This window comes from Vibrio sp. RE86 (assembly GCF_013114545.1).
Lineage (GTDB): Bacteria > Pseudomonadota > Gammaproteobacteria > Enterobacterales > Vibrionaceae > Vibrio.
Window position 1 is genome coordinate 1 of sequence record NZ_VTXI01000023.1, and the last position, 57,671, is coordinate 57,671.

General features: G+C 44.5%; 49 protein-coding genes and 4 tRNA genes (1 of these 53 running past the window's edge). 32 read left to right on the top strand and 21 right to left on the bottom strand.

Translation table 11 applies throughout. The features are described from left to right. Positions 1-144 precede the first annotated feature (144 nt). Positions 145-591, bottom strand: coding sequence for an META domain-containing protein (locus F0231_RS17750; RefSeq protein WP_171761035.1), 447 nt, complete (start codon positions 589-591; stop codon positions 145-147). Between the two features lie 194 nt (positions 592-785). Here F0231_RS17750 and F0231_RS17755 point away from each other — a divergent pair, with 194 nt between their 5' ends. After that, positions 786-1,034 (top strand): DUF1289 domain-containing protein, encoded by a 249-nt coding sequence (locus tag F0231_RS17755; protein WP_171761036.1) that lies wholly within the window; start codon positions 786-788, stop codon positions 1,032-1,034. Between the two features lie 78 nt (positions 1,035-1,112). Beyond that, positions 1,113-1,295, top strand: a complete 183-nt coding sequence (locus F0231_RS21265) for a DUF1289 domain-containing protein (RefSeq protein ID WP_367613486.1) — start codon at positions 1,113-1,115, stop codon at positions 1,293-1,295. On the opposite strand, the gene F0231_RS17765 is transcribed toward F0231_RS21265, so the two are convergent. Then, positions 1,296-1,517, bottom strand: coding sequence for a hypothetical protein (locus F0231_RS17765; RefSeq protein ID WP_171761038.1), 222 nt, complete (start codon positions 1,515-1,517; stop codon positions 1,296-1,298). Between the two features lie 458 nt (positions 1,518-1,975). Between F0231_RS17765 and F0231_RS17770 the strand changes: the two genes are divergently transcribed. Both F0231_RS17770 and F0231_RS17775 read left to right on the top strand, forming a co-directional pair. Continuing rightward, positions 1,976-3,280, top strand: coding sequence for an OmpP1/FadL family transporter (locus F0231_RS17770; RefSeq protein ID WP_171761039.1), 1,305 nt, complete (start codon positions 1,976-1,978; stop codon positions 3,278-3,280). 44 nt (positions 3,281-3,324) lie between these two features. Further along, the gene (locus tag F0231_RS17775) at positions 3,325-5,841 is read left to right on the top strand and encodes a hypothetical protein (RefSeq protein ID WP_171761040.1); all 2,517 of its coding nucleotides are present in this window, start codon (positions 3,325-3,327) and stop codon (positions 5,839-5,841) included. Between the two features lie 71 nt (positions 5,842-5,912). On the opposite strand, the gene F0231_RS17780 is transcribed toward F0231_RS17775, so the two are convergent. The 7 genes from F0231_RS17780 to F0231_RS17810 all read right to left on the bottom strand — a co-directional run bounded on the left by F0231_RS17780 (position 5,913) and on the right by F0231_RS17810 (position 12,215). Further along, a complete protein-coding gene (locus F0231_RS17780) occupies positions 5,913-6,473 on the bottom strand; it encodes a phaC PHA synthase (protein WP_171761041.1) in 561 nt (186 codons plus the stop codon). A gap of 210 nt (positions 6,474-6,683) precedes the next feature. After that, positions 6,684-7,094 (bottom strand): GspS/AspS pilotin family protein, encoded by a 411-nt coding sequence (locus F0231_RS17785; RefSeq protein ID WP_171761042.1) that lies wholly within the window; start codon positions 7,092-7,094, stop codon positions 6,684-6,686. Next, positions 7,094-7,390 (bottom strand): YciI family protein, encoded by a 297-nt coding sequence (locus F0231_RS17790; RefSeq protein WP_171761043.1) that lies wholly within the window; start codon positions 7,388-7,390, stop codon positions 7,094-7,096. The genes F0231_RS17785 and F0231_RS17790 overlap by 1 nt, the downstream gene beginning before the upstream one ends. Positions 7,391-7,494: 104 nt before the next feature. Beyond that, on the bottom strand, positions 7,495-7,887 hold the full coding sequence (gene yciA / locus F0231_RS17795) for an acyl-CoA thioester hydrolase YciA (RefSeq protein WP_171761044.1): 393 nt from the start codon (positions 7,885-7,887) through the stop codon (positions 7,495-7,497). 131 nt (positions 7,888-8,018) lie between these two features. Further along, positions 8,019-8,243 (bottom strand): hypothetical protein, encoded by a 225-nt coding sequence (locus tag F0231_RS17800; RefSeq protein ID WP_171761045.1) that lies wholly within the window; start codon positions 8,241-8,243, stop codon positions 8,019-8,021. Positions 8,244-8,506: 263 nt separating this feature from the next. Beyond that, the gene (locus F0231_RS17805; protein ID WP_171761046.1) at positions 8,507-11,029 is read right to left on the bottom strand and encodes a hybrid sensor histidine kinase/response regulator; all 2,523 of its coding nucleotides are present in this window, start codon (positions 11,027-11,029) and stop codon (positions 8,507-8,509) included. Further along, a complete protein-coding gene (locus F0231_RS17810) occupies positions 11,022-12,215 on the bottom strand; it encodes an acyl-homoserine-lactone synthase (RefSeq protein WP_171761047.1) in 1,194 nt (397 codons plus the stop codon). The genes F0231_RS17805 and F0231_RS17810 overlap by 8 nt, the downstream gene beginning before the upstream one ends. Positions 12,216-12,706: 491 nt before the next feature. Here F0231_RS17810 and ihfA point away from each other — a divergent pair, with 491 nt between their 5' ends. Then, positions 12,707-13,003, top strand: a complete 297-nt coding sequence (gene ihfA, locus F0231_RS17815; protein WP_171761048.1) for an integration host factor subunit alpha — start codon at positions 12,707-12,709, stop codon at positions 13,001-13,003. 163 nt (positions 13,004-13,166) lie between these two features. Here the strand turns inward: ihfA and F0231_RS17820 are convergent, their stop codons facing one another. Both F0231_RS17820 and yeiP read right to left on the bottom strand, forming a co-directional pair. Next, the gene (locus F0231_RS17820; RefSeq protein WP_171761049.1) at positions 13,167-13,487 is read right to left on the bottom strand and encodes an HI1450 family dsDNA-mimic protein; all 321 of its coding nucleotides are present in this window, start codon (positions 13,485-13,487) and stop codon (positions 13,167-13,169) included. Further along, complete coding sequence (gene yeiP, locus F0231_RS17825) at positions 13,487-14,053, bottom strand: elongation factor P-like protein YeiP (protein ID WP_171761050.1); 567 nt, start codon at positions 14,051-14,053, stop codon at positions 13,487-13,489. The genes F0231_RS17820 and yeiP overlap by 1 nt, the downstream gene beginning before the upstream one ends. Positions 14,054-14,186: 133 nt before the next feature. Between yeiP and F0231_RS17830 the strand changes: the two genes are divergently transcribed. Both F0231_RS17830 and F0231_RS17835 read left to right on the top strand, forming a co-directional pair. Continuing rightward, positions 14,187-14,954 carry a nucleotidyltransferase domain-containing protein gene (locus F0231_RS17830; RefSeq protein ID WP_171761051.1) on the top strand — a complete coding sequence of 256 codons (768 nt, stop codon included), beginning with the start codon at positions 14,187-14,189 and terminating at the stop codon, positions 14,952-14,954. Positions 14,955-15,058: 104 nt separating this feature from the next. Beyond that, positions 15,059-17,122, top strand: a complete 2,064-nt coding sequence (locus F0231_RS17835) for an EAL domain-containing protein (RefSeq protein ID WP_171761052.1) — start codon at positions 15,059-15,061, stop codon at positions 17,120-17,122. 2 nt (positions 17,123-17,124) lie between these two features. Here F0231_RS17835 and F0231_RS17840 read toward each other — a convergent pair whose 3' ends face one another. Next, complete coding sequence (locus tag F0231_RS17840; protein ID WP_171761053.1) at positions 17,125-19,488, bottom strand: DNA polymerase II; 2,364 nt, start codon at positions 19,486-19,488, stop codon at positions 17,125-17,127. 325 nt (positions 19,489-19,813) lie between these two features. Between F0231_RS17840 and uvrY the strand changes: the two genes are divergently transcribed. The 9 genes from uvrY to F0231_RS17885 all read left to right on the top strand — a co-directional run bounded on the left by uvrY (position 19,814) and on the right by F0231_RS17885 (position 25,892). Beyond that, a complete protein-coding gene (uvrY, locus tag F0231_RS17845; protein ID WP_171761054.1) occupies positions 19,814-20,458 on the top strand; it encodes a UvrY/SirA/GacA family response regulator transcription factor in 645 nt (214 codons plus the stop codon). 47 nt (positions 20,459-20,505) lie between these two features. Then, positions 20,506-22,335: an excinuclease ABC subunit UvrC gene (gene uvrC / locus F0231_RS17850; protein ID WP_171761055.1), complete on the top strand. Its 1,830-nt coding sequence runs from the start codon at positions 20,506-20,508 to the stop codon at positions 22,333-22,335. A gap of 78 nt (positions 22,336-22,413) precedes the next feature. After that, positions 22,414-22,971 carry a CDP-diacylglycerol--glycerol-3-phosphate 3-phosphatidyltransferase gene (gene pgsA / locus F0231_RS17855; protein WP_171761056.1) on the top strand — a complete coding sequence of 186 codons (558 nt, stop codon included), beginning with the start codon at positions 22,414-22,416 and terminating at the stop codon, positions 22,969-22,971. A 261-nt stretch (positions 22,972-23,232) separates the two neighbouring features. Then, positions 23,233-23,306 (top strand) — tRNA-Cys (locus F0231_RS17860). Positions 23,307-23,309: 3 nt separating this feature from the next. Further along, positions 23,310-23,385: transfer RNA gene (locus F0231_RS17865), tRNA-Gly, on the top strand. Between the two features lie 87 nt (positions 23,386-23,472). Then, positions 23,473-23,559 (top strand) — tRNA-Leu (locus F0231_RS17870). A 17-nt stretch (positions 23,560-23,576) separates the two neighbouring features. Then, positions 23,577-23,652: transfer RNA gene (locus F0231_RS17875), tRNA-Gly, on the top strand. Positions 23,653-23,915: 263 nt separating this feature from the next. Next, on the top strand, positions 23,916-24,386 hold the full coding sequence (locus F0231_RS17880; protein ID WP_171761087.1) for a hypothetical protein: 471 nt from the start codon (positions 23,916-23,918) through the stop codon (positions 24,384-24,386). Next, positions 24,387-25,892: a sensor domain-containing diguanylate cyclase gene (locus F0231_RS17885; protein ID WP_171761057.1), complete on the top strand. Its 1,506-nt coding sequence runs from the start codon at positions 24,387-24,389 to the stop codon at positions 25,890-25,892. A 55-nt stretch (positions 25,893-25,947) separates the two neighbouring features. Here F0231_RS17885 and F0231_RS17890 read toward each other — a convergent pair whose 3' ends face one another. Beyond that, complete coding sequence (locus F0231_RS17890; RefSeq protein WP_171761058.1) at positions 25,948-27,039, bottom strand: PQQ-dependent sugar dehydrogenase; 1,092 nt, start codon at positions 27,037-27,039, stop codon at positions 25,948-25,950. Between the two features lie 279 nt (positions 27,040-27,318). Here F0231_RS17890 and F0231_RS17895 point away from each other — a divergent pair, with 279 nt between their 5' ends. The 4 genes from F0231_RS17895 (at position 27,319) to F0231_RS17910 (ending at position 32,660) form a co-directional block, all read left to right on the top strand. Beyond that, positions 27,319-28,107 (top strand): TetR/AcrR family transcriptional regulator, encoded by a 789-nt coding sequence (locus tag F0231_RS17895; protein ID WP_171761059.1) that lies wholly within the window; start codon positions 27,319-27,321, stop codon positions 28,105-28,107. Between the two features lie 181 nt (positions 28,108-28,288). After that, on the top strand, positions 28,289-30,664 hold the full coding sequence (locus F0231_RS17900; protein WP_171761060.1) for an RND family transporter: 2,376 nt from the start codon (positions 28,289-28,291) through the stop codon (positions 30,662-30,664). A 13-nt stretch (positions 30,665-30,677) separates the two neighbouring features. Beyond that, positions 30,678-31,472, top strand: coding sequence for an outer membrane lipoprotein-sorting protein (locus tag F0231_RS17905; protein ID WP_171761088.1), 795 nt, complete (start codon positions 30,678-30,680; stop codon positions 31,470-31,472). A 6-nt stretch (positions 31,473-31,478) separates the two neighbouring features. Beyond that, on the top strand, positions 31,479-32,660 hold the full coding sequence (locus tag F0231_RS17910; RefSeq protein ID WP_171761061.1) for a hypothetical protein: 1,182 nt from the start codon (positions 31,479-31,481) through the stop codon (positions 32,658-32,660). Between the two features lie 65 nt (positions 32,661-32,725). On the opposite strand, the gene F0231_RS17915 is transcribed toward F0231_RS17910, so the two are convergent. After that, a complete protein-coding gene (locus tag F0231_RS17915) occupies positions 32,726-33,208 on the bottom strand; it encodes a GNAT family N-acetyltransferase (RefSeq protein ID WP_171761062.1) in 483 nt (160 codons plus the stop codon). Positions 33,209-33,462: 254 nt separating this feature from the next. Here F0231_RS17915 and pheS point away from each other — a divergent pair, with 254 nt between their 5' ends. The 3 genes from pheS to F0231_RS17930 all read left to right on the top strand — a co-directional run bounded on the left by pheS (position 33,463) and on the right by F0231_RS17930 (position 38,552). Beyond that, complete coding sequence (pheS, locus tag F0231_RS17920) at positions 33,463-34,446, top strand: phenylalanine--tRNA ligase subunit alpha (RefSeq protein ID WP_117234713.1); 984 nt, start codon at positions 33,463-33,465, stop codon at positions 34,444-34,446. Between the two features lie 18 nt (positions 34,447-34,464). Continuing rightward, positions 34,465-36,852, top strand: a complete 2,388-nt coding sequence (gene pheT / locus F0231_RS17925) for a phenylalanine--tRNA ligase subunit beta (RefSeq protein WP_171761063.1) — start codon at positions 34,465-34,467, stop codon at positions 36,850-36,852. Positions 36,853-37,373: 521 nt separating this feature from the next. Beyond that, positions 37,374-38,552, top strand: a complete 1,179-nt coding sequence (locus tag F0231_RS17930; RefSeq protein ID WP_171761064.1) for a hypothetical protein — start codon at positions 37,374-37,376, stop codon at positions 38,550-38,552. Between the two features lie 676 nt (positions 38,553-39,228). Here F0231_RS17930 and F0231_RS17935 read toward each other — a convergent pair. Next, positions 39,229-40,440 carry an MFS transporter gene (locus F0231_RS17935; protein WP_171761065.1) on the bottom strand — a complete coding sequence of 404 codons (1,212 nt, stop codon included), beginning with the start codon at positions 40,438-40,440 and terminating at the stop codon, positions 39,229-39,231. Positions 40,441-40,531: 91 nt separating this feature from the next. Here F0231_RS17935 and F0231_RS17940 point away from each other — a divergent pair, with 91 nt between their 5' ends. Then, positions 40,532-42,220 carry an ABC transporter substrate-binding protein gene (locus tag F0231_RS17940; RefSeq protein WP_171761066.1) on the top strand — a complete coding sequence of 563 codons (1,689 nt, stop codon included), beginning with the start codon at positions 40,532-40,534 and terminating at the stop codon, positions 42,218-42,220. Positions 42,221-42,546: 326 nt separating this feature from the next. On the opposite strand, the gene F0231_RS17945 is transcribed toward F0231_RS17940, so the two are convergent. Continuing rightward, positions 42,547-44,055 carry a DUF3360 domain-containing protein gene (locus F0231_RS17945; protein ID WP_171761067.1) on the bottom strand — a complete coding sequence of 503 codons (1,509 nt, stop codon included), beginning with the start codon at positions 44,053-44,055 and terminating at the stop codon, positions 42,547-42,549. Between the two features lie 306 nt (positions 44,056-44,361). On the opposite strand from F0231_RS17945, the gene F0231_RS17950 reads away from it, so the two are divergent. Both F0231_RS17950 and F0231_RS17955 read left to right on the top strand, forming a co-directional pair. Next, positions 44,362-45,234 carry a patatin-like phospholipase family protein gene (locus tag F0231_RS17950; RefSeq protein WP_171761068.1) on the top strand — a complete coding sequence of 291 codons (873 nt, stop codon included), beginning with the start codon at positions 44,362-44,364 and terminating at the stop codon, positions 45,232-45,234. Between the two features lie 34 nt (positions 45,235-45,268). Further along, the gene (locus tag F0231_RS17955; protein WP_171761069.1) at positions 45,269-45,640 is read left to right on the top strand and encodes a hypothetical protein; all 372 of its coding nucleotides are present in this window, start codon (positions 45,269-45,271) and stop codon (positions 45,638-45,640) included. A gap of 3 nt (positions 45,641-45,643) precedes the next feature. Here the strand turns inward: F0231_RS17955 and F0231_RS17960 are convergent, their stop codons facing one another. The 3 genes from F0231_RS17960 to F0231_RS17970 form a co-directional block, all read right to left on the bottom strand. Further along, a complete protein-coding gene (locus F0231_RS17960; RefSeq protein WP_171761070.1) occupies positions 45,644-46,138 on the bottom strand; it encodes a YcxB family protein in 495 nt (164 codons plus the stop codon). 156 nt (positions 46,139-46,294) lie between these two features. Beyond that, entirely contained in the window at positions 46,295-46,537 is a 243-nt protein-coding gene (locus F0231_RS17965; protein ID WP_171761071.1) for a hypothetical protein, read from the bottom strand. Positions 46,538-46,705: 168 nt separating this feature from the next. Then, positions 46,706-48,145: a sucrose-specific PTS transporter subunit IIBC gene (locus F0231_RS17970; protein WP_171761072.1), complete on the bottom strand. Its 1,440-nt coding sequence runs from the start codon at positions 48,143-48,145 to the stop codon at positions 46,706-46,708. Positions 48,146-48,388: 243 nt separating this feature from the next. Here F0231_RS17970 and F0231_RS17975 point away from each other — a divergent pair, with 243 nt between their 5' ends. Continuing rightward, entirely contained in the window at positions 48,389-49,378 is a 990-nt protein-coding gene (locus F0231_RS17975) for a LacI family DNA-binding transcriptional regulator (RefSeq protein WP_171761073.1), read from the top strand. A 153-nt stretch (positions 49,379-49,531) separates the two neighbouring features. Beyond that, positions 49,532-51,169, top strand: a complete 1,638-nt coding sequence (locus tag F0231_RS17980) for a glycoside hydrolase family 32 protein (RefSeq protein ID WP_171761074.1) — start codon at positions 49,532-49,534, stop codon at positions 51,167-51,169. 82 nt (positions 51,170-51,251) lie between these two features. Here the strand turns inward: F0231_RS17980 and gltS are convergent, their stop codons facing one another. Together gltS and F0231_RS17990 are read right to left on the bottom strand one after the other, a co-directional pair. After that, positions 51,252-52,478: a sodium/glutamate symporter gene (gene gltS, locus F0231_RS17985; protein WP_171761075.1), complete on the bottom strand. Its 1,227-nt coding sequence runs from the start codon at positions 52,476-52,478 to the stop codon at positions 51,252-51,254. A 180-nt stretch (positions 52,479-52,658) separates the two neighbouring features. Next, a complete protein-coding gene (locus F0231_RS17990) occupies positions 52,659-53,576 on the bottom strand; it encodes an aminoimidazole riboside kinase (protein ID WP_171761076.1) in 918 nt (305 codons plus the stop codon). A 236-nt stretch (positions 53,577-53,812) separates the two neighbouring features. Between F0231_RS17990 and F0231_RS17995 the strand changes: the two genes are divergently transcribed. From F0231_RS17995 to F0231_RS18010, 4 genes are all read left to right on the top strand, one after another. Beyond that, complete coding sequence (locus F0231_RS17995; RefSeq protein ID WP_171761077.1) at positions 53,813-54,811, top strand: LacI family DNA-binding transcriptional regulator; 999 nt, start codon at positions 53,813-53,815, stop codon at positions 54,809-54,811. 3 nt (positions 54,812-54,814) lie between these two features. Then, positions 54,815-54,970: a hypothetical protein gene (locus tag F0231_RS18000; protein WP_171761078.1), complete on the top strand. Its 156-nt coding sequence runs from the start codon at positions 54,815-54,817 to the stop codon at positions 54,968-54,970. A 341-nt stretch (positions 54,971-55,311) separates the two neighbouring features. Further along, entirely contained in the window at positions 55,312-57,006 is a 1,695-nt protein-coding gene (locus tag F0231_RS18005; protein WP_171761079.1) for a hypothetical protein, read from the top strand. A 36-nt stretch (positions 57,007-57,042) separates the two neighbouring features. Further along, a protein-coding gene (locus tag F0231_RS18010; RefSeq protein ID WP_171761080.1) for a hypothetical protein crosses the window boundary here: on the top strand, positions 57,043-57,671 show its 5' portion. The gene runs 529 nt beyond the window's last position; the window shows 629 of its 1,158 coding nt (coding positions 1-629); the start codon lies at positions 57,043-57,045; the stop codon falls past the right edge of the window.

The window sequence follows — 57,671 nt, forward strand, 5'->3', positions numbered from 1 at the left end:
AGGCGGGATAGAAGTTATCCACGAGCGGTAAAAAGAAGGCCCAGTCGCTACGCGACTAGGCCTTCAAAAAGGTATTAAATGCTTCTTAACTTACAAGCATTAGCCTAATAGGCTGCTTATTGATAAAGGGTTAACTAAGTTAGATTAGTTTTTCCAGTCATTCAGCTTGAATGTCAGCGTATGAACGTCATTTTTTAGTTCCATTGAATCTTTCGTCAATGTCATATCGCTCCAATCTGATAGGGTCTGTGAGAATGCCTGTTCTACGTCCATAAGGTCACCAACACACATCTTCATTGTCATGCCCATTTTTTCAATGCGGAACTGGTTATCTTTTAGTTCTGCTTGGCCAAAAAAGTTGTTACAGCCAGCGTTACCGTTTGCTGTCATTTTTTCGCCAACTTCTAGTCGTGGTGCAGATTGGCGACCTTCTAATACAAGGTCTTTACCATCAATACTTACAAGTTCCCAATTATGGTGTTGTAGGTCTTGAGCTGTAATTTGTTTCACATCGTCACCATTGCTTGCGCATGCTGTTACCACAAGAGGGAGAGTAATTGCTGCAAGTAACATTTTTGGACTAAGCTTCATAGTAAATCAACTCCGGTAAGTAATAGATAAGTCATCGTGATGACTTTGATGGATGCAGTATAGTAAAGCAACCACTATTTTTGTCAGCGGTAAGTCATAGTTTGGTATGAATCACAGTTTGAAAGCTATTGATAAACATCCAGTTATAGATAACTTACAGTGGTTTAAAGACAGCCTTTTAAGTGAGAGATGACTTGGAGCAGCTTGAATTTTTCACCGTACAAAGCCCTTGTGTAGGCGTATGCACAGTAGATGATAAAGGCTACTGCAAGGGGTGCATGCGCAAGCGAGAAGAACGGTTTAACTGGCTGAATATGACACCTACGGAGCAGCTTCACGTGATCAAGCTTTGTCGTCAGAGATATCTTCGCAAGATGAGATCCAACCGAAACCAACAGGCCGATGTCTTACAACCTAATGATCCTCAACAGGATCTTTTTTGATCACGACTTCTTTACATCTTATGAGCCTTGTTCTATACCTCTAATATTGCGTACTGTATATTGAGGTGTAATATGGATATGCGAACATCCACCAATCCTTGTATTGGCGTGTGCCAGGCGAGTGAAAACGGTCAATGTTTAGGTTGCGGTAGAACGAGAACAGAACGTTACCAATGGTATCAACTAAGCGAAGTTGAGCAGAGAGAGATTCTATCAAAGGCTGATGTTAAACCGCTCTCTGTAATATCAGATCCTAGGTGATTACTTCGATCCCCAATGATCGCTTACCCAGCCGCCAGCGGATTCGTCAAAATGACTACCTGAAAAGCGTTGATTGAGTTCATTACCTCTATCATCGTGTGACTTGTCATCGATTAGATGTTGAATGTAGCTAGCCATAGGATCCCCACTCTTCAGCCGCTCTTGGCGTGTGGCGACTTCTTTAATTACTTGTAGGCGATATGAATTGCTGGCGCGTTTCATTGGGAGATCCTTATGGTTATGACACTAATATGAAAAGTTAGAAGTGGATAAGGTAACCGTCAATATAGATTGGTGAAAATTTACTCAAAAAATAGTGCTGAGCTATTCCTTGCGACTCTTATTTATATTCCAACTGTTTCTAATTGACTGATTCAAAACAGCTATCGACTAGAGCAACGCCAATAAGAGTGAAATAAAAAATTCATACGATCACAATCTTCATCTTTGATGGTCAACCGCATATTACCATCTTCTCTTCGAGACAATTTTCTTGAGGTGACACCCCTCTGTATGTTGATGAATTGTATAGAGTAATTGCTCTATTTTGGTCGTTTGTTAATTATTTTATGGTACACCATTTACTCTTATTGGAACTTCTGTACAATGCGCGCAATACGCCGTATGGAATAGGCAATAGTCACCATGGAAAGGTAAAACATACAGTTACGGGTTATTCCATGTACAAGAACTTTACCTTCGCTCAGTCAGCTCTTTTAGTTGGCGCTGCTCTTCTCTCTACTCAAGCCAAGTCTGCTGGTTTCCAAATTGTCGAACACTCTGCTTCAGGCCTTGGCCGTGCATTTGCAGGTGAGGCGGCGATTGCCGATAACGCTTCGACACTCGCGCGCAATCCAGCTTCCCTAAGCATGTTAGAAAGCGCTAACTTTACTTCTGGCATTTCATTCATCGATCCAGATGTGCAGGTTCAGTTTCTCGAAATAGCAGGTAACGGTGGATTACAAAACTCAGCCTATGAAGATGAAGCTGCACCAACCGCATTAGTGCCAAACGCCTTTTACAGCCGTCCAATCAACGACAAGTGGACTTGGGGTATGGGGGCTTACGCAGACTTTGGTTTGGCGTCAGATTACAGTGACACGGTTAATGAAGAGTTTGGAGAAATTGCTGGTGATACAGCTGTCTCAGTAATTAACCTTAACAACTCTCTTGCGTACGAAGTAAATGATTCATTAACTCTAGGCGTTTCTGCGAGCATCTTACTTGCTCATGCTGAATTAAATCGCTATTCGAACCTCGCTTCAGTGGCACCTAATTATGATGGAAACCTTGTTTCATCTATGAAGGGCGATGGTATTGGCTTTGGTTACAAAGTCGGTGCGCTCTATGAGTTAAATGAAAACCATCGCTTCGGCATTGCTTACACGGGTGCAAGCGACATTGATATGGAAGGTAAGTTCTCTGGTCTTCAGCTTAACTCTCCGGAAGGCGATGGCACATTCCACTACTTTACCGATATTGATGGTGAATTAACACTCAACCTACCTTCGATTCTTGAGTTGTCAGGCTATCACCAACTCAACGAAAAATTCGCAGTGCATTACAGCTGGGTGATGATCGGTTGGAGCTCATTCCAAGAGATCTTTGCACAATCAGTAGGCCAAGAGTGTAGCAATGGTACAGATGGCGATCGCGAGTGTCTGCGTAAAGAAGAAGGATGGAAAGACTCTAATCGTTTCTCTGTCGGTGCTACGGGTAAAGTGAACGAAGATTGGACTGTTCGTTTAGGTTGGGCCTTAGATCAAACACCGACAGATCAACATGTTACAGCCTCAATCCCTGACTCAGAACGTACTTGGATGACCGCAGGTACCACTTACCAGATGGATGCTCATACGTTTGATTTTGGTATCGCGTACATCAAAGGTGAAGACGGTGAAATCCATCAAGAAGATGGCATGTACTTCAGCGTAGAAAAATCAACTGCGATGATTTACTCGGCACAATACTCTTACAATTTCTAATAACTGCATGGCTCTGTCAATGCGGGGCTATTAGAGACAAAATAATGAAACTAAATACTCTTTCTAAATCAGTGCTGATGGCGATATCAGCACTCATGCTTGCTGCGTGTGGTTCAGATGACTCAGATGAAGGTAATACCCATAACCTAGGACCTGCGACTCTAGAGATTGGTACCTATAATGGTTCGACAATTGCTGATACCAAGAATATTCCTATTCCGAATGACTTGTACATCTACGAAGCAAAAGATACGAGCCAAAAAATTGACCCAGAATTTTGGGAATTAGAAACTTACGCAGACACTCACCACTTCCAAAACTGTACTGCAGACACCAATGACACTAAGTGTTCATTAACTGAAATCGATGGTTGGTCAACAACGGCACCGTTTACAATCCCAGTTTCAGGTGACGTAACTAGTATTGATCTAGCAACATTGGTTGAGGGCGTGAAACTATTCAAAGAATCAAACCAAGATGGTGATAAGGCAGCGATTGGAGCACTCGAAGAAGTCACTTACCGCGAAACGTTTGAAGATGTCGTAGTAGGCGAGCAAGCGTACACAGTTCGCGTTACAAGCTTCGGAGCTATCCAGGTGCTTCCATTGAGTCCGCTTGATCCTGAAACAACGTATGTCGTCGCAATTACGTCAGATCTGAAAACAACGGACGGTGAGACTATTTTAACCAATGGTGGTTACGCCGACCTTAAATCTGCCCCGACGGCTGTAGAAAACTCAGAAGCATACATATACGACAAAGCATTTGCGGACCATACAGCCAATGTCGAAACAGCGCTAAATCTCGACGGTGTGCTTTATGCGGCGAGCTTTACGACGCAGAGTGTGGGACTAGATATTGATTCTACTGGTACAAAAGTGACACTAACAGTAGATTCTAGCAACACGCGCAGCTTTAAACTTGGTGATATTACTAACCCTGGCCTCGTCGTTGATCCAACAAATTGTGGTGATTCAGCTGGACAGGTAGATTGTGTGAACAAGGCTTCAAGTACTCTCCGCAAAAAGATCGAAGTAGATTTACCTTACTACTTTGAGCTATCAACTGTTGATGGAAGTAACTGTAGTGCGGATGTAGCAAACTTTACCCAAGCGCAAGAGTGGTTTGAGTTAAATGGTGCTAACTCACATTACGAGTCTTATCTTTATACAAAAGACAATTGTGACAATCTCTTCTCTAGTTGGGATGGAAATACTTCTGAAGTGATTACTTCAGACATCAATGTGGTGTTCCCTCATGATTATGATGGTGTGACTGAATTACCTGTAGTGATCTTTATTCATGGTATTACAGCGGTAAAAGAGCTTGGTAATGGCGGTATGTTGATCTTGGATAACTTCCTTCAAGAATACATTGCTGATACCGGGTTACAAGGACACCTTGTGATTGCAATGGACCATCATATGCATGGCAGTCGCGCATATGACTTCAATGGAGATGGAATCGCTGAAGTGAATGCAAGTGCATCAGTTCGTGGTCTGTACCCAGGAAACGATAATGCAGATGTTAAGAACTTCTTAAAAGCAGACGCTCTACTTACGTCACGAGATAACTTCAGACAAGCTGTGGCGGATGTGATCAATCTACGTACTGGTTTATCTAGTGCAACGTTGAGTGAAGTGAAGATTGATACTGACAATGTAAAACTTGTCGGCCATTCAATGGGCGCCATCATCGCAGCAACGGCTACGGGGATCCTAAACAGTGATTCAGAATCAACGAATGATATATCTCGCACTGTTCTAGCGAACCCAGGCGCTGGTATTGCAGGTTTAGTGTTTAACTCTACATGGCTTGGTAAAGACGAAGTTCCGCCTTCAATTAAACTAACGGATGATTTCCAAGATCGAGTAAAAGAGAAAGTCGAAGAGCGCACGGGCGAATCACCTCGTGATCTACTGGCTTGGGCACAAGCGAACAAAGCAACATATGATTCAATAGTGGCTGAAATCGAGCCTGCGTTTATGTCTGAGTTCCAATACTTGATCCAGTCGGTTGTTGATACCGTTGATCCATTGAACTACGTTGATGTGTTAAAGCAATCTAATGTTTTATCGATCACAGTAGACGGCACGATTGAAGACGGCATTAAACCATCTGAAAATAACGAAGTGGTGACGACGGGTGATCAGACGGTTCCAGTTAAGATTGAACTTGATACACACACCATGTTTGAACGTTGTAATGGTTTAGATACAGAAGAGTTTGGTGCTCAAGCGCGTTGTGCTTTAGGTACAACAGATCAAGCTTATTACGAGTTGAACTTAACAGAGTTCCCGTTAGCAGGTGCTTACCCACTAGAGACTCTGATCGGCATGGAAAACGTAAAAGGCAATGGTAATGCTCCTTTGGTTTACTCTCGTCTTTCTGTTGGTACACACAACATTGGTGTCGGGACTATGACTGAGACAACCGCAGCTGAAGGCAACGCAGATTCTGCGTTAGTTGGTAAAGCTGCTGCACTAGTGGCTGACCAAGCGGCGAAGTTTGTTGCTGGTGAAGATGCTTACAACGTTGTAAACAACGACATTATCAAGTAGTCATTATCAAGCTTCACAAACAAAAAGACCTCGCTAATGTGCGAGGTCTTTTTATATCAGAAACCAGCTAATTACTTAGCAAAGTTCACAATAGGGAAACAAGGTAGGAAGCCGTTGTCTGCACAGTTGATAAGACCAACTTGAACACCTTCAATCTTAGCCGTCTTATTAAAGATACCAACTTGAACCGTTGACTCGCTGGATAGGTTCACAGCGCCAACATCGACCATAGTGTCGCCTTCCGAATAGTTCACAAAGCTCACGTTCGCGCCGTTTACGTCATTGGTAACGTTCACTGCACCAAGGTTCACACCCGTTGTTTTACCTTCATTCCAGTTGAACAGACCGAGTGATGCGCCCGTCATCTCTTGGTTGATCTTCGAAGCGCCGAAGAAAAGACCAAAGTTAACACCCGTCGTTACGTCAGACTCTGACATACCAACAATAGCGAAATCCACACCTTTAAGCGTGTCAACTTTACCGTGAAGAGCTGCAAGGCGAACACCGCCTACGTTTGCATCATCAGGTGCGTTGAAGTTGTTGATAGAAGAAAACATTACTGGTGTTGAGGCAACCGCGACAGAAGATGCGAATGCGGTTGTAATAGCCACTGCGGTAAGAATTTTTTTCATGATAATAGCTCCAAGGATTATTCCATTTACCCGTTTGAGAATCAAAATCAAACCCAAAGGATACTTTATTAGTATAGTCAGTATCTTAGATGTGAATGATGGTGATTCAGTTACTATATGCTGACTTGTAAGATTGAGCAAGCAATAGAATATGGGTCGCAATTAATAAAAAAAGCTCGCATAGTGCGAGCTTTCTCAATGGGGGCGAGTTTATTGGCTAGTGTTAACACATCGATCGTGCGTTATGTATTCGTCTGCCATTAACTGTCCTCGGCTATTACGTATCTTAATCCGATAACTAAGACCCATTTCAAGGTTGTTTTTTGTGTCAGGGGTCGTGCAGTAAGTATTGATGCTTTGTCTGAGCATTACCGCTGTTGGTTTAGCGCCTCTAGCGTCGTCGTTATAGACCATCATAATTTCAATGGTAGAGCCTTTTGAATTGGCTCTCATGATGGAAAGTGGTCCAGCCTCAAGCGGAAGTTCAGCCGACAACAGACCAGCACGGTTGCTCGCTACCAATTCCAACTGACGCTCTTTTTCAGCCGTTGCTGAAGAACAGCCGACGATAACGGCAGTGAGTGCGACCAAGCCAAGGGCTTTTAGCTTGCATTTATTCATTAGAACACTTTCTTAAACGGTTTTACGATAACGTTCGCGTAAACACCCGCTTCGATATAAGGATCGGCGTCTGCCCAAGATTGTGCTTGCTCTAAAGAATCAAACTCAGCAATCACCGTTGAACCAGTAAATCCAGCTTCACCTGGGTTATCAGAATCAATGGCAGGCATTGGGCCAGCTGTTAAGAGGCGACCTTCATCTTGAAGTTGCTGCAGGCGTGCTAAGTGAGCAGGGCGTACACTTAGGCGTTTTTCAAGTGAGTTTTCGACGTCTTGTGAGAAAATGACATACCACATGTTCAGATATCCTTATTTAGAATCGATAGATGTTTGGCTACTCTACCTTAATATCGCTAATTGAAAAGCCAAAATAGAGTCAGAATTCGAACTTCATCATTGAGTTATTGCACTGGTCGAGGTTTACCTTCTGAATCAATCGCTACGTAATTGAAAGTGGCATCACACACCATGAAGCGATCTTCCAATCCATGTTCTTTGACCGGCTTAACCCAAACTTCTAGGTCAATGCTCATTGATGTACGTCCAATCTTGGTACATTCACCGTAGCAGCAGACGACGTCACCAACGCGAACCGGTTTTTTAAACGTTATGCTTGAGACAGATACGGTCACGATGCGCCCTGAAGATATCTCTTTGGCGAGAATACCGCCGGCCAAGTCAAGCTGTGACATGATCCATCCACCGAAGATATCTCCGTTGGCGTTAGTATCTGCTGGCATTGCTAGGGTTCTGAGAAGGAGTTGTCCTTTAGGTGTATTCATTTCTTGGCTCATTATTGACATCTGACACAAACAAAACAGCGACCAAGATGGTCGCTGAAAAAATACATTGTAACAAAACTGAGCCTCCATTCGCTAGGCTTGGAAGTTTTGTGTGTCTGCTTGTGCTGTGGTTTGGGCAATATTTACTGAATGAGCTTCTTCCAGTCTTCCAGATAGCCCTCGCTTCGTAAATTATCAACGGCAAATCTCAACTCGTCGTCGCTCATTGCAAAACAGCTCGACTTGCCAGTCATACCATTGAGGTATTCGTGGTACTCCAATTCAGTAAAGTGACCAATACGGTCAACGAGTAAACTTTTGATGCCATGGTGAATCAATCGATAATAAGTATGACGCTGAACTTCCATAACGTGCTCCTTACAAGAGGCTATCTGATGGTTACTTTTGCAGATTGCCGTTCAAGTTGCTTTGAATGATTAAAAGCATAATCGATGCCATGGGGTAAATTGACGCATATCGAAATCCAATATTGGACAGCATGTGCCTAAAAAGCATAAGAAAAGTCATTTTGATAAAAGAAACGCGTAATATCTGCGCAGAGACGTTTGGTCATTTTGAGAATCGAAATTGGAAAAAGATTGCCAATCCTTTGACTGGCAATCTGAACGCATTAATGAAGAGAAGGTTCTTTCAGTGCGGAGTTGAGGATTTTGCTGAGTGCTTCTTTTGTGGTTGGCTTCGACAAGCGCCCATTCATAAGCTCACTCATTCTTTCTATTTCTTTTTCGCCTGACTCCCCAGAGAGCGCAATAATAGGAATCGCGGGGTAGGATTGTCGAATAATGCTTGCTGCTTCAAAGCCGTCCATAACAGGCATCTGTATATCCATAAATACTAAATCAATTGGATTGCTCTGAATTATTTCGATAGCGACTTTGCCGTTGTTAGCGAGCACTACACCATAGCCAAGTTGTTCAAGGTAGAGTTTCACCAAGGTTCTTTGCACTTCTTTATCGTCGACGACAAGGATCATCTTAGACGCCGAGAAATCAAATGACAGTGGTTTGGCTAAGAGTGGTTCTTGGCTATCAGTCGGGGGTTGCTGTGTACCTTTTCCTTCCTCAGGCGAGACGCCAGAGTTGACGACAAGGTTGGTTGCAGGAAACGACAGCTTAAATTCTGTGAATTGACCTAGGACTGAGGTACAACTGATTGAACCGCCGAAAGAGGTCATAACACGTTGGCAGTATCCTAACCCAAGACCACTGCCACCACTCTTTTTATGGCTGAAGAAATCGTCAAATATACGAGATTGCAAACTTTCTGGGATGCCAGGCCCCGTGTCTCTAAATAGTACGTAGTTTTCAAACTTACCTTGTTCGGTCCTTATCTCTATTCTGCTGTTTGGGTAAGAATCAAAATAGTAGGTAGCGTTACGGAGAAGATTAAACATCACGAAGTTAAATAGTGTGTCGTTGATCTTTGCAATAAAGTTTTGCTCGAGATCGAGTGAGATTCGGGCTCTATCTGCGTTGTGTTCGAATCCGTAGAGCTCAATCGTAGAGCGAATGGAAGAAGAAATATCGGTAGGCTCAGTCGGCTCAAGTGCGAGAGAAGAGTGATTGACCTCTCTTAGGATGATATCAATTAATTGTTTGCCTCTATCAATCGCACGCTTGCCTTTGAGAGCATGTTCCCGAAGGGTATCGCTAGACGTGGTTGAGCTGATCAATTGGTAAATATTTTCAAACTCCAATTGTGCTTGAGCAAGAGGGTTTCGCATCTCATGGGCAATTGAGTTCGCGAGTGCTTGAGATTGTTTAATTTTCAGGTCGGCATTGATGTAGCCTTGTGCCTTTTTCAGCACAGATTGGAGTGCTTGAATCTCTTCACCAAAAAAGAGTCTGCCATTGTGTTTTTTACGAGCGATCAGTAAATGAGCCACATTGTTCGTTTGATCAAAAATTGGCAGCACCATTGCGATGTTGTTGGTGTCCATTTTCTGATAAAGCTTGCGTAAAGAGAGTACCTCTTTAGGGTTTTGAGTGTATGGGATTGTGTCTTCGATCTCTTCGAGTACCAGAACATTCGTTGGACTTTTCAAATACCTCGTATAGATCGGCTCATCCTGAATATTTGATACAAGCTGAATAGAGTCGCAGCTGACACCAAGAATAGACGCTATTTGTCCCAGAGGTTTATCAATGGACGTTTGAAAGCTATCAGCAAGGTTATAGATTCTACGCTGAGGCGAAAAAGAGTGATTAAACACAACCTCACTCGCTAGTTGTTTACTCATCTCATTCAACCACTTCCAGCAAATGCCCGTAAATGCTGCGGTCAATAGAATGATGCTAAGCGTACTTTTTGTGTTGGTCGCCTCAATAAAAAATAGAACAGGCAAACTGACCACAATCATAGAGATAGAGAGTGAAATGATTCGATAAAGGATATGACGACTACTATAGAAACGTGAAGTAACGAGCGCGTATCCCATCAGGAACATTTCAGAAATAGAGAGGGCGGGAGGGAGCCACGCCAAACTAAAGTCATTGTAAAAAATCGGAACAACGACATGGACCAACAGAGTTGACGTCATAAAAACGCTGATACCAAGCAGCATATAGATAGACTTGATCTGCTGGAGCGGTTTGGCGTTGCGAGCGTAGAGAATGACACAACGAAAAGACAGGCAGATAATACCCAGTACAATTAAGAAAAAGTAGGACGTAGACTCGCCAAAATGCAGGGCGAATTGGCCCGCTTCATCAATCGAGATACTCTTGATTATGTCGTAATTGAATAGATTTGCAGTGACAACCAATAGAGAGGCGATTGCCAGCATAGTTATCTCAATTTTGATGGTGTTAGGTCTAGCTAAATATAGACACACCAAATAAGCACAAGCAAAAGCCGAGTATGACAAAAGGTTGGCAGCTAGTGCAGCAGCAATACCAGCGTCTTCACCGAGATAGACCAGTAAAGGTGAATAAAAGTAGGCATTGCTTAGAATCCACCCCATGATTGATAGGGAGTAGCACAAGTAGGGGATTTTTATGTTCTGGAGGCGTGTGCTAGTGATCTGCTTAGTGGATTTATAGAAATAAACACTCCATTGCAGGACGATAAATGAAACGAAAGTGAGCATCAGAAATACAGGGTGTAGCTGAAGACCGTCCATAGAATCAAGCATTAGATACCTCTTGGTTACGCTCGCTGTTTTTCGCCATTTGTTTATACTGCCTAAAATCGATGGAAGAATATTTTAAGTGGAACTGTTCTACAAGCCACATTCCACGAAATGTAGGACGAGACTGATTATCTATGGTGTAACTGCCAGTGTCGATGTAGGTGTTTGAGCCCAATTGGGCATAAAAGTTCAAGAGCCAAGGGTTATCTATAATGGTGTAAGCACATTGATAGCCACTGTTGCTTAAACACTCTGCCATCTTTTTTTGCGCCAAATAGAGAAGATAAAGACGTTGCATCTTCTTTCCAGACGTCGTTAATCGTAATATCTCGCAAACGGAAGAGGGAGAGCTAACCTTGTTAACGCAATCACCGTCGAACATTTCTACACTCAGCACATGCTGCGATAGCGATTTAAAAGCGCCAGTTTGATTGATGAGGTTAATTGAGTGAGCGGATAGTTCGCATACCCAATGAGAGTGCTGAAAGAATGGGGTAAAGCTTAACCATTTATCGTGACGCGTCCAATCTGTGATCATGGCGCTAGCGGCCAAGCATGGGATTTCAGATTGGGCAGATTTATGAATCAGTATAAAGTGACAGTTTTCAGACGCTTGCTTTAACAGAGGTAGCATTTCAAACCAACGTTGTTCTAGTACAAATAGTTCAATATTTGCTAGGTAGATGGCATTACTTAACGAAAACGTCCCTGCTTTGTGTGGTGAAGATACGACAAGGCTACACGACTTGATGTTGTTAACAAGTAGGCCTTCATATTCGTCATCTAAGAAGGGCATGTCAGGCAATTCTTCAAAAGATTCGAGTTGGTGCTCTTTAATACACGCAAGCTCTGTATGAGCCCACATCTCAGACAAAGATCCGAAATGTTTTATCGCGACACGTTCTAATTGTTCATTCGTCGCTTTATCAGCATAAAGCGTAGGTATTCCCCCAATCTCAACGAGCTTAAGGTATTGCTCACTTTGGTAAAGGCAGCAGAGGCTTGAGTATGACGAGTCAGGTACTAACTTGAGCACTTCTTCTCGGCGAAGGTTGATCAGTGAACTAAATAGGCTGCGGAAGTCACCATTGCTTTGATAGTCCATTAACGTTTGTAAGAGTGCTTTTCGAGTCGAAGTTCGCAACTCATCTTCAAATAAACAAGCCGTTAGGGTATTGAGTAATCTCATCAATGTTAGCCAAAATCGTTCTTATATTTAGGTCGCCAGTAAGGTCTTTACTAGCTATATATCATTAATATGAATCTAGACAATTAGGTTACCATATGCCTATGCAGATTACTTGGTATCGTAATGGCTATTGAGTAAATTATTTACTATCAATAATGATTACTCGAGTGCTTTTTGTATGCAGTTCAATACCTTACTACTGTGATAATTATCATTTGGTGTTTAATTCCAGTAAACAAGGTACTGGTAAGCTAATATTCTAAATGCTGAAGCTCAATAATCGAAAATATAGTGGATATTCTGCTCAGAAAGACGGCTATCCCTTTGTTTTTGTGATGAAATAGTGTCCGTTCAATAAAAAAGTTGGCGAAAATCATAAGCTTGGCATACACTTTCCAAAGTAAAGCCGATAGGTTGTTGATTGGCTTAGCGAAATGTTTAGGTGCTGTCCTTGTGGTGGCAATGTTTAACACAGCTTTGAGGAAAGTTTTATGGCGCTCACAAAGGCCGATTTGGCTGAGAACCTGTTTGAAAAGCTCGGATACAGTAAACGGGATGCCAAGGATACGGTTGAGGCGTTTTTCGAAGAAATTCGTAAGGCACTTGAAAGTGGCGAACAGGTAAAACTGTCTGGATTCGGTAATTTTGATCTGCGAGACAAGAATGAACGACCAGGTCGTAATCCGAAGACAGGTGAAGACATTCCAATCAGTGCTCGTCGCGTAGTGACCTTCCGTCCAGGGCAGAAATTGAAAGCCCGTGTCGAAAACATTAAGGTCGATAGCTAAGTCTCAACGCAACAGTAGCACTTACAACGAGAAGTTGTATGGTAAGTTCTATCTGCTTTGACACTGACTTCTCTTAAAAAACACCCCAGCTCGTGCTAGGGTGTTTTTGTTTATAGACTTTAGAAAACCAGTCTTTAGAAAGCCAGTATTTAGGTAACGTGGTTTAGTCGCGCTTCCATAGGGCGTGGCAGAACTTGTGTTCTGGGTCACGACTGATCAGTAGGCGAGCAAACACATCGTCTAACACGTCATCTTCTTCATTGACTAGACCAACGCGAACTTCAGCGTAAACTTCTTTGTCTACCTCAAACCCAACGTGACCAGCCCAATCGTCGCCAGTTTCAACTAGCTCAGCTGCGCCACGCTCATCAAATTGAGCGGTGAATAGAATCACGTCAGCCGGTTCTAGGTTGTCAGGCGCCATCTCTAGAAAAATGTCGTATGCAGTATCGATTGCATCATCGTATGACATTAGCTCTGTCATTATGCGCGGCTCATGTATTTACGTTCAGTCGTATTAATGATGATGCGATCGCCAGTTGCAATGTACTCCGGTACTTGCACTGTTAGACCTGTCGAGAAACGTGCTGGCTTAGTACGAGCTGATGCAGAAGCGCCTTTGATTGACGGGTCTGTTTCTTCGATCACCAATTCAACTGCTGCAGGTAGCTCTAGGCCTACTGCGCTGCCGTTAACTAGGATTACGTGAAGACCTTTGATCTCTTCTGTAATAAATTGAAGTTCGTCTTCAATTTCGTCTTGTTTGAATGTGTACTGAGTGTAGTCTTCGTTGTCCATGAAGATGTACTCATCGCCATCAACATAAGAGAAAGAAGAAGCACGCTTGAACATATCAACCGTTTCAAGCACATCATCTGATTTGTAGCGTTCATCAACGCGAGCACCTGTGTTTAGGTCAGTACAACGCAGTTTGTAGATCTTTGCGCCGCCACGGCCGCCAGGAGTGGTTACTTCGATGTCTTTGATCAGTAGTGTTTTACCATTAGATTCGATAGCAAAACCTTTTTTAAGCTCACTTGCCTTTGGCATGAACAATTTCCTTCGTATGTTAGGGACTGCCAGCATTATATACCGAGCTTTTTAAGGAAGGAATATCTTGATTGATCTAACTGTGTGAGCGAACATTAGAGCAGTTTGTTCCAATAAAATTGTTACTAATCAGATGCATCTTTCGACTATCGACCCGAATCAACCATTTCAAACACACTATCAGCCAGCAATCACTGACTTAGTCAGCTATTTAAAGAATGGACTTGGCGACAATCTGCACAGTGTTTACCTATTTGGTAGTGTCGCAAGAAAGGCGGCCAAACCCGGACTATCGAATATCGATGTCATCGTCGTGACCCATCAAAACTTCTCTGATTTAAGAACGACGCTGTTTAACTCGATTAAATGGCGTTTTCAGAAAGCTTATCCTTTTATTACCGAAGTGACGTTCAAAACGGCTTTAGTAGAAGATGTGGCGAGTTTAGAGGGGATCCTTTCTTGGGGATTCCAGTTACGTCATTGCTCAGTCTGTGTTTTCGGTGAAGATCTTTCCGAGTGTTTTGGTGACTATGAGCCGAGTTGGGAAATTGCCAAACATTGGAATATGGATGTCGAAGACTGGGTAGCGGTTTATAGAAACCGAATCGCCCGTGCTGACAAAGATGAAGATCAGATTCGCGCTCAAAAAATTATTGCCAAAAAACTGCTTCGTGCGAGCTATTCGTTAGTGATGTACAAAGACAAACGCTGGTTTGATGATCCAGTTGAGTGTGGGCAAGGTTTCTTAAAATATTATCCAGAAAAACAGCAAGAGATAGAGCGATTGGGGATTCTGCTCTCTGGGCGATTGATTCCCAAACGTTCAGTTGTTGGGATATTGGATGGATTTGGTGAATGGTTGGCTAAGCAATATAAGAAAACCGAATTTCGCATCGGTTGAACCTAAAGCGGAGAGGACGAGTATTAGTGAGAAAAGCTATCTCGTCACAAATCAACCTAAACGAATGTGCTAGCTTTAATTAGGAAACGCTAAAAGGAGTTAGCATGCAGTCAGAATCAAGAAGCGTTAGCTTGGTTCCCCTTTCTATTTCAGTGTGGGCGAGTAAATACCTTGTCCCATCGTTTCAAGCGATCCGAGAAGGTATGGTGTGGCTTATACCTTGTTTGATGATCTCTTCGTTTTGTCTACTGGTTGCTTGTATGGGGGAATTTATCCTAGGGCATCGAGCGCCATGGGTTAATACCTTCTATTCGCTTCATGATGGTATCGCGAATTTTTTTCCTTACTTAATGACTGCGACCATTTCGTATGTTTTGGCGATGCGCTGGCGTTTGCCGCGTCCTCCTGTTGCGCTGCTATCCATTCTATTCTTAATTCTTATTGAACAGCTTATACCCGAGCAACAGACGATTCTGACGTTCCATATCATTATGGCGATTGTCACCCCGCTTTATGCGATTCCTCTGTTGGCTTACTTGTCTCGATTTCGCTTCTTACATTTGACCAATATTGATTCGGCAGGGCAGGTGGTTAAAGAGTCTCTCAATCTCGTTTTTCCGGCGATTATTACTTCCTTCGCAGTTATCCTTGTTGATTTAGTGTTGTTTGCGGGCATCGCGAATATTTCCTTCTTGTCTTTGATCTCTGTTGATTACGCCAATGACCCGACCCTGTTTGGTGTGACCTTTTCTGCGTTAAATTCACTGCTCTGGTTTATTGGTATTCACGGCTACTACGCTTTACTGCCGTTGGTGGAGTTATTACAAGAAGCGAGCAACTTAAACTACTCAACGGTACTGGCTGGTGGCATCAGTCAATATCATATGAACCTCTCGTTTATGGGGGCGTTTGTCTTTATTGGCGGCAGTGGGGCAACGCTTTCACTGGTGATCGCGTTGCTGCTCTTTTCAAAACAGAGAAGCTTTAAACTTATCGCGTTGGCAAGCATTCCCATTGGTTTACTCAATATCAACGAAATATTGTTGTTTGGGCTACCTATCATCTTTAATCCGCGCCTATTCATCCCATTTCTTCTGACCCCGATGGTCAATGTGATGATAAGCATGGGAGCGGTCTCTTTGGGTCTAGTGAGTTCCCCTAACGTTTCGGTGCCGTTTAATAGCCCGATTTTGATCAATGCGTTTATGGCGACCGATGGTGATTTGGCGGCGGTTGCTTTGCAATTGTTCAACATCGTCATTGGTGTGATGATTTATCTGCCTGCGGTGAGGTTCATCGACAATGAACGCAAAAAGCAGTCCATTCATATTAGCGCCTTGGATACGGATTTCTCACGCCTACAAGAAGAGGCACAAACACTGACTGATGATCCTATCGCCGAATTAATTAACCGTGAAAGAGAGAGTCAATTACTCACGCAGGAGATAAAGCTACTCAGTAGTCAGGATTTTTGTTTGGAGTATCAACCTCAGGTAGACCCTATAACAGGTAAGGTGGTTGGGTGTGAAGCGCTGATTCGTTCAGTTAACGAAAAAGGGCAGGTTCAAGCGCCCTACAAGTTTTTACCTTGGCTTGAGAAAGCCGGTTTGATGAAAGAGGTCGATTTATGGGTGGTCAAACACGTCATTAAAGATATGGCCTACATGCAAACACAGGGCGTGCTGACCAAAGTTAGCATCAATGTGACACCTGAAACCTTAGTGGACGAGGAGTACCTTTATCAGGTTGAACAGATGATAGAGCCCTTCGCTCGATACATTCATCTTGAGATCACGGAAGAGACCTTACTGGCGGACCCTGTAGTGTTAGTGAAAGCGTTTAACCGCCTACATCAACTTGGGGTGAAGCTTCATATTGATGATTTTGGTACAGGTTACTCTTCATTGAGTTACCTTAATCAATTTGATATCGATTGCATCAAGATCGACCGTTCTTTCGTGCTTGCACTCGACAGCGACAAAGGGCAGAAAGTGTTTCGCAGTCTATTTTCATTCGCTGAACAGCTAAACCTGAGTGTGATTGTCGAAGGGGTTGAAACCCAAGATCAACTTGACCACATTCCAAGTGACTTTCCTGTAGCAATACAAGGTTGGTACTACGCCAAATCGATGCCGCTTGATGATCTTGTTGAGTTTGTGAACGCCTAGTTTTAGAACAAGCCGAGCTGAGGTTCGCTTAACGTCGCAAAGTCGATACCAATAAATGGGAGTATCGCTTCTGCGACAGGCTTTAACTGCTTATCAATGTAGTGCTGATAATCAATGGCGTTCTTTTGATATTCCTTTGGCTCAGGACCAGAAATGGTGATCACGTACTCGATCCTACCTTTATTTTGGTATTGAAGCGGGCGACCAAGCTTTTCATTGATCTCATCAGCCATACGAGCGGCTCGAACTTGTGGCGGAATGTTCTTTTGGTACTCGTGCAGTTTGCGACGAAGGCGTTTTTGATAAACCAATTTATCATCAAAGTCACCCGTTTTGGTGCGTTCTACAAACTGACGGACATAGTCACTTGGATTTTCATCGTGGAATACCATTGAATAAAGTTGTTGCTGAAACTCTTGTGCAAGTGGTGTCCAGTCAGTTCTGGCACTTTCAAGTCCTTTAAACACGATACGCTCTTGTTTACCTTCGCCGATAAGGCCAGCGTAGCGTTTCTTCGAACCTGTCTCTTGACCACGAATGGTCGGCATCAAAAACTTACGATAGTGGGTCTCATACTCAAGTTCCAAAATGGAGTTTAGGTTGTACTCTTGACGAAGGTGATTCGCCCACCACTCATTGATATACGCCACAAGCTCTAGGCCGATTTCGTCTGCTTGAGTTTGGTTAAATTCACCATTTAAAGAGACAAAGGTAGAGTCTGTGTCGCCATAAATTACCTGATAACCTTTGGCCTCAATCAGCTTTTTGGTTTGCTTCATGATCTCATGTCCGCGCATCGTAATACTGGATGCAAGACGGGTATCGAAGAATCGACAGCCAGACGAGCCGAGTACTCCATAGAACGAGTTCATGATGATCTTGATGGCTTGGGAGAACGCTTTCTCATTGTTCTTTTTTGCAACGTCACGCGCGGCCCATAAATGTTCGATCATCTGGGGTAGGAAGTGACGAGAACGGTGGAATTGACCACCTCGGAATCCAGGTACGGCTTCATCATCGCCACAGCCAATATCTTGTTGTAAGCCCTCAATCAATCCCATTGGATCGATCAGAAAGCTCCGAATAATAGAAGGGTATAGACTCTTAAAATCGAGCACCAAGACCGAATCATACAGATCAGGGATCGAGTCCATCACATAGCCACCGGGGCTTGCTAACCAATTTTCAGGGTGAAGGTTAGGTGCTACATACCCTGCGCGATGTATTTGAGGTAGGTATAGATTGGTAAAAGCAGCAACTGATCCGCCAACACGATCAAGCTCAACCCCTGTGAGTTTTGAACGTTCAATCGCAAACTCTAGTAGGTGAGTGTGAGCGAATATCTTGTTAACCAGCACACAATCTTGCAAGTTGTACTTAGCGAGTGAGGGTTTATCAGAGCGGAACATCTGATTGATTTCTGCCATCCGGTCGTGAACGTTGTGAATCTGTTTGCCTTCACCCAGCAGTTCTTGCGAAACGGACTCCAATGACCAGCTACGAAAATGGTAGGTTGCGGTTTTTAGCGTATCAATACCATCCATCACGACTCGGCCAGGAATTGAGATAAATCCTTGCTGCGTGGTATTGGAGGTGCGGAAGAAGCTGGCTTGGTTTCCTCGGCCGATCATCAACTTTATCTGGTTCCACTCGGCACGTTTATGTAACAAGCGAAAATCGAAGTCGATAACATTCCAGCCGACAATGACATCAGGATCAAACTGGTTAAACCATCTCACCATCGCTTGAAGCAGCTCTTTCTCATTCTTTACCCACTCAATAGGGGTCTCTGCAGGCTCCGGTTCACCTATCATGATCACACGACTGTCCATCGGGCTATCTAAGCCAATGGAATATAAAACGCCTTTCTCTGAACACTCGATGTCTAAGGAAACCACGTTGAGCTTAGGCGTGTAACCGCCCTGACGACATTTTGCGTCGTTGTATCGTTGGTAGGTGCCCATTGATGTTGCATCACCGGTAAACTCGATACTGCCTTGAACAAAACGCTCCATTAGAAAGCGGTCGGCGAGTCGAATGTCATCTTCAAGCACAGTGATGTCATGTTGCTTGAGCAAGTTGCTCAAGGTCTGAGATTGCTTGGTTGTTGTGGTGTAACAGGCAGCAAGTGGTTCTAGATCAAAGCTAGTCAAAGCGAGAGGCTTCCACTCCACGGCGAGACCATTGCTGCTCGCGAGCAGTTTGGCTTGTTCAAGCGTTGTTTGATGGATGAAAAAGACCGGCTTTTCACCGCTAATCAGCAGCTGAGTAGGCCCTTGTTCCGTAGAGAGCCAAAGATCAATTTGAGTACTACCTTTAACATCGCGAGCTTGTCGAGTGAGTAAGAAACCGTTTTGAATAACCATGATGAACTAGATAAATGAAATGGTGCAGAAATATCTACAGCCCCTAGATTAACATAGACGAATAAACATAAATAGAAGCGGATATCTCTACCTCTTTTGAACAGTCTTAAACATGTTGAATTGGCATGAAATGAGTCATAACTTATTGATTAAAATCTTATTTGCAATTTAAGTGGCATATCTGAAAATAAGTACTTGCTAATCTTCGCGTTTCAGCACATATTCAGTGTAAGCAAATTTTTGTGAATTAAGTTAAACTAGGCAGCGATGCTGTAAACCACAATAGTGGGGTGCAGAGCCAAAGTAATAGTGTGGAGATACAAGTTTGATAAATGTTTTCCTTGTAGATGATCACGAGCTGGTTCGCACAGGGATACGACGTATTATTGAAGACGTCCGTGGAATGAACGTAGCAGGGGAAGCTGAAAGCGGTGAAGAAGCAGTAAAGTGGTGTCGTAGCAACCATGCTGACGTCATTTTAATGGATATGAATATGCCGGGTATTGGCGGTCTTGAAGCGACCAAGAAGATCCTGCGTTTTAGTCCTGATGTTAAAATCATCGTTTTAACTGTTCATACGGAAAATCCGTTTCCAACTAAAGTGATGCAAGCAGGTGCCGCAGGGTATCTGACTAAAGGCGCTGGCCCAGATGAGATGGTCAACGCAATTCGTATGGTGAATAGTGGTCAACGCTACATTTCACCAGAGATCGCTCAACAGATGGCACTAAGTCAATTTTCTCCGGCATCGGAAAACCCATTTGCCGATCTGTCAGAGCGTGAACTGCAAATAATGATGATGATTACTAAAGGACAAAAGGTGACTGATATTTCTGAGCAGTTAAACCTAAGCCCTAAAACAGTAAACAGTTACCGTTACCGTCTGTTCAATAAACTAGACATCAGTGGCGATGTTGAATTGACTCACTTAGCGATTCGACACGGTATGATTGATACGGAAACTTTGTAAGGCATCTTTAATATCACAGTTCTACAAAGCCAAATAATGGTATTGGTATGACCCAATTCGATTCGGCTTCTTTTCTAAAGACAGTGACTAATCAGCCCGGTGTTTATCGAATGTATAACACCGAGGCTGTTGTCATTTACGTCGGTAAAGCCAAAGACCTCAAAAAACGCCTCTCTAGCTATTTTCGTAGCAAAGTCGATAGTGAAAAAACACGCGCATTGGTAAGTAATATTGCCAAAATTGATGTGACTGTGACGCACACTGAAACAGAAGCGTTAATTCTAGAACATAACTACATCAAGCAGTATCTACCGAAATACAACGTGTTGCTGCGTGATGATAAGTCTTATCCATATATATTCGTGAGCGGTCATAAGCACCCAAGACTTTCGATGCATCGTGGCGCGAAAAAGCGCAAAGGGGAGTACTTTGGCCCTTATCCTGATTCCGGCGCTGTTCGTGAAACCTTGCACTTGCTGCAAAAGATCTTTCCCGTAAGACAATGTGAAGACACCGTTTATGCCAATCGTACTCGACCATGTTTGATGTATCAGATTGGGCGTTGCGCCGCACCATGTGTGAGCAGTGTTATTTCAGACCAAGAGTATACCGAGCTGGTGGATCTGGTTCGACTGTTCTTACAAGGCAAGGATCAGCAGGTTCTAACATCACTGGTTGAAAAAATGGAGCAGGCGAGTCAAGCGTTAAAGTTTGAGGATGCCGCTAAGTTTCGCGATCAGATTCAAGCGATCAGGCGTGTTCAAGAGCAACAGTTTGTTTCTGAAGACTCAATGGATGATATGGACGTTCTCGGTTTTGCCCAAGAGAATGGTATCGCTTGTATTCACATCTTGATGATTCGCCAAGGTAAAGTACTCGGCAGTCGTAGCCACTTTCCTAAAATTCCGAATAATACAACGCAGCAAGAGGTCTTCTATAGCTTCTTGAGCCAGTACTATTTGAATCACAATGAGGCGCGTACTGTGCCGACTCGCATTATCCTCAATGAAGGTCTTACCGAAGAGACACAACCCCTAGAGGAAGCGTTAACGGGTATCGCAGGGCGCAAAGTACAGTTTCACATCAACCCGACAGGAACACGTGGGCGTTACCTGAAACTATCAAACACTAACGCACTCACGGCGATTACGACCAAGATCAACCATAAGATGACAATCTCGCAGCGTTTTAAAGAGCTAGGCGAGCTGCTTGATATTGAAACGATTACTCGTATGGAATGTTTCGATATCTCTCACACAATGGGCGAGAGCACCATCGCCTCATGCGTGGTCTTTAACCAAGAAGGCCCAGTGAAGCAAGAGTACCGCCGCTACAACATCACAGGAATCACAGGGGGTGATGATTACGCTGCGATGGGACAAGCGTTAGAGCGCCGTTACTCGAAACAGTTAGATGTCGAGAAAATCCCAGATATTGTCTTTATCGATGGTGGTAAAGGTCAATTAAACCGCGCGCACGAGATCATCTCTCACTACTGGGGAGATTGGCCTAAGCGCCCGCAATTGATAGGTATTGCAAAAGGGGTCACTCGCAAACCAGGTTTGGAAACTTTGATTACCGTAAGTGGTGATGAGTTTAACTTGCCAAGTGATGCGCCTGCTCTTCACCTAATGCAACATATTCGAGATGAGAGCCACAATCATGCAATTGCTGGACATAGAGCGAAACGTGGTAAAACCCGTAGAACCAGTGCTTTAGAAGGTATTGAAGGGGTAGGGCCGAAACGTCGTCAGGCATTGCTGAAATACATGGGCGGTCTGCAAGAACTCAAGAGAGCAAGTGTAGAAGAAATCGCCAAAGTGCCGGGTATCAGCTTTTCTTTGGCAGAAAACATTCATCAAGCATTGAAACAATAAGAAAAATCCCGCACCATAAGAGCCCTGTTTGAAGCACCAAATAGAGCAATACGCAAACAAAAAGAGCCTTTTAAAAATATGCGTTTAAATATTCCAAACATCTTGTCTTTGTTGCGACTTTTCTTAATTCCAGTATTTGTCGTTATTTTTTACCTTCCTTATAGCTGGTCTCCTTTTGCTGCAGCAATGGTGTTCTGGGTTGCGGGTTTTACCGACTGGCTTGATGGCATGCTGGCTCGTAAGCTGGGTCAAACCTCTCGATTTGGTGCCTTTATTGACCCTGTTGCCGACAAGGTTCTTGTTGCGACAGCGCTTATTCTTATCACCGAACACTTCCATAGCATTTGGGTCACTATCCCCGCAGTAACCATGATTGCACGAGAGATCATTATCTCTGCTCTGCGTGAATGGATGGCTGAAATTGGTAAACGTGCAAGTGTCGCGGTTTCATGGGTCGGTAAAGTGAAGACAGTTAGCCAAATGTTCGCATTATGGGTACTTATCTGGCGCTATGACGATTGGATGGTATGGCTTGGATTTGGTGCACTGTACATTGCAACATTCTTGACGTACTGGTCGATGGCTCAATACTTAATGGCAGCAAAAGACGACTTGTTGGCAGAAGAACATCACTGATTATGAAGCGGACATTTTGGTCCGCTTTTTTGTGTCTGTTATTTAAAGACCGCTTCGCCAAACTTTGTAATAAATACAGTTATCTCAACGATTTCTCTGATTTATTTGCTAAAAAACTGAGCAATATAGCCAGTTTTGAGTGTTAAATAGACAAACGATTTAAAAAATCAAAAATAGTGTTGACTCAGTAGGCCGAATCCGTAGAATGCATTCCGTACCCAAGAGGAACTAAGCGAAAGCTTAACCACTTAGGACAGCGAAGGCGCCTTGGCAGAGTGGCCATGCAGCGGATTGCAAATCCGTGGACCTCGGTTCGACTCCGGGAGGCGCCTCCATTCGCGACACTAGCTCAGTTGGTAGAGCGCAACCTTGCCAAGGTTGAGGTCACGAGTTCGAACCTCGTGTGTCGCTCCAAATTTTAAGATAGCGATTAGGCATAATCGATATCAAGATGGTGTTTTACTTACTTCAGTAAAAGGCATCGCAAATTTAGATTTGTGTGCCCTGGTGGTGGAATTGGTAGACACAAGGGATTTAAAATCCCTCGGCGTTCGCGCTGTGCCGGTTCAAGTCCGGCCCGGGGCACCATCTAACTCAAACTTTATGCGACACTAGCTCAGTTGGTAGAGCGCAACCTTGCCAAGGTTGAGGTCACGAGTTCGAACCTCGTGTGTCGCTCCAGTTAAAAAAGCCTCGATAGAAATATCGAGGCTTTTTTGCATTTAAAGCAAGCAGTTCATTCTACGTTCCTTTTTAGAACTCCATTCACTTCACTATTTTTACAGCTTGAGTACAAACTTTCACTAACTGAGAGTTGTGATTTTATTTACAGATCTAATAAAATGCTCTCGATTTATAAACAGTATCGTTCTTCGTAATCAGATAGGCAGTACATGGATAGTTTAAAGAAGTTTCTTAGTTTTCCCTTGGTTGTAAGCCTATTGATGACATTTGCAGTGAAAGCAGAATCGATTGCCTCGTTTCCTGAAGATTTTTTAAAGTGGCCGATAGTTAAAGAGTCGGTCAACTTGCCAGCTGATACTGTGCTTCCTCCTGATACATCCCTTTTCATTCAAGAATCTGTAAGAGCCTATAGTTGGATCAATAATGGTCAGGGCTCCCCCCTTACCATTCGTGTTAACCCAGATAAACTCGAACAATACAAGACACATGGTCCATACAGTGACGGTTTGACTGCTGTGGCGGTTTCGGAAGTCGAAGGGATTGTGTGGGTCACAGAACATATCGGTGGCGAAGCGGTGTATGGCAGTTACAACCGTCAAGGGGAAGACATCAGCCATACTCACCCATCTCTGCAACCAGCATTTTGCCAAAGCTGCCACAGTACCTATAAAGACATCTGTGTCAATGGGACCTGTGCAGAGCCCGTTTTAGATGTGTTCAGCGATCAGTAGATGAGAACAAACATACGTTCACTCCCATCCCGCCTTGTGGCAAAGTTATCGATCAATCAAATGCTGTTGGTCTCACACCTGTTTCTAGTTGTGATTCTAATTTCTGGCTTTAGTTATACACGCTACCAAAGTGAATGGCATCGTCATGTAGAATCTTCAGCCACCATAGCAAAGCTGACTTTAGCGCCACACATTTCGTTTTTATCAAGTTCAGTCGCTGGCGTGAACTACGCCAACTTGACCATGCCTTCAACACAAGAGATCCTTTCTTCGGTTGATGGCTTAGAGTTTCTCGATATCGTTGGCAAATCTGATTATTCAGGCCAGAGTGTCCATGTTCGTTACTTTAAGCGTTTAGAATACCTGTGGCGTGCCGATGTTAAAGAGGATGAACTTGATGAATTAGAAGCAAAGTTATCGGCCTTGAACGCTCAAATAGCGGCGACAGAGCAAAGTAACACCATTCGCCATAAGAAGCTGAAGTTCATCCACAATCGTGTTAGTCGAGAATACGACTCTCTTGCTGAAAGTCTTTTTGTGTCAAATAACACTTATGTTCCTTGGAAAAAACCTCAGCTGAATCAAGCTCCCTATTACTTAGACGAGGAACTCTGCACACTCAATGTCATCCTTCCGCTGAGGAACAAAAATGGTGGCGAGGTTTGGGCTGTGTTTGATGCCAGTGCGCTAACTGAATTACAGCACTCCTTGATCGAAGAGATTGTTGCCGAAGCGGTCGTTGCCTTAGCGTTATCACTGGTTCTGATAGGCTGGGTGACACACTGGATTGTTTCGCCTCTTAAATCCTTAGCCGACCACATGCGTACCGAGCACTCCCAAACGAATATTGTGAGTTTGAAAGAGCTCAACCGAGGGGACGAAATAGGCCAACTGGCAAGAGCGTATCAAGGTTTGCTAATCAAACTCGATAATCAGCTGACTATTCTCAGAACTCGTACCGACACGGATCCCCTGACTGGTCTTGGTTCCCGTTATAAATACTCTCGAACAGGAATTCCCTTTTTAAAACGCCACATCGCGAAAGGACATTATGTAGGGCTTGTGATATGTGACGTTGATAACTTTAAAGCATTCAATGATCTGTATGGGCATACTCAAGGAGACAATGCACTTTCTTCAGTTGGAGCTGCCATCAACGACATCGCACATGATAGCGACCTTGCGTTTCGCTATGGGGGGGAAGAGTTTGTGATTCTTTGTGCGCGAAAAGAGATGAACCAACTGATCCAACACACTGAGCTCCTACGAAGTAAAATAGCGGCACTTGAGATTAAACATGAAGGTAATCAACCTCATGGTCATCTTACGGTGTCAGTGGGTGGTGCAATAGCAACCCAAGATGATCTCGATAATGTATTCAATACCCATCCACAACTGCATGAGTCTATGTTTAACGTCGCGGATAAAGCGTTATACATGTGCAAGCAAAATGGGCGCAACCAAGTGACTTGGGCGAGCAATAAAGAGCTTGTTGAAATGGCATAGTGCGCAGAAGACTTTCTTATGCGCACTATTGGGACTATCAAAAATAGAGAGGCTACTACTTGTGGTTCATCAATCGAAATATCTTGCCACTGTCAGTGCTAAACAAAATATCGCCATTTGGTAATGGTTCTATATCGCGAATTCTTTCACCAAGGTCTTCTAAAATTCTTTCCTCAGCAACAATACTATTTCCTTCAATAGTGAGTACGTTGATATGAGCGAGCTTCAGTGCTCCAGCAAGCAACTTCCCTTTGAGTTCAGGATGTTTTTCGCCTCTATAAAGCACTAAGGACCCTGGCGCAATGGAGGGAATGTAGACCTTGCTTGGTGAGGTTATACCTTCTTTCTCTTGCCCTTCGCCAACGGAGATTGGTCCCCAATACTCTTTTCCATGTGAGGTAATTGGCCAGCCATAATTGTTCCCTTTTTTGATGAGATTGATTTCATCTCCGCCCCTTGGACCATGCTCGATTGACCAAAGCTTTTGACTGGCTGCATCGTAGTGGAGCCCTTGAGGGTTACGGTGGCCGAAACTCCAAATTTCTGGCTGAGCATCAGCTTGGTTAATAAATGGATTAGTTGGGGCAGGTGAGCCATCTGGCATTACCCTCAGAATGGAACCTGAGTGAGTGTTGAGGTTCTGGCCATTGCTGCGCTCACCTCTATCACCAACACTGAAGTAAAGGTACTGATCGTCAAACGTAATTCGACTACCAAAGTGACGCCCGCCATCTGAGCCAGACTGGGTTACCAAGAGCTCTTGCCAGTGACCAAGTGAACCGCTTTCATAGGTCACTGAAGCGAGCGTTGTCTCAATATGAGAGCCCGATTGTTTTGAATAGGTGAAGTAATAGCGGTCGGGCTCAAAGGGTGATTTTGCAACATCAAGGAGACCACCTTGACCATAAACGTTGGTACTCTTCTGCTCTCCGATATACTTGTATTCGTTGGTCGAAAGATCCAGCACGCCGATCTTGCCACTCTTTTCACTAACCATGACCTGATTTTTACCCATGTAGGTCATACCCCAAGGAATATTGAGCCCTTGAGTAACCACTTCCGCAGACCAGTTGTTTGCGTAGGTAGCCATGGGAACCATTAGGTTTAGTGCTACTAAATAGCTGAACCGTCTCATATAAACATCCATTTTGTCACTTCATTATCCCAATAGTAGCATTGAGGCAGACAGGTTAGGTGACCAATTTTCTCAAGTTTTGAAACGGACTCAAGCCTAAGTGTCTTTGAATTGAGAAAATATAATCGGCATGAATATTATTTATAAATTCCCTTGATCTGATCGATAAATATACTATTATGACGATGTGTCAGAAATGACGAAGCGTCACAAATGGTGTTTATCACGCTGTTGGTAATCGTGTTACAATAGTAAGGTTAGGGAGTAAACCACGGATATGGATTAGTAATCATGTTTGGCTTTAGCTGTAATAAAAGTGATAAAAAAGAGGGCACACGCTGTTCATCGGGCTTAACCAAGAAACAGCAGGCTATAGCAGATAGGGAAGTAGAACTGACTCTATTAGCTAAGGCTTTGGTGCAAGAGCAGGGCTGGAGTAACTTAACAATGGATAAGTTGACGGCGGCAAGCTCATACTCGAAAGGAACGATTTACAATCACTTTTGCAGCAAAGAAGATGTGATTCTGGCTTTATGTATTCATTCATTAAAAAGTGAGGCGATACTGTTCGCACGTGCGGGTGAATATCAAGGCAATAGCCGAGAGAAAGTCATTGCACTGCATGTTGGGTATCGTATATATGCTCGTATGGAGCCGGTTTTGTCTACGTGTGCCATTATGGCGAAAAGCCCATGGGTACTAGAGAAAGCTTCCCCAGAGCGAGTCAAAGAGCTGAATGCACTTGAAGAGCTCGTTATTGATCATGCGGACAAGTTAGTTCATGTGGCTGTCGAGAGCGGTGACTTGCAGTTTTCGCCAGGCATTGGGTCTGATGCGATAGTCTTTGCTAACTGGTCAATTGCTTTTGGATCGAACGCGCTCACTCAGAATGCTTCTAATAGCCACTGTATCAAACGTTTAGAAGACCCATTTACTGTACTAAATAATGCGAATATGTTGCTTGATGGTCTAGGTTGGAAACCGCTATCAACGCATTGGGATTACCGAAAGACTTGGCGACAAGTAGAACTGTCGCTGTTTTCTCAAGAACTTGAGTATCTCGAGTCTGTGGGAAGATAAATACCACACTGTGAATGAAAGCCCTCGATTGGGCTTTTTAAATCACCGTTTATGACGAATCGTCACAAAAAGACTAATGCGTAAGTTCTAGTGTTTGGAACTTCACGAAATAACTTAGTGACCAGCAAAAGCTGGTTTTTAAGTGATAACTTTTGACGAAACGTCACAAACGGAGAGTGTGATGAACGAACAACGTACTAACTCAACCCCGCCTTCGCCCTGGCTAACCTTACCGACGCAGTATAGTTGGTGGGTTCTGCTCTTTACTATCGCCATGGTGGTCGCCGCGACCGTCGGTGGAAAAAACCTCTATTTTAGAGGTGACTACAACATCTTCTTCGATGGACAAAATGCTCAGCTTAGAGCGTTCGATGAAATTCAAACCACCTTTTCCAAATCAGATAACCTCTCAATTGTGATTGCGCCCAAAAGCGGTAATGTCTTTGAACCCACAACCCTAACCTTAATCCAACAGCTCACACAGGAAGCATGGCAAGTCCCATACTCGAGTCGAGTGGATTCCCTTGCCAACTACCAACATACCGAAGCGTATGACGATGATCTGATTGTCGAAGATTTACTGCTCGACGAATATGTGCTGACGGAGGAGCGTATCGCTAAGGTTAAGCGGGTCGCTCTGTCAGAACCTGCTTTGAAACATGCTCTTATCTCAGAAACCGGAGATGTCACAGTCGTCAATATTACCGTGCAAATGCCTGAAATCGACGAGACAGCGGAAGCGATAGAAGTGGTGACCTATGTCGATCAAATGATTGAAAAGTACCAAGCGCTTTATCCTGATATGGAGTTTCACAAAGCGGGCATCATCGCCATGAACTACGCCTTTATGGTCGCCGCGCAAGATGACAGCTTCACGCTTGTTCCTACCATGCTACTGGTCATTCTCCTGTTTCTTACTGTGATGCTGCGATCGTTTTTGAGTGTTCTTGCAACATTGGCTGTCATCATCGGTTCGGTGGCGGCGACAATGGGGCTGTCGGGCTGGGCGGGTATGTTCTTGAGCACAGCAACGGTCAATATACCCACACTGGTCATGACTCTAGCGGTTGCAGATTGCGTACACGTGATTGCTACTATGCGCCAAAACATGAAACGTGGCCACAGTAAACGCTACGCGATTGATCAAAGCGTCATGGTTAACCTAATGCCGATTGTCATCACTTCAATTACCACCGCGATTGGTTTCCTGATGATGAATATGTCGGATTCTCCGGTGTTACGTGATTTTGGTAACTTAGCGGCGCTCGGGGTGATGATTGCTTGTTTCCTATCACTTTCACTGTTACCGGCTCTACTCAAAGTACTGCCGATTAGAGTAAAAGTGACCGATGAAGATGGTAAACAACCATTAGATCTGATGGACAAACTGGGTGATTGGGTCGTGCGTAATCGCAAAGCTTTGCTGCCTGTTTCTGCGTTGGTTATTGCTGTATCTGCAAGCCTTCTTCCTCTCAATAAAATCAACGATGAGTCAGTCAAATACTTTGATTCTCGTAGTGAGTTTCGCCGTGCCGCAGACTTTATGGAAGAGCGTATTAGTGGCATGACCAACATCAGCATTGCGATTAAAAGCAATGAATCTCAAGGCATTTCAGATCCCGCTTATCTAAAGACCATAGGTAAGTTTACGGAGTGGCTTCGTGCCCAGCCTGAAACGGACCATGTCGCTACACTTTCGGACGTGTACAAGCGTTTGAACAAAAACATGCACAGTGACGACGAAAGCTTTTATCAGTTACCACTTGATAGAGAACTGGCGGCTCAATATCTGCTGCTTTACGAAATGTCGCTTCCTTATGGCTTAGATCTGAACAACCAAATTAACGTCGATAAGTCATCGATCAAAATGGTGGTGACCATCGACAACCTTGGTAGTGTGGAGTTAGTTGATCTAGAGAATCGCATCTACCACTGGTTTGCTCAAAATGCGCCTCAATATCAGGTTGTCGCCTCAAGTCCTTCATTGATGTTTGCTCACATCGGTGAAACCAACATGGCCAGCATGTTATCGACTTTACCTATCACGTTAATTCTAATTTCAGTGTTGATGATCTTCTCGTTGAGATCGTTACGTTTAGGTTTGATCAGCGTGGTACCGAACATGGCACCTGCAATTATCGGTTTTGGATTGTGGGCTGTGCTATCGGGAGAGATCAACCTTGGTCTGTCAGTCGTTGTGACATTGACCCTAGGTATTGTGGTGGATGACTCCGTTCACTTCTTATCTAAATACCAGAGAGCAAGAAAGCAGGGTAAAGACGCTGAAGAAGCGGTTCGATATGCGTTTCACACGGTCGGGCGAGCACTGTGGATTACAACCGTCGTGTTGGTAGCGGGATTCTCTGTTCTAGCGATGTCTAGCTTTAGGCTGAATGCCGATATGGGGCAGCTCAGCGCTATCGTCATCTTTATCGCACTTGTAGTGGATTTTATCTTCTTACCAGCACTGTTAATGAAGTTTGATACCGCAAACTATGTAGAAGAAAGCAAACAAACGTCAGACGCCCTGACACCCAACCCAACGACTCAAAGCTAAAAGGATGTACATGATGAAAACTAAGACTCAATCAATGATCAAAGCCGTCGCACTCTCTGCTTTGTTGGCACTTTCAGGTCAGGTGTCTGCTTCGCCTGAAAAAGGGTTCGAAATTGCTAAAGAGCGCAAAGTCCGTGATGAAGGGTGGGGCGACTCCGTGGCGACGATGCAGATGATTTTACGCAATGCTCAAGGTGAAAGCAGCACTCGCGAGATGCGTTTAAAGTCGTTTGAAATGGCTGATGAAGGCGACAAAGGGTTGACGATTTTTGATCAGCCCCGTGATGTGAAAGGAACAGCTTTCCTCAATCATTCGCACATCATTGAAGCGGATGATCAATGGTTGTATTTGCCAGCGCTAAAACGAGTGAAACGTATTTCTTCGCGTAATAAATCAGGTCCGTTTATGGGCAGCGAATTCGCCTATGAGGACTTAAGCTCCTTTGAACTCGAGAAATACACGTTTAATCACCTTGGAAACGAGACATTCAAGGGCGTCGACACCTATCGTATAGAACAAATTCCTACCGACAAAAACTCTGGCTACACCAAGCAGGTTGTCTGGTTAGATAAAGACCACTACCGACCATTGCAGGTGGAATTTTACGATCGAAAAGGGTCGCTGTTGAAAACACTGCAGTTTGAAGACTACAAGCAGTACCTCAATAAGTACTGGCGCGCTCATACTATGGCGATGGTGAACCACCAAACAGGAAAAAGCACTACCCTTACGACCAGTAACCTCGACTTTCAAACCGGTTTGAGAGAGAAAGATTTTGAGAAAAATGTGCTCAAGCGAGTGAAGTAGCGCACTATGAAAAAGATAATAAACCTAGCTGGTCGGTTAGCGGCCAGCATATCCTTGACTTTATTTTCGTTACACTGTCACTCATTTGAGTTGGCAGGACAAGTAAATGTTGAACATCGTCAATTTTTCTCGTCAGGGTTACAAGGCCAAGACAAAGGCCAAACTTCTTTGGTCATTCAACCAGAGCTCTACTGGCAACTCGGTGATAGTTCCGATTTTACGTTCACACCGTTTTACCGATTGGACAGCTTAGATGATGAGCGAAGCCATGGAGATATTCGAGAAGCGCTTTATCTAACCTACTGGGATGATTACGAGCTTCGAGCAGGTATTGGTAAAGTCTTTTGGGGCGTGACTGAGTCAGCTCATTTGGTGGATGTAGTCAACCAGACCGACGCCATTGAGTCTGTCGATGGGGAAGATAAACTGGGCCAACCTATGGTTCATTTTACCTCGATAAAAGAGTGGGGCAGTGTGGATGCGATGCTCCTCCCGTACTTTAGAGAACGAACATTCTCTGGTATTGACGGGCGCTTAAGACCGACGATTCCGGTCTCTGATGATGCCATTTATGAATCGTCTCGTGAGGAGCAACATATCGATTTCGCGCTGCGTTACTCTCAAATGCTAGGAGATTGGGATATTGGTCTAAGTTACTTTCAAGGCACAAACCGTGATCCTTACTATCAACTCCATGGTAGCGAGCTAAAGCCATACTACGCACAAGCCAAACAAGTTGGGCTCGATGTGCAAGGTATTGTGGAAGATTGGCTGTGGAAACTCGAGAGCATCTACCGCGACAGTGCTGACCATCATGTTGGCCTAGTTTCTGGGTTTGAGTACACGATTGTGGGTGCTTTTGAAACGGTATGGGATTTAGGTTTGATTGCTGAGTATTTGTATGACAGCCGAGGAAACAATGCTCAGAGTATAGGCCAAAATGATCTCTTCGCCGGCATGCGTGTCACGCTTAACGACGAAGATAGCACCGAGGTTCTCTTTGGGATAACACAAGACCTTGATAACAGTGATGTGTACAGCGCTAAACTTGAGGCTTCAAGCCGCTTGACCAATAACTTGAGTTGGACGATAGATGGCTGGTGGTTTGAGAATGAAACACCCGAAGATCTTCTCTATTTTGGGCGTAAAGATGATTTTATCGAACTGTCGCTGGAGTACTATTTCTAGTACTTGGCTATTGTTACTCTGAAATCTAACTAGAGGGAGCTTACTTAGCTCCCTTTTTGCTTAGATTAGAGAGTCTTGAGCATCCAGACATCACAGCCACTATGCTCTGTTCCGTCGAGTGGGTTCTCTAAGTGAGTAAAACCGAGCTTTTCGTATAGCTTAATCGCAGACTCCATCGATTTGAGCGTGTCGAGGTAACACTGTTCGAAGCCTTGCTCTTTGGCAAATTCCAAACATTGTTTACTCAGTTGTTTTCCTAAACCTAACCCTCGGCTTTCAGGCAACAAGAATAGCTTTTTTAATTCACAAACCTGTGCTGAATCATTAAACGGCGCGAGACCACAACCACCTACAATTTTGCCGTTAAGCGTTGCAACAAGGTACAAGCTTTTCTTATCTAAAGTGTAGTAATAGCTCATCGCGAGCACTTCAGGGTCAGATGGCCCAAACCCTTCTCCAACTGCACCAAATTCGGCGCCAACGGCCTTGATGATGGCACTAATATCGTCGTTCTGTTTCTCGGTAATTGGTTGAATCGAAACTGTCATCTTCATTCCTTATGATGCTTCCTATGGTAAATAAGTTGGTATTAAAAACACTTTTATCAAGCGCTCAGCCGAAAATTTGCCCAAAGGCGGTAAATAAGGCGATTTCAGTTTGGATTTGACCTTGTCATTCGTTACTATGTACAGCTATTTAAAGACCCAAGATCCCTGTCGGGTAAACGTGCAATTGTACGAACCCCCTAATGGACACTACCACTTATGCCTATTGCATGTAGGTGTAGGTAGATGAGGAAACGATGCAACATCTAGAAGAGATCATTGCTAATGCGAACACAGCTATTGAAGCTGCAGAGTCGCTAGTCGCACTTGATGAAGTGCGTGTTCAGTATCTAGGTAAGAAGGGCGAGCTAACGGCTCAGCTTCAAAGCCTAGGTAAACTACCACCAGAAGAGCGTCGCAGTGCTGGTCAAGAGATCAACAAAGCGAAAGGCGTTGTTCAACAAGCTATCGCAGCGCGCAAAGATGCACTTCAACGTGCAGAACTTGAAGCGAAGCTAGCAGCGGAAACTATCGACGTAACTCTACCAGGTCGTCGTATCGAGAACGGTGGTCTACACCCAGTTACTCGTACTGTTGAGCGTATTGAACAGTTCTTTGGTGAGCTAGGCTTTAGCACTGAGTCTGGTCCTGAAATTGAAGATGCATTCCACAACTTTGATGCACTAAACATTGCAGAAGATCACCCAGCGCGTACTGACCACGACACGTTCTTCTTCAACCCTGATCTAATGCTACGTACTCACACGTCAGGCGTTCAGATCCGTACGATGGAAAATGGCAAACCACCATTCCGCTTCATCGCACCGGGCCGTGTTTACCGTAACGACTACGACCAAACGCACACGCCAATGTTCCACCAAGTGGAAGGCATGCTAGTAGACGAAAACGTAAACTTCGCTCAACTGAAAGGCATCCTGCACGACTTCCTAACGAACTTCTTCGAAGAAGATCTAGAAGTTCGCTACCGTCCTTCATACTTCCCGTTCACTGAGCCTTCAATGGAAGTGGATGTTAAGCGTAAAGATGGCAAGTGGTTAGAAATCCTTGGCTGTGGCATGGTTCACCCGAACGTACTACGTAGCGTAGGCATCGATCCTGAGAAATACTCTGGCTTTGCATTCGGTATCGGTATCGAGCGTCTAGCGATGCTTCGTTACGGCGTAAACGATCTACGTGCGTTCTTCGAGAACGACCTGCGTTTCCTAAAACAGTTCAAGTAATCCAGAGGGTTCATCACAATGAAATTCAGCGAATCATGGCTTCGTGAGTGGGTAAACCCTGCGGTATCGACTGACGAGCTTACGCACCAAATCACTATGGCTGGCCTAGAGGTAGACGACGTTCTTCCTGTGGCTGGCTCATTCACTGGCGTTAAAGTAGGTAAAGTGGTTGAGTGTGGTCAACACCCAGACGCAGACAAACTACGCGTAACTAAAGTGGACGTTGGTGGCGAAGAGCTACTAGACATCGTATGTGGCGCATCTAACTGTCGTCTAGGCATCAAGGTTGCAGTTGCAACGGTTGGCGCTGTACTTCCAGGCGACTTCAAAATCAAGAAAGCGAAACTACGTGGTCAACCATCACACGGTATGCTTTGTTCATTCTCTGAGCTAGGTATCGACGTAGAATCAGACGGCATTCTAGAACTAGCAGAAGACGCAGTAATCGGTACCGATTTCCGTGAATTCCTAGGTCTTGACGACGTGACTGTAGACGTAGACCTTACTGCTAACCGCGCTGACTGTTTCAGCATCCGTGGTCTAGCTCGTGAAGTTGGCGTACTAAACCGTGCTGACGTAACTGAGCCATCAGTTGAAGCGGTTGCAAACACTATCGAAGACGCAGTATCTATCGAAGTGAAAGCACCAGCTGCATGTCCTCGTTACCTTGGTCGTGTAATTAAAAACGTAAACGTTCAAGCTGAAACTCCACTTTGGATGCAAGAAAAACTGCGCCGTTGTGGTATTCGCTCTATCGACCCAGTAGTAGACATCACTAACTACGTTCTTCTAGAGCAAGGTCAACCAATGCACGCATTTGATCTAGCTAAGATCGAAGGTGGCATCGTGGTTCGCCTAGCAGAGCAGGGTGAGAAGCTTACTCTTCTAGATGGCAGCGAAGCTGAACTAAACTCAGATACTCTAGTTGTAGCAGACCACAACAAAGCCCTAGCAATCGCAGGTATCTTTGGTGGTGAAGAGTCTGGTGTCACGACTGAGACTAAAGACGTTCTACTTGAGTGTGCGTTCTTCGCACCTGACCATATCCGCGGTCGTGCTCGTAGCTACGGTCTGCATACTGATTCTTCAATGCGTTTTGAGCGTGGTGTGGATTTCGCACTACAAGCTGACGCAATGGAGCGTGCAACTCAACTTCTTGTTGAAATCTGTGGCGGTGAAGTAGCACCAGTTGTTGGCGTTGAGTCAGAAGCTGACCTACCAAAAGCAAACACAGTAGCACTACGTCGCACTAAACTAGACAACCTACTAGGTCACCACATTGCAGACAGCGATGTTGCTGAGATCCTAGAACGTCTGGGCCTAACCGTTGAAACAACGGCTGAAGGTTGGACTGCAACAGCACCAACTTGGCGTTTTGATATCGCAATCGAGCAAGACCTAATTGAAGAAGTAGGTCGTATCTACGGTTACGATAACATCCCTAACCAGCACCCAGCAGCAACGCTGAAGATGCACAACCACGTAGAAGCGAACCTTCCGCTAAAACGTGCACGTGACCTACTGGTTGACCGTGGTTACCACGAAGCGATTACTTACAGCTTCGTAGAGCCAGAGCAGCAAAAGCTTGTTGTGCCAGATGTTGAGCCACTAATCCTACCGCACCCAATCTCTGCAGATATGTCAGCGATGCGTCTAGGTCTGATTCAAGGTCTACTAAACACGGTTGTTCACAACCAGAAGCGTCAACAGCCACGCGTTCGTCTATTCGAATACGGCCTACGTTTCATCCCATGTGAGTCTGCTGAAAACGGTATGCGTCAAGAAGCAATGCTTGCAGGTGTTATCGCTGGTACTCGCAGCGAAGAGCACTGGGACATTGAGACAAATACGGTTGATTTCTTCGATCTTAAAGGCGATCTAGAAGCTATCCTTGAGCTAACTGCAAACGAAAAAGCATACTCGTTCGCAGCAGCGAAGCACCCAGCACTTCACCCAGGTCAATCTGCGGCTATCATCGTAGACGGCAAAGAAGTGGGTGTCATTGGTACTGTTCACCCAGAACTAGAGCGTAAGTTCGGTCTTAACGGTCGCACTATCGTATTCGAAGTTGAGTGGTCTGCAATCAACACTAAAGTGATTCCAGAAGCAGTACAGCTTTCTAAGTTCCCTGCAAACCGTCGTGATATCGCAGTAGTAGTAGACGAGTCAGTCGCTTCTGGCGAAATCGTTGAAGCGTGTATCGCAGCTGGTGGTGAGTTCCTAACAGACGCGAAACTATTCGACGTATACGTAGGTAAGGGCGTAGAAGAAGGCAAGAAGAGCCTAGCTATTGCACTGACTCTACAGTCTGTAGAGCGTACTCTTGAAGATGCAGACATCGCTGGCTCAGTAGATGCTATCGTAGCTTCAATCTCAGAGAAATTCGGCGCAGCACTTCGCGACTAATCACTTCTGATTGATAGAAAACCAAAGGCCTCGCATTGCGAGGCCTTTTTGTTTAGGCGAATAAGGAGTAGGGTGTTAACTCGTTATTGGACAAAAATTTGCCAGCGAGCTTCCTAAATTATTAATTGATAGATAAATTAAAGGACGGCAAATCGTTAACTTTATATCCGCTATCGGTAGTGCCGCTCATACAACCTACCGTTAGAAGTGGCTCCCTTCACATAAATGCTCCTTCCAAAGTAAAGAGTGCACAGTGCCTTGGCATCCAATTCTCGCTGTTAACTGCTAACAGACTTATAACCACTTATAAATTAATGACTTAATGGATTTTGTTTATTATCGAATTGTGACTAATTCTGTAGATATAAGAACCAGATTACATAATAATCTCAATTAAATTTCTAAATAGATCAACCAATACTTGCGCTCTCACACTATATGTTAAGTGGGTATTCATTTCGCAACGGTTGGAAAGACCGTAGCGCAAGTTCTGGGTAATTAATTGAATCGGAAAGATCATCATGTCACTCTCCATCATAAAAAAACAAACAGCAATTACGTTGCTATTGGCGTTATCAGGATGCTCGTCATCCGTCACATCTTCTAGCTCAACCGTTCCATCTGAACCTGTAGTGATCGACCGCAGCTTCAAGCCTGTAATTGGAGATAATTACGACTATTACCTTGTGAATAGCGCTCTTTCCCTTGCTGCCTATAATGTTGCTCAACAATACCCAAGCATCAATACTGCTCAACATTATTCCTATGATCTTTACAGTGAAGATGGCTGGAAAATTAAGTTAAAAGTCCTCGAAGACGTTACTGACGGAATTTATGCGTTTCAATATAACTTCAGTGATGAGGATGAAGTTGTAGATCTTGGTAACTTACCAAGGCAACTGCAATTTGAATACAAAAAGGCGTTAGAAATATACACGCCTGAAATGCAAGAACTACATCAACTCGCAACAGAATACAGACAAATTTATCACCTGGTGAGCGATGCCAACCCTGACGTAGAACTAGAATCGGAGGTTGATTTCTCTAGCTTAAACTCAAGCATGAATAACTATCCATTCATCTCATTTAATGCAAATGACAATCTGAGCACTCAAGTATCGGACCTTTCTGAAAGTATAAAGAGTGATGCTAAAGCCGATTTCATTGACGCACTTAAGTCTGACCGTCTTGTCTTTTGCTCAGATAACCCTGATGATTTAAAACTGTGCACCAACAAAAAAACAATTGAGCTTTACGGACTAAAGATGGGAATAAGCAGTAGCTGTGAGCTAACTAACTCTAGAGATCACTTATCTTATAGTTCTCCTTTTTACAGCTTTAATAACAATGGCAAAAAAACGATTTTTATCAAAGAGCAGAGGTACATAAAGGGTAATAACCTCTCTCTTCCAAAAATAGATAAAGTTAGGTTTGCTTTCCTAGAATATGGGGAAGGCAAGTGTGAAGATAGATTGGTTTTAATCGAGACCTCGTTTAAAACCCAAAGTGAGTCCGTCTTCCAAGATGTTCGGAATTTTGTTGAAAGAAAAAACTACAAAGAAACCGGAACAAACATTCCCTATAACAAATACCGAGCAAGGAGTGTTGATTTCAGATCTCAACAAACTGACATCTCCGTTAACCTTTCATACGAAGAAAAGTATATGACTCTTACTTACAAGCATGACTCATATAATTAATGCTCTTAAGTAGTCGATGACCAATTCCTAGTCACCGACTACTCATAAAAACGTGCTAACGGGTTACCCATTTTTGGCAGTGCTCATGATCTTGAATATGTGAAAAGCAAGTCAGATTTAATAGGTAATTCATTGTAAGTGAATGAATTATGAACTGATCGGCTAAATAAATACTAGCAAAAGCACACGAAATAGTTTGTTCTCACATTGAGAACGTAATCAAGTAAAACTCATAGTGGGTAAAGCATGTTTGCTATCGTCGGTTCACATAACCTCATTCGGAATAAAATAGCAGAGAAAAAGTGACAACTTTTATTGAAATGATCAGACTTTATTGGAATCGAATAAACTATATTGTCTTTCGACAACTCGAACGACATTCAAGCTTAATATTAGGTTTTGTAGGGAAAACGCACGCACATAAAATATGTAGAGCATTTGATCTAACAAGTTTTGGGGCATTTCTGAGTTACGAAGTGCCAACTGTAAAGGTTCTAGACATAAATGAGCTACAGTGTCCCCTAAATTAGAAATTCATAGATAACTAAAAGTATGGGAAGTAGCTAAGTTTAATGCCCCCGTTTTGTTAAAAGGGGGCACGTCTATTGCTACCAACGATGACTCTCTGCATTGTCATCGAATAAATGTATTGTTTTTTTAATCAGCTATTTTGCTATTAACGAATAGAACGGACGCTGGTTGTCATTAACCAAAGTGCTATTAGTAACTGTGTAGCAAAACACCCAACGAACAGCCACTTAATACCAATCAATGATGTGAGATAACCTGAACCTGCAAGACCAAATGGCATCAGGAGTTTGAATAGCGAGCCTGTTATCCCGTTTACCCGACCTAGAACGCTGACATCAAAGGCTTCTTGGCGGTAACTCCAGATACAGATGCTGCTATATAGACCCACAGCGGATACCCAAAAGAACCCAGCAATTAGCGCTGTTTGATTCCCCATGGCCAGTGGAATCACAAACCCGATGGATTCGAGTGCGATTGAGACAATGAGAAGCCATCCCAGCCCCCATCTCTTGCGTAACTTGTCAGCGCTGAATGCACCGATAAGACCACCAATACCAGAAGCGACGATCAGATAACTGACGCCCACCGCATTCAATCCTAAATCTGCTTTGGCATAATAGATAGCCTGAATCCAGAATACGGCACCTGTTGTGTTGATGACCATGACAGCAAGAGTAATCAACCACATGTTCTGCTCATTACGTAGTGCTTGCCATCCCTCTTTTATCGCGCTGAAAGTACTTTGTTTGTCTGTGTTGATAGGTGTTTTTACGTCGAGCCTTTTGAGCTGCCAAAAAGCCAGTAGCATCAAAAGTGCTACACCGATGAAGACGTTATGAATGGTGGCCAGCAACATGATGGCCCCTGAGAGCACAGGCCCAACGGTTTCCATAAAACTGCCCAAGGAGCTCATTCGAGCTGTCGCCACATTCTGAGTTTCATGGGAAAGCGCGCTTTTCTGAATCGACATACGCGCATTGTGGTAGCCGTAGTTAAACGCCATCATTAAGAACGCACATGGGAACAGAACCCACAATGGCTCTGCAAGGAACTCAACCGCGAGGAACGAGATAAACACCGTTATAGCCTGACCAAGCAACATGGTCAGCGACCACTGCTTTTTATCGCTGCGATCGACCCACACGCCAATAAACAGCGCCAGTAATAGATTGGGCATAAACTCAACGGCTCTCATCCAACCCATCCATTCGGAAGATTGGGTCAGTTCATACACCAACAAAGGTAGTGCAAGTGTGTAGATTTGGCTCGCGAAGCTAACAAACAGAGCACTGCTAAACAACGTAACGAAGGGTCTATTCTTCCATATGGAGCCATGAGACTCAGCTAACGTATTCATCTAAATATCCTTTTTATTTTTGGTAACACGGCTATTATTTGAAAATAAAAGATGAAGAAAAATAGAAATATAATTTTAGGATTTCACCTTTATGCGTTATTGGTTAGCTTTGGTATTTTTGCGAGACTTTGGATTTGAGATAGGCCGATGGACACCGATTTCATTAGATGACATAACGAAAGCGTTGAACTGCACGCGTCGTAACGCGCAATTAGTCATCAAAAGGCTGGTGGAAGAGTCGATCATAGATTGGAAGTCGGGTGTTGGCAGAGGGAATTTACCTCAGCTTCTCCTTAAAGAATCGGTACACACCACATTAATCGAACAAGCTAAGTTTTGGATGAATGAGGGAAAAGCCGATCAAGCGTTGAACCTTATCAGAAGCAAAGATCGTGATCAGTTCATTGCCGAGTTTGTTAGTCAATATCAACAGCAAGATAACGATCAAGACATCCTCCAAATCCCATTTTATCGAGCGACACACAGCTTGATCCCCTATGAAATATCTAGGCGTACTGAACAGCACATCGCTGATTACCTCTATGCGAACCTGTTACGTTTCAACAGAGATACAGGCCAGTTGGAAGGCGATTTAGCGCAAACTTGGGTGCATACAGGCGATATGCTAGAGGTTCGACTGCGTAAGTCACTTAAGTTCTGGGATGGCTCAGCACTGACTGCATTTGATGTGAAGGCAGCCTATGAGTCGATCATCTCGTCAAACTCGGTGAGTCGAGGTCTGTTCTTACTCATTGATGAGTTTTCTGTGGTCGACGAGTACACCTTACGAATTCGCTCCAAACGTTTGTCTCACTATCTGCCAAGGCTGATGGCACATGGTGCGCTGTCAGTTTCCAAATTAAATAGCGACGGTACGATAGTCGGAAGTGGAGCGTTTCGATTGGCAGAGCAAACCGATTACCGAACGCTACTTACTGCATCTCCTCATTATCACGGCTATCGACCTTGGCTAGATGGCGTAGAAATCTGGAACATGGGCTTATCTGCAAATGACTTTCAAATGCATTGCGATATTGTGCACGGCAGCTCTGCCCCGGATATTGCTGATGAATTCAAACAGGTACAACAGTGGGAAGAGGGCTGTATCTACGCTTGTTTAAACAGTGCAAACAACGCGTGGATGAAGTTGGCAAAACATCGTCGATACATCCAACAGTTATTGCAATCCTTGCCGATGAACGGTGTGAGAGACACTATGGTTTATCGACGAGCCTCAGGAATGACAAGCCTTGAACCCTTAAAGCTAGGCAAGGCGGTGGACTTGTCTTCCGCGAATCAGGTGCCCCTTGAGGTCTTAACTTATCAGCTGCCAGGACATATTGAAGCGGCTGAAAATATCACGGCACTGCTTTGTCAGCATGGTTTGAAGTCAAATCTTACTGTACTGCCATATCCTGAATTTGATCAAATAGACCGGCAATCGAAAGCCGATATTATCGTTTCTGGTGAAGTGTTTGGTGAACATAAGGAGAGTTCTTGGCTTGGATGGTTGTTGTGTACTAACACCGTGACGGCGAGCTTGAATCAGAAATCAAAATCTTGGTTCGAACAGCAAGTGTTTGATAATTTGTCTCAAACGGAAGAGGAGATGCGTGTTCAAGGTTATCAGCGAATTGAGCGCGAGTTGATTCGAAAAGCGATTTATATGCCTCTGTTTCAATGCGCGCAAGATATGAGAATCTCTCATAAAGTGAATGCGATGGATCTTCTTACTAATGGTTGGATCGACTTCAATCAGGTTGTTTTTGAAAGCCGTTAAATGGGGCGTGATTCCAGTCAGTTGATCAATAAAAATACTCTCTTTCAATGAAGGTGCCGATAACCTTAATCTTGCATTTGAGCCAAGAGCAGCAAAATGAAACCATTTTTCGCGCTTTGTGAGTCTTGTATTTTAGGTTAGTTGTGTTTGGTTAAAACTCACCGAATCGAGAGCGTAAGCTTTTTGGCTCAACCAATAATGGGACAGTAATGTGTTGGCTGGTCACTACCTTAGAAAACCAAAGGCCCCGCAATTGCGAGGCCTTATTTTTTTAAAGCTATAGCCGAGGGGTAAAATACCCAAAAGCGTTTTCTCGTATCTAGCGATTATCGAAAGGTTGGGATAATCGCAGGTATACCGGGTAGTAGGCCAACCAACGCCATCACACTTGTGAGCACAATAAACATGATGCCAGGTAGCACCCAACGGCTCATTTTACTCAGCTCACCACTGCGTTCTTTACAACCGACTAAGCCTAAGTTATCTAACAGCATGGTTAGAGACCAACCAAATGCAGGGTTAACCAGTGCTGAAGAGAACACAACAATGGCTGCTGATTGAGTGGTCTTGCCTTCACGCGTCATCTCCATGCCTGCTTCTAGCAGTGGCACAAATACCCCAACAATCAGCGCAACACAAAGCACAGGTTGCCAGATAGCCAAATCCATTGGGTAACCCCAAACAGCAGCGATGATACAGAATAGAGCTGTTAGCAAAGCGCCAGCGGGAATAGGGCGTTTAGCGATCGCTGCAGGTACAATGTACGTCCCCCATGAAGAGGTAAAGTTAGTACCACCGAGCAAAGAACCGAAGGTTTGACGAATTGACGCTGTAGTCATGGTATCGTCAATGTTCATATGTACTTTTTCGGTACGTTCTGGATAGCTGATCTTTTGAAACACTTGGTGGCCTAGGAAATCTGGTGACCACATAGCCACGGCTAATATCGCAAAGGGCAATACCACCATGAAGTGTTCAATGGTCGGTAGGCCTAGCATCCACCCCGTATTCTCACCCCACCAATACATAGGGTTCATGTTAGGTAAACCAGGCTCGGTTTGAAAAGAAAACGGCGCGCCCATGGCAAAAGCAATACTGCCACCGAGCAAGCAACTAAGCGGAACTGCTAGCCAACGTTTACGAAAATGCTCTAATAACGCGTATAAAATGATGGTGCAAAAGATGACGACAAAAGCGATATGGCTCATGTCTATTCCCTCAGCCCAAGCGAACAGCTTTTTGACTTGAGAAACCGTTCCAACAAAACCTAAGTAGAGCAATAAGCCGCCACATACGCCTTTACTGGTGAGGTTGGCCAACATGCTGCCACCTTTACTGATAGCGAGCAGTAAGCCAAAAGCGCCAATGAGTAAGCCAAAGGCCATCGGGTGTCCGCCTGCCGCAACGACAATCGGAATTAAAGGTATGAGTGGACCATGTGTACCCGCAAGGTTCGCGGTAGGCAGTAAAAAACCAGAGAAAAGAATAATGAAAACGGAGGCAATGAGTAATTCATAACGAACGTTTTCTAGAATAAAACCCTCATTCAGCCCGAATGCGCTAGCAAAGGTTGTTGCAATGGCACCCACCATCACCACTTTCCCAATGGTTGCTGCCATTGCTGGAATGGTATCTTCTACCTCGAATCGATAATCTTTAGACGGCAAGTTCGGGCGCCAGCGCTTTGGCGACATGATTTGTAGTTCGTGTTCTAGATACTGCTCTCGGGAATCAAATTCCGATCTTGGTTTGTGTTGTTGTTCATAAGTGAGTTCATCCTCGTTGGTTTGAGGCTTATCTGCTCGTAGGTGTACGGACTCTAAGGTGCTGCTCATTGTGATTCCTTTCATTCACACTCTGTGGTGTGTTGTTGCAACAAACGTTGTTAACTCACGGCACTCAAATAAACGTAATCATTTAAGTTGTTAGTACCTTAAACCAAACTGAAAAAAACAAATAGTCTCAGGCGGTTAGACATTAGTCGTAGAGTTTGTCTACTGTGTTAGGTGCCATAGATAGTCGGTCTCAATTTCTACGACGTTCAGCCTTGGAAGTGATAGAATCTACGTATCAGAATTATTGGAAAATTGGTCAATCTGCGAATTAGGCGCTCTAGAATCAAAAATTAAAGGATTAGTACGATGGCAAAAACGGTTTCATTGGTACTTGGTAGTGGTGGTGCAAGAGGCTTGGTTCATGTTGGAATCATCCGCTGGTTGATTGAACATGATTACCAGATAAAATCCATCTCTGGCTGTTCAATTGGAGCACTTATCGGTGGTGTTTATGCGGCCGGAAAATTGGATGAATTCGAAGAGTGGGTCACCAGTATCGACCAATCGGACATGGCTATGATGTTGGACTTTTCGTGGCAATCAAGTGGGATCTTCAAAGGGGATAAGATCATCGACACACTACGTGAACTGATCGGTGAGATTGCAATTGAAGATTTGGCTATCCCTTATACCGCAGTTGCCGCTAACGTCGCCGATGAAAAAGAGGTTTGGCTGCAATCCGGCTCTCTGTTTGATGCTATTCGCGCCTCTATCTCTTTGCCATTGTTCTTCACTCCTCATGTCATTAATGGCGAAGAGCTCATTGATGGCGGTGTACTCAATCCCGTACCAATTGCGCCTACCTTTGGAGATAATACAGACGTTACGTTGGCTGTGAACTTAGGTGGTAAACCTGAAATGGTTAAACAGGAAGTGACACCTCTTTCCTTACCAACAAAAGAGAGCAAGCTGCACGAGAAGGTCGTTCACTTTATCGATAACCTAGGTAGCAGTGTAAAAAGCAAAATGAGCTTCAATTTTGCAGCCTACGACATTGCTAACCAAGCGTTTGATGCCATGCAGTCGACAATTGCTCGCCAGAAATTGGCCGCATACCCCGCCGATATTACACTTGAGATTCCACGTAATGCCTGTGGTACCTTAGAGTTTGATCGCTCACAAGAGATGATAGACAGAGGCTATCATTTGGCAAAGGCTAAACTGGGCAATCGACTTTAATTAGTGGGTCGCGACCGTTACGAAGAGAGTATTTATGCAAGCTGAACTCAAAACACTTGAACTTAAAGAGTGCGAACCCCACGAGCTTATGGCAACAAAAGATGTCATCGTACTCACCAGTTCAGAATTGGCTGCTGTATCTTGGTTGATAGAGTGCTATCAACAGAACGCTGATGTGCAGATTATAGAGAATGCACACCAGCTAGATACGCAAGCGATTTTGGCGCAATGTCGAAGAAGCCTTAGCGAAAGTAAAAAGGTGATATTAACGGCGCAGTTTCGTAGTCAGCTACCTCTCATTAATATCGCTTCTCTGTGTAACGAGAAGCGCAAGTCATTGATCAATATTGAGTTGTCAGGCTGGGATGAAGAGAAATGCCTTCCCCATTCTTATAGTAGCTTCTAACTGTTAGCTTTCTTGTGCAGCGGCGTGCTGTTCTACCATGAATGCAATCGCTTCATCGCTTAGGCAAGACTTACTGACGTATTGACGCTGTTTACCAATATGGATGATAAGGCCTAGGTCAGTCTGCTCCAGCTCGTCGATCTGATTCCACGCGATGGTGTTGGTGGTTTTATAGTTTTTGTAACTCACGCCGTTTAAGTCACCTTTAAAAAACACCTTGCTACCAGCCCCAGAGCTGATTCGTTGTCGCCACAACCACCACGTTCTTTTGCAGTAGACGCTGAATGCTTCAATGACGCTCAAAACAATGAAGAACCAACCAACATAACCGTTGGGTAACAGTTCAAACTCGAGTAAGACCACACCGAAAATGAGAAATAGAAACCCTTTTAGATAGGATTTGGGAAATTGAGCAGGGACGCTCGTTTGGTCATAACATTCAGCAAAGAAGACTTTGTCGAGTGTGTATTCTGTGGTGAAACCGGGATCTTTAGACATGTGTAGCTACTTTAAGGTTGTCTTTGAATGAGTGTTCAATGCTGCGAGCGTGCAACTTGGGCATTGTATCGTTTCTCGATGCTTTTCTTTAGATATTTCGTTGTCTTTTATAAATCAAGAGGCAGTGCTAGCTTGCCTCTTGTAATCCATTCACTATTACTTTGTCTGGTGTCCCGTTTTCTTAGCAAGTTGTTGCATCGCCTCGGCGAACGTTGTTGTTCCACCTTTTGCTTTCACCTGAACCACTTTATAGCCAAGACTTTCAAGTGCTTGGCGCTCTGCTAGAACCTCTTTGTCATCTTGTTGGCTGCCTTGTACAGGTTGATGTAGGTAACACCCCTCTAGTTCGCCATCTTCGACTAATTGGTGGTGTTTCAGTGCATTAATATCAAAATTCATAGTAAATCTTTTAGTTTAAAATCGGACAAATGGCTGCCAGTGCAACACGTGTCTGTCTAATTAGTGTTGTTTTTGCCATTATAATATAAAAAGCCCCACTCGAAAGTGGGGCAGGAGCCAAAACAGATTTTGACTACGGGGACTGTTCTAGTCCGATACTAAACTTAATTAGGCAGTTGCCGCTTTACCCGCTTTGACTCGCTCACGAGCGCCAAGAACAAGGGTTAGGGCAAAGGCGACAGCGAATGAAATTGCCATACCCGCTACATAGTAACCAAGCTTGTCAGGAACAATAGAGATAACACCAGGCAGTCCAGCAGCACCTAGAGCTTGCGCTTTCACGTTAAACAGTGTGATGAATGCACTTGCCGAAGCAGCACCGATGATCGCTGCGATAAACGGGTAACGTAGCTTCAAGTTAACACCGAACATTGCAGGTTCAGTAATACCCAATAGCGCCGTAAAGCCAGAAGGCATCGCAATACCTTTTAGTTTGGTGTCTTTGGTTGTAAAGCCGACCGCCAGCGCCGCACCACCTTGAGCGATGTTAGACATAGCCGCGATAGGGAAAATAAACGTACCACCAGTAATCGCAATATCGGCAAGAAGCTGAGTTTCAATCGCAATAAAGCTGTGGTGCATACCTGTGATTACGAATGGTGCGTAGATGAAACCAAACAGAGCGCCACCAATGAAGCCCGCTGAGTCATATAACCAGTTCAGACCATCACCCAGTAAGAAGCCGATATCACGAGTGATTGGGCCGACTAGAGTAAAGGTAAGGAAACCAGTGATAAAGATCGCCAGCATTGGGGTCAGTAGGTTATCCAGTACAGAAGGGATAATTTTACGTAGACCGCTTTCGACCTTAGCTAGAATGAAGGCTGAAACAAGTACTGGCAGAACAGAACCTTGGTAACCGACTTTTTGAATTTCAAATCCAAAGATGTTCCAAGTCGGGATAGTTCCCGCAACACTTGCGCCACCGAATCCCCAGCCGTTCAGAAGATCTGGGTGAACCATCAGCATACCCAATGCCGCGCCCAAGAATGGGTTGCCGCCAAACTTCTTACTGGCTGAAAACGCTAATAAAACAGGAAGATAGACAAAAGGTGCGTTAGCGAAGGTGTTGATCATGCTCGCCAGATCAGCAAGCCCAGGGTTTGCGTCGATCAGCGATTGACCGTCGATAAATAGACCTTTGGCTGTCAGTAGGTTGAAGATACCCATCAACAGACCACCAGCCACAATCGCTGGAATGATTGGCACAAAGATATCAGACAGGCCTTTTACTGCGCGCTGAACGATGTTTTGTTTTTGAGCACCTGCGCTAGCGACTTCACTGGTCGACATCTCTGTCATACCCGTTAGTTTTGCCATTTCCGCATGCACTTGGTTAACAATGCCAGAACCAAAAATGATCTGGTATTGGCCTGCAACCTTAAACTGACCCTTTACGCCATCTAGGTTACTAATGGCTTCTTCATTGACGATTGATTCATCTTTTAGTGCCAAGCGTAGGCGTGTTGCACAGTGGGCAAGCGCTTGAAGGTTGTCTCTACCTCCAAGTAGCTCCAGCAGCTCTTTTGCAATTATTGGATAGTTCATTCCAAACCCCGGTTGTTATCTTTTGCTTATAAGTTAATAGTTCAAAAAGGTGTTGAATACCTTTTGGGAACGTTTGCAATGTGGATTTTTGGTGATTTATCAGTCGTAGTCAAAATATATTCAATGTTTATGTGAGTTTGATCTGCTAAACTTTTTTGCTAAACCGTTTAGGCACAGTGGATTTTATGCCTAGATCTGTTAGTTTTTGCAAACAATCCCAATAACTTATAAAGGGCTGAGCTTATGGCTAGCTTGCACGATGTGGCGAAATTGGCTGGAGTGTCTAAATCAACCGTATCTCGGGTGGTTAACAACGAGTATGGCGTGAAAGAGGCTACTAAGCAGAAGGTGATGAAAGCGGTGCAGGAGGTTGGCTATGTCGTCAATCAAGTAGCAAAAGACCTAAAATCACAAAAGACAAATTTGGTTGGCGTAATTGTGCCTCGCGTATCTTCGAACGCAACTGCACAAGGTGTTGACGGGCTCAGCCACATCTTCGAGCAAGCAGGTAAACAGGTACTCTTAGCCAGTACGCAGTTAACTGAATCGAAAGAAATTGAATATATTCAATTGTTTAACCAAAAACGTGTCGAGGGGATCATCCTTTACGCGACTCACATTGATACTGAGTTGGTCAAAGCCATTAACCAATCTAAAGCGCCTGTTGTGCTGGTGGGCCAAGACGGCTCACTGTTCAACATCCCAAGCATTGTTCATGATGATTTAAGAGTAGGCTTTGAAGCCGGCAATCGCTTGTTAGCGGCAGGGTGTAAGCACATAGGGTTTATCGGTGTGCCGGATACCGATGTTGCGGTTGATAAACTGCGTTCCGACGGGCTAAAGCAAGCGTTGGCTATGCACGGTGAGCATGAACTGCTGTTCCACTGTCACGGTGAGTTCAGCATTGAGTCGGGTTATGCGAATATGAAAAGGCTGATTAACGATTACCCGAGCCTTGATGGTGTTTTTTGTGCGACAGACCGAATTGCGGTTGGTGCGATCAAAGCATTGAAAGAGGCCGACATTGAGGTAGGAAAAGAGGTAAAACTGCTTGGCGTGGGTAATGATGAGATTGGTTACATCAACTCTCCAAGTCTATCAACGTTCAACTATGCTTTTGATAAAGCAGGGGAAAGTGGCGCTAAAGTGTTGTTGGATCTGATTGAAGGAACACCTCAAGTCATGAGCAAGGTGGTACTGACGTTCCAAAATATAGACCGCGAAACCTGCTAATCTTAACTTGTCTCCTTGAATAGAAAGCCTGATTCGTCAGGCTTTTTTTGTGCGTATGATCACGCATTACTAATACTGATAGCGAACTTCATCTTGTGATCTCTGAGTGATTATTGTAGTTTTGCAAACGTTCCCAGTTTTAGGTAAGTACAAATGTCTGTTGATCACTTTATCATCCTCTGTGGTGGAGAAAACAATATCACTCGGGTGCTGACGCCCGAATCTGCTTTGATCTTTGCAGTCAAAGAGGTGTCGTTGGTTGAAGCGAGTAATGACATCGTGGTAATCAATCACGTCCTGGGTGAGCCTCAAGTCGTGTTCAACCGACCTGAATCTATCAATGACGATACTCTGCTTAAAATCGGAGCGATGATCGCATCAGCACAAAAGCAGCAAGCAGACGCTGTCTCGATGCCAGTGGAGTGCCCACACCGCCCAAGCTGGCACGTGTCACCTCCTCAAGGTTTACTGAACGATCCCAACGGTTTTATCTACCACAATGGCGAATATCACCTGTTCTATCAGTGGTATCCATACGCTTGTGTGCACAAAGATAAGTATTGGGCGCACTTAACCAGTCGAGACTTAATCAATTGGTCATGGCAGCCGTTAGCGCTAACTCCTTCAGACTGGTTTGATGCTCATGGCGTATTTTCGGGTCATGCGTTAAGCCACAACGGTGAGTTAATGCTGTTTTACACAGGGAACACTCGTATTGGTGAGCAACGTGATAGACACACAACCCAGTGTTTAGCGACCTCGACCGATGGCATTCACTTTGTTAAGCATGGTCCTGTCGTGGGTGAGTTACCTCCGGGCGTTACTGAGCACATTCGCGATCCTAAAATTATCCGTCACGGTGACCAATGGTTAATGCTACTTGGTGCTCAAACAACAGAGTTAAGAGGTCGACTTGCGGTTTACCGCTCAGCCGATCTAAAAACGTGGCAGTTTGATCGCCTATATGGTGATGAGTTTGGCGACTTCGGTTACATGTGGGAGTGTCCCGACATGTTTACCATCGCAGAGCAGACTTTTGCTGTTATTGGGCCACAGGGGATTGAGTCATTCTCTAAGCACAATTCCATTCCTCACCATAACGGTATTGCTAAGGCGGCATGGAATGAGCTATCAGGGTTAGAATTGAGTGATTTCGAACATCTCGATTACGGTTTCGATTTCTATGCACCGCAAACTATGTTGACCGAAGATGGTCGACGTGTGATGTCAGGTTGGATGGGGTTACCAGATGAAATCGATCAACCTTCTACCGACAGTGGTTGGGTACATCAGCTGACCGCACTGCGCGAACTGACGGTCAAAGAGGGACGCCTAAACCAATGGCCAATCGCTGAAATAGATTCTTTGGCGCAAGGTGAACAACACCTAACGCTATCTCAAACTCGTTATGACTTAGAGACCAAAGCGTTTGATTTGTCGGTTGAGTTAGAGTGGGGCACTACACTGAATCTATTCGAAGGGAGTGAGCATAAACTCGTGCTGACGGCAGATGCTGAAAACAAACGCTTATACATGGATCGCTCTCAAAGCCTTAACCGAGCGCAAGATACTGTGCGCGAAATTCCACTGTCGAGTGACACCGTTAAGCTTCGCATTCTCGCTGATACTTCATCCATCGAAGTCTTTATCAATGGCGGCGAAGCGGTGATGACATCACGCGTGTTTACGGCACTAGATGCAACGGGCATTTCAGTTGAAGAAGGACAAGTTGAAGTGTGTGTTAAAAGGCTTAACTCAAGTTGCCCGCCTTTCATGGTCGCTAACAAATAGCATTCTACAAAAACGGCACTCACTGAAGTGCCGTTTTTATTTTTATTCAAAGGGCTACCCAACAAGTAGTTCCTGTAATCAGTTAGCCAAGAACTTTCAAGAAGTAAGGGATGATCAATGCGTTGGCTAAATCAATAAAGAACGCACAGACCAATGGCACAATGATAAAGGCTTGGTGAGAGTTACCGTACTTTTGAGTGACCGCTGACATGTTAGCCATCGCTGTTGGCGTTGAACCTAATGAGATTCCACCAAAACCTGAACAAACCACCGCTGCATCGTAAGTTTTGCCCATCAATGGGAACACGACGAAGATGGCCACTAGTATGGCAACAATAAACTGCGCGCCTAGAATCATGAAGATTGGGCCTGCAAGGTCGACTAAAGCCCATAACTGCATACTCATTAATGACATCGCTAAGAAAGCGCCCAGCGCCATATCTGCAATCAATGCTACGGCAGGTTTCCTCGATGGCCAGCGCGTTCCGGTCAGCCTTGGGTAGTTGTCGGGGATAAGGTTAGAGATCAAAATACCCGCGAAAAGACAGGTTACAAACAATGGCAGATCAAGGCCAAGCTGACTGACGACTTCATTGAGAATACCACCGATGATGATACAGATATGAATAGCCAGCATCGCATCTAAAAAGTCGTAAGAAGTGATTTTTGGATCGGGTTTATCAGGTGATGTGCCAACGTCCATTTTCTCAACTTTGCTTGGTGTTAAGTTGTGTTTATTGATGAGGTACTTAGCGATAGGCCCGCCCATCAAACTAGCGAGAATTAAACCAAATGTGGCGCTCGCGATACCAATTTCCATCGCGGTTTGAAGGCCAAACATATCGGCAATTTTAGGCGACCACGCAATCGCAGTACCATGACCACCGATAAGCGAGACACTGCCACTCAACATGCCGACAACGGGTGGCTGATCGAGTAAGGTTGCAACACCGATGCCTGTTAGGTTTTGAATCAACATATAGCCGATAGTAATGACAAGCAGCACGATGAGGGGTTTTCCACCTTTAAGCAGATCTTTGAGGCTGGCGTTAATACCAATGGTGGTGAAGAAGTAAACCAGTAATAGGTCGCGAGTAGCAAGGTCGAACTCGACGTTGACCCCTGCGGCGTAGTAGATGATGGTAAAGATAACAGAAACGAGTATGCCGCCAGAGACTGGCTCTGGAATGCTAAACTCTTTTAAAAATGAGCTCATTTGAGTCAATCTACGACCCAAGAATAAAACAATGATGCCAAGAGTGACTGCGAGAAAAGACTCAATACGCAACACGCCGTCTACAAAATCCATATGTACTCCGGATGAAGGGTGGTTTATCCCTTACCGTAATATGCACCTTTGTCTCGGATCAAGTAGTCTATACAAAGACTTAGCGTGTAAGTCGCAAACATTTACATTGGTCAGCAGCGCTCATAGCAAAAAGCCCCAAGATCTTCATCTCAGGGCTTCGAACTAACTTGATGTGAATCGTTAGATGTATTCTATCAGCGCGGCTTGAGTCGGCAGTGCAGTCATTGCCCCTTTTTGTGTCGTCGCCAATGCGCCACAGCCATTTGCCCAATTGACGGCGGTTTCAATGCCCTGCGTGCTTGCCCACTCATTATCTTGAGAGAGCTTCGCTAGTAAACCACCAACGAACGCATCGCCCGCGCCTGTTGTATCGACAGGCTTAACCGCTTGTCCTGAGATAAGGCGTTGCTCTTTATTAAAGACGACGAGTGCGCCCTTAGCACCTTGAGTAATCAGAACCAGCGTATTGTTGTAGTTCTCTATAGCGGCAAGACCGGCTTCTAATGAATCACAATCGGTTAAGAACATCAGTTCATCGTCAGAAAACTTCACCACATCAGCAAGCGCGATAGCTTCGTTAACCACAGGCTTTAGCTCTTCAGGATTTGCCCATACTTCCTCGCGAAGGTTAGGGTCAAAGCTAACAAAGCCGCCAGCTTCTTTGATCTGTTTCATTGCTGTTAGTGTCGAGCTGCGGCTTGGTTCGTTGGCCAAAGCAATCGAACACACATGCAGCCACTCACCAGCGTTGAATTGAGGAATGTCTTCTGTTCGTAGGAATTGATCAGCACTCGGTTTGACCATAAAGGTAAAGCTGCGCTCTCCTGAATCATCAAGGTCAACAATCACAGTTGAAGTACGTTGCGCATCATCAAGCAGCATGTGCTTGGTATCGACGTTTTCGCTGCTCAATGTTTGTTTCATAAAACGACCCAGAGGATCTTGTCCAACGCGGCCAAAAAATGCGGTATCGCCACCTAAACGAGCAATCGCAACCGCGACGTTAGCGGGGGCACCACCTGGGCATTTTAGATACGTTGACTCTGTATCTGGAATTAGGTCAACGACGGCATCACCTGTTACCCAAACTCTGTTCATCTTACTTACCTCAATTGATTTTGAACTTGGTTGGATTATATAGCTAAAACGATTTAGCTTTCTATCTGTTTAGCGTTATAATGGCGTAAATCGCAGGAAAGTGTGATCGACAACGATCTTTTTAGTCTCCCTTGAGGATCAACTTTCTATTGATGGGCTTCGTCGTATCATAGTGAGTAATAGTCGCGACGATACAACGCACTGACTTCAAAATTTGAAGTCGAAATAGGGAAAGAATGACAAACAAAAAGTTTAAATTGGCTGACATCGCAGAGCTTGCCGGGGTTTCTAAGTCGACGGTGAGTTTCGTGCTCAATGGTCACGCAAAGAAACATCGAATCAATGAAGAGACAGTGAAAAAGGTTGAAGCGATCGCTTTTGCTCACAACTATTCGCCAAGTATCTATGCCCGTGCACTCAAATCGAAACAAACCTATACGGCAGGTTTGGTCATTCCTGATCTGGCGAACATGGGTTTTGCGCGTATTGCGAAAAGTCTCGAACTGCTGTGTCGCCGCAGTGGCTACCAACTATTGATTGCGTCGTCTGAAGATAACCCAGAGCTAGAACAACAAGCGATTCAAAGCTTAGTGGATCGGCAAGTTGACGTGTTGCTGATCGCAACCTCCATGACTGAAGAGCGATTCTTTCATCAAGTTAAACAGACGACGCCCTTGATTCTGTTTGACCGAGTGATTGATGATAGTGCGTTTATCAACATAAAGACCGATGCATCGAGTGCCACGCAACAAGTCGTGGCCAAGTTAGTCGATGGGGTAAGTGAATGTGTCTACATTGGTGGTCAGCTGGACCTTTCCCCAAGCCGTGATCGTTTTGCAGGCTACCTCGCTGGATTAGAGCAAAGTGGGGTGCCTTATAACCCGAACAATGTTTTCAACAAAGATTACCAACCATCTTCGGGCTATGAGATGATGGAGCAGGTGATGGAGAAGTTAGGGCGTAGGCCTGAAGCGATTTTCACCGCGTCTTATTCGTTGTTGGAAGGGGTACTGCGTTACCTCACGGAGCACGACTTACTGGATACGTCCGTCAGGCTAGCAACGTTTGATAACTATGACATTCTAGACTGCTTACCGGTTAAAATAGATTCGGTCGAGCAAGATTGCGAGCTGATCGCCAATGCTCTGTTTGAGGCAGGGAAATCTCTGCTTAATGAACCAAACCGTAAAGCGGAATGCTTGGTCTTTCCTGCAAAAATCCACAGCCGACGTTAAACCATGAAAGAGTTACATAAACACCAATCATTACCTTTGTATCTGCAAGTTGCACAAGACCTCATGCACCCGATTGAGTCTGGTGCTTACCCTGCAGGGCACCGTCTTCCCTCTGATAACCAGCTTGTATTTAACTTGTATCAATCTAATACACGTTGAATATAGGTTGTTATATTTTGTGCTCTTAGGAGAAGAACAAAGGGCAAGAGATCCAAAAGCTTTGCTTGATCGGTTATTGATAATGTGATCAATATCTGCTTTGTATGATTAATTTACGCTTTCAATGATTATTTTCGTGAGCAGTAAATCACTAATTTATAATATATTTAAAAATAATGATTTTATCGTTAAATATCCAAACATCCACAAGTCGATGAATTACATAAATAACAACGTTGTCAATAGGTAAAATTCGGCACAAGGTCTCAATCTTGAAAATATAAGCAACGGATATTAGCTTTTTAAGCGACGTTGGTTAGTGCAACAATATGGATATTCAAATGAGACTCAACTCTATCTCGCTGGCTCTTTGGCTAGCTGGTGCAATCGTGCTGTCAGGATGCCACGATGATAGCACCACTGTGTCAGGAAGCCCTAGCGATCCTGCAACTCCCAGTACCCCTTCAAATACCACAAGTTACAGTGTGACTGCCATCGATGGATATCTGCGTAATGCTCGGGTGTGGCTTGATCTGAACGGTAACTACCTTCTCGATGACGGTGAACCTAATGCGATTTCAGGCAACGGTGGTGTCGCAGACCTTGACGTAACAGGGATCGACAACCCAGAACAATACCCGGTTGTTGTTCAAGCGATCGCTGGACAAACCGTTGACGAAGATGAACCCAATATTACCGTTTCGGATGACTACATGATGTCCGCGCCACCAGGCGAAACAGACGTCACACCGCTTTCGACTTTAGTGCATGTTCTTGTTGAGCAAAATACCACGGACTCTGACGATGCTGCTGCCATTGAGGCTGCGAAACAAGCGGCGATACAACAGGTTGCCGACCAGCTTGGGTTGGATGAGAACCAGATCTTAGGTGATTTTGTTGAGTCAGGCGTACAAGCTGCTGCTTATGCTGCTGAGAATTTAGTGGATTCTAACGTGCTTCCTTCGACACCGGCTGAACTGGAACAAGTTGCCGAAAATGAGTCTGAAGGGACCAAGTTTTTCTCTGTCACCGCGTCAGTGAATAATGAGATTAAGAAAAAGATTGAAGAGGTGGCTGGAGACAACAGCAAGACATTCGACAATGTAGGTGGCGCTACCGATGGTGTCGATTTTTCAAGCGATACTGATAATGACGGTGTGCCGAACGACCTCGATGATTTCCCTAATGATCCGACTGAAAGCCTTGACTCTGATGGTGATGGTACTGGTAACAACGCTGATCTCAATGATGATACGGTGAATGGTCAAGATGATATTTACCCCGACGAGATAGATGCTTTTCCAACCGATAGCTCGCGAGCAGGTGACCATGATTCAGACGGTGTTGACAGTATTGACGACGCATTCCCGAAAGATGGGACTGAATGGAACGACAACGACAGCGACGGTTATGGGGATAACATTGATGCATTTGACGAAGACCCATCAGAATGGGCAGATGCCGATAGCGATGGATATGGAGACAATCAAGACCCGTTCGATGACGACCCAACAGAATGGGCAGATGCCGATAATGACGGTTATGGTGACAACCAAGATCTCTTTGATGACGATCCGACCGAGTGGGCGGATGGTGATAATGATGGTTTAGGTGATAACGAAGACGACCAGTACCTAAATGATACCGACAATGATGGTTACAGTAACGATGTCGACGAGTTTCCGACGGACTCAACAGAGTGGGCTGACGCTGACGATGACGGTTTAGGTGATAACGAAGACGATCAATATCCGAATGACTCTGATAATGATGGTTATACCAACGATGTTGATGAATTTCCTAACGACCCTACTGAATGGGTTGACGCGGATAACGATGGCTTAGGGGACAACGAAGATGATCAATTCCCAGGCGATGCGGATAACGATGGTATTGCCGATGACAGCGATAACTGCTTAACGACACCAAACGCAGATCAAGCCGATGGAGACGGTGATGGGCTTGGCGATGCTTGTGACTCTAATGCTGCGTTAACGTGGGACAACACCAATTGGGATGATGCGACTTGGCAGTAGCCGACTCGGTTAAACGGAATTGAAAGGATAATTAACATGAAATACATAAACACAACTTGGTTGGCTACTAGCATCAGTTTGATTTTAGCCTCTTCGGCGTCGGCTGCAGTACCGAATACATTCAGCTCAGGAACACCTGCACTGGCAAGTGAGGTCAATGAGAACTTTTCAGATTTGGATACGCGTGTGTCTGATTTAGAAAACTCGGCAACCGATGCATACACGACGGTTGGCGTCGACTGTGATGATGATTCGACGGCACTAGCGACGGCACTTGAGGATTCACGTAATACCTCTACTCGTACCACCTATAACATTACAGGTACGTGTGATGCAGTTGAAATCACTCGCAACGATGTACGAATTGACGGTGGAGGTACAGCGTCAATTGCTGCGTTCGACGACCCTGATTGGGATGGAGAATCAGTATTTATTGACGGTCAATCAAATGTTCGCCTGCAGAATCTAACGTTAGAGGGCACGGTAATAGCCCGCAATAATTCCAATGTTCGTTTCGAAAATGTGGTGTTGCCGACAGGGGTACCGGACGGTGATGAGTATGTGATTAACGTTGATATTCGAACTTCTTACCTGCGTATCAATGGCGGGTCGATCAATAACCTAGCTCTACGCGCAAGTAGAAACTCGACAGTAGATGTTAAAGA

Bases quoted from the DNA above. Each gene is read 5' to 3' on its own strand.
- F0231_RS17750 (WP_171761035.1), bottom strand. From the start codon at position 591: ATGAAGCTTAGTCCAAAAATGTTACTTGCAGCAATTACTCTCCCTCTT.
- F0231_RS21265 (WP_367613486.1), top strand. From the start codon at position 1,113: ATGCGAACATCCACCAATCCTTGTATTGGCGTGTGCCAGGCGAGTGAA.
- F0231_RS17765 (WP_171761038.1), bottom strand. From the start codon at position 1,517: ATGAAACGCGCCAGCAATTCATATCGCCTACAAGTAATTAAAGAAGTC.
- F0231_RS17770 (WP_171761039.1), top strand. From the start codon at position 1,976: ATGTACAAGAACTTTACCTTCGCTCAGTCAGCTCTTTTAGTTGGCGCT.
- F0231_RS17775 (WP_171761040.1), top strand. From the start codon at position 3,325: ATGAAACTAAATACTCTTTCTAAATCAGTGCTGATGGCGATATCAGCA.
- F0231_RS17780 (WP_171761041.1), bottom strand. From the start codon at position 6,473: ATGAAAAAAATTCTTACCGCAGTGGCTATTACAACCGCATTCGCATCT.
- F0231_RS17785 (WP_171761042.1), bottom strand. From the start codon at position 7,094: ATGAATAAATGCAAGCTAAAAGCCCTTGGCTTGGTCGCACTCACTGCC.
- F0231_RS17790 (WP_171761043.1), bottom strand. From the start codon at position 7,390: ATGTGGTATGTCATTTTCTCACAAGACGTCGAAAACTCACTTGAAAAA.
- yciA (WP_171761044.1), bottom strand. From the start codon at position 7,887: ATGAGCCAAGAAATGAATACACCTAAAGGACAACTCCTTCTCAGAACC.
- F0231_RS17800 (WP_171761045.1), bottom strand. From the start codon at position 8,243: ATGGAAGTTCAGCGTCATACTTATTATCGATTGATTCACCATGGCATC.
- F0231_RS17805 (WP_171761046.1), bottom strand. From the start codon at position 11,029: ATGCTTGATTCTATGGACGGTCTTCAGCTACACCCTGTATTTCTGATG.
- F0231_RS17810 (WP_171761047.1), bottom strand. From the start codon at position 12,215: ATGAGATTACTCAATACCCTAACGGCTTGTTTATTTGAAGATGAGTTG.
- ihfA (WP_171761048.1), top strand. From the start codon at position 12,707: ATGGCGCTCACAAAGGCCGATTTGGCTGAGAACCTGTTTGAAAAGCTC.
- F0231_RS17820 (WP_171761049.1), bottom strand. From the start codon at position 13,487: ATGACAGAGCTAATGTCATACGATGATGCAATCGATACTGCATACGAC.
- yeiP (WP_171761050.1), bottom strand. From the start codon at position 14,053: ATGCCAAAGGCAAGTGAGCTTAAAAAAGGTTTTGCTATCGAATCTAAT.
- F0231_RS17830 (WP_171761051.1), top strand. From the start codon at position 14,187: ATGCATCTTTCGACTATCGACCCGAATCAACCATTTCAAACACACTAT.
- F0231_RS17835 (WP_171761052.1), top strand. From the start codon at position 15,059: ATGCAGTCAGAATCAAGAAGCGTTAGCTTGGTTCCCCTTTCTATTTCA.
- F0231_RS17840 (WP_171761053.1), bottom strand. From the start codon at position 19,488: ATGGTTATTCAAAACGGTTTCTTACTCACTCGACAAGCTCGCGATGTT.
- uvrC (WP_171761055.1), top strand. From the start codon at position 20,506: ATGACCCAATTCGATTCGGCTTCTTTTCTAAAGACAGTGACTAATCAG.
- pgsA (WP_171761056.1), top strand. From the start codon at position 22,414: ATGCGTTTAAATATTCCAAACATCTTGTCTTTGTTGCGACTTTTCTTA.
- F0231_RS17880 (WP_171761087.1), top strand. From the start codon at position 23,916: ATGACATTTGCAGTGAAAGCAGAATCGATTGCCTCGTTTCCTGAAGAT.
- F0231_RS17885 (WP_171761057.1), top strand. From the start codon at position 24,387: ATGAGAACAAACATACGTTCACTCCCATCCCGCCTTGTGGCAAAGTTA.
- F0231_RS17890 (WP_171761058.1), bottom strand. From the start codon at position 27,039: ATGGATGTTTATATGAGACGGTTCAGCTATTTAGTAGCACTAAACCTA.
- F0231_RS17895 (WP_171761059.1), top strand. From the start codon at position 27,319: ATGTTTGGCTTTAGCTGTAATAAAAGTGATAAAAAAGAGGGCACACGC.
- F0231_RS17900 (WP_171761060.1), top strand. From the start codon at position 28,289: ATGAACGAACAACGTACTAACTCAACCCCGCCTTCGCCCTGGCTAACC.
- F0231_RS17905 (WP_171761088.1), top strand. From the start codon at position 30,678: ATGAAAACTAAGACTCAATCAATGATCAAAGCCGTCGCACTCTCTGCT.
- F0231_RS17910 (WP_171761061.1), top strand. From the start codon at position 31,479: ATGAAAAAGATAATAAACCTAGCTGGTCGGTTAGCGGCCAGCATATCC.
- F0231_RS17915 (WP_171761062.1), bottom strand. From the start codon at position 33,208: ATGACAGTTTCGATTCAACCAATTACCGAGAAACAGAACGACGATATT.
- pheS (WP_117234713.1), top strand. From the start codon at position 33,463: ATGCAACATCTAGAAGAGATCATTGCTAATGCGAACACAGCTATTGAA.
- pheT (WP_171761063.1), top strand. From the start codon at position 34,465: ATGAAATTCAGCGAATCATGGCTTCGTGAGTGGGTAAACCCTGCGGTA.
- F0231_RS17930 (WP_171761064.1), top strand. From the start codon at position 37,374: ATGTCACTCTCCATCATAAAAAAACAAACAGCAATTACGTTGCTATTG.
- F0231_RS17935 (WP_171761065.1), bottom strand. From the start codon at position 40,440: ATGAATACGTTAGCTGAGTCTCATGGCTCCATATGGAAGAATAGACCC.
- F0231_RS17940 (WP_171761066.1), top strand. From the start codon at position 40,532: ATGCGTTATTGGTTAGCTTTGGTATTTTTGCGAGACTTTGGATTTGAG.
- F0231_RS17945 (WP_171761067.1), bottom strand. From the start codon at position 44,055: ATGAGCAGCACCTTAGAGTCCGTACACCTACGAGCAGATAAGCCTCAA.
- F0231_RS17950 (WP_171761068.1), top strand. From the start codon at position 44,362: ATGGCAAAAACGGTTTCATTGGTACTTGGTAGTGGTGGTGCAAGAGGC.
- F0231_RS17955 (WP_171761069.1), top strand. From the start codon at position 45,269: ATGCAAGCTGAACTCAAAACACTTGAACTTAAAGAGTGCGAACCCCAC.
- F0231_RS17960 (WP_171761070.1), bottom strand. From the start codon at position 46,138: ATGTCTAAAGATCCCGGTTTCACCACAGAATACACACTCGACAAAGTC.
- F0231_RS17965 (WP_171761071.1), bottom strand. From the start codon at position 46,537: ATGAATTTTGATATTAATGCACTGAAACACCACCAATTAGTCGAAGAT.
- F0231_RS17970 (WP_171761072.1), bottom strand. From the start codon at position 48,145: ATGAACTATCCAATAATTGCAAAAGAGCTGCTGGAGCTACTTGGAGGT.
- F0231_RS17975 (WP_171761073.1), top strand. From the start codon at position 48,389: ATGGCTAGCTTGCACGATGTGGCGAAATTGGCTGGAGTGTCTAAATCA.
- F0231_RS17980 (WP_171761074.1), top strand. From the start codon at position 49,532: ATGTCTGTTGATCACTTTATCATCCTCTGTGGTGGAGAAAACAATATC.
- gltS (WP_171761075.1), bottom strand. From the start codon at position 52,478: ATGGATTTTGTAGACGGCGTGTTGCGTATTGAGTCTTTTCTCGCAGTC.
- F0231_RS17990 (WP_171761076.1), bottom strand. From the start codon at position 53,576: ATGAACAGAGTTTGGGTAACAGGTGATGCCGTCGTTGACCTAATTCCA.
- F0231_RS17995 (WP_171761077.1), top strand. From the start codon at position 53,813: ATGACAAACAAAAAGTTTAAATTGGCTGACATCGCAGAGCTTGCCGGG.
- F0231_RS18000 (WP_171761078.1), top strand. From the start codon at position 54,815: ATGAAAGAGTTACATAAACACCAATCATTACCTTTGTATCTGCAAGTT.
- F0231_RS18005 (WP_171761079.1), top strand. From the start codon at position 55,312: ATGAGACTCAACTCTATCTCGCTGGCTCTTTGGCTAGCTGGTGCAATC.